This is a genomic window from Pseudomonas sp. NPDC077186, assembly GCF_044543505.1.
In the GTDB taxonomy this organism is placed as follows: Bacteria; Pseudomonadota; Gammaproteobacteria; order Pseudomonadales; family Pseudomonadaceae; genus Aquipseudomonas.
The window spans coordinates 620,772-675,921 of the sequence record NZ_JBITWE010000001.1 but is presented as its reverse complement, the minus strand read 5'-3'; the positions used below and the strand labels follow the sequence as shown (position 1 = coordinate 675,921).

Here is a 55,150-nt window from a genome sequence, read left to right as displayed (position 1 = left end):
CCGCAACCATTTCGTTTCCTTTATCTCCCTGACCTCCATGCTCGGCCTCACCCTCGGGGTGATGGTGATGATTCTGGTGCTGTCGGTGATGAACGGCTTCGACCACGAGATGCGTACCCGGGTGCTGGGCATGATTCCCCATGCCACGGTCGAGTCGGCCACCCCGGTGAGCGACTGGCCGTCCCTGGCGCGCCAGGTCGAGCGGCATCCGCGGGTCGAGGCGCTGGCGCCCTTCAGCCAGATGCAGGGCCTGCTGACCCATCAGGGCAAGGTGCAGAAGGTGCTGATCAATGCCGTCGATCCCGAGCAGGAACGCAAGGTATCGATCATCGACGACTTCTTCCAGCAAGGTAGCCTCGACAGCCTGCAGCCGGGCGAATTCGCCATGGTCATCGGTGACAAGGCGGCGGCCAAGCTGGGGCTGCAACTGGGCGACAAGGTCACCTTCGTCGCCCCCGAGGTCACCGTCACCCCGGCCGGCATGTTCCCGCGCCTGAAGCGCTTCACCGTCACCGGCATCTTCCATGTCGGCGCCGGCGAGATCGACGGCGCCCTGGCCCTGGCCAATATCAGCGACCTGGCGCGCCTGCAGCGCTGGCGCCCGGATCAGGTGCAGGGCCTGCGCCTGAAGTTCGACGACCTGTTCCAGGCGCCGCGCAGCGCCTGGGAAATCGCCCAGACCCTGGATGGCGACTTCTATGCCCGCGACTGGACGCGCAGCCACGGCAACCTGTACCAGGCCATCCGCATGGAGAAGACCATGATCGGCCTGCTGCTGCTGCTGATCGTCGCGGTGGCCGCGTTCAATATCATCTCCACCCTGGTGATGGTGGTCACCGACAAGAAGGCCGACATCGCCATCCTGCGCACCCTGGGCGCCACGCCGCGGCAGATCATGGCCATCTTCATGGTCCAGGGCACGGTGATCGGCGTGGTCGGCACCCTGATCGGCGCCGCGCTGGGCATCCTCGCCGCGCTCAATATCAGCAGCCTGATCGCCGGCCTGGAAAGGCTGCTGGGGATCAAGTTCCTCAACGCCGACGTGTACTTCATCGACTACCTGCCGTCGCAGCTGCAGACGGCCGACGTGGTCATGGTCTGCACCGCGGCGCTGCTGCTGAGTTTCTTCGCCACCCTGTACCCGGCCTGGCGCGCCGCGTGTACCCAGCCGGCCGAGGCCCTGCGTTATGAATGACCTGACCAACGAGAACGCCATGCACCAGCAGACCGCCGTGCTCAGCTGCCGCAACCTGGGCAAGCGCTACGACGAGGGCCCCGAGTCGGTAGTGGTGCTCGACGGACTGGAGCTGGAACTGCTGGCCGGCGAGCGAGTGGCCATCGTCGGCAGCTCCGGCTCGGGCAAGAGCACCCTGCTCAACATGCTCGGCGGCCTGGATACGCCCAGTGCGGGCAGCGTCTGGCTGGCCGGCGAGCAGCTGTCGGCGCTGAGCGAAACGGCCCGCGGCCTGCTGCGCAACCGCGCGCTGGGCTTCGTCTACCAGTTCCATCACCTGCTGGCCGAATTCACCGCGCTGGAGAACGCCTGCATGCCGCTGCTGATCGGCAAGACGCCGATCGCCGAGGCGCGCCAGCGCGCCAGCGCACTGCTGGAGCGGGTCGGCCTGGGCCATCGCCTCCATCACAAGCCGGCCGAGCTGTCCGGCGGCGAGCGCCAGCGCGTGGCCATCGCCCGCGCCCTGGTCAACCGGCCGGGGCTGGTGCTACTCGACGAGCCCACCGGCAACCTCGACCATCACACCGCCGAAGGCATCCAGGAACTGATGCGCGAGCTCAGCCGCGATTCCAACACCGCGTTTCTGGTGGTGACCCATGACATGCAGCTGGCGCGGCAGATGGATCGCGTGCTGAGCCTGCAGGACGGCAAGCTGGTGGCCCTCTGATGTTCCGCCCGCTGAGTCTCTTCATCGGCGCCCGCTACACTCGGGCCAAGCGCCGCAATCACTTCATTTCCTTTATCTCGCTGACCTCGATGATCGGCCTGGGCCTGGGCGTACTGGCGATGATCGTGGTGCTGTCGGTGATGAACGGCTTCCAGAAGGAAATGAGCTCGCGCATCCTCGGCATGGTGCCGCACGCCACGCTCTACGGCGCCGAGCCGGTCGCCGACTGGCGCGCCCTGGCAGGCGTGGCCAAGGCCAACCCGCAGGTGCGGGCGGCGGCGCCGTTCGCCGAACTGGAGGGCATGCTCTCGCACCGCGGGGTGATGCAGCCGATTCAGATCCACGGCATCGACCCGGCCGAGGAGGCCCAGGTGTCGATCCTGCCCGGGCATATCCGCCAGGGCAGCCTGGACAACCTGCAGCCGGGCGAGTACGGCGTGGTCATTGGCGACATCACCGCGCGCCGTTTCGGCCTGCAGGTGGGCGACAAGCTGACCCTGATCATTCCCGAGCTGAGCAGTGCCCCCGGCGGCGTCACCCCGCGCATGCAGCGGTTGAACGTGGCGGCGGTGTTCAAGGTCGGCGCCGAACTGGACAGCTCGCTGGCGCTGATCCACGTCGCCGACGCCGCCGCGCTGCAGCGCCTGCCGGAGGGCAGCGTGCCGGGCGTGCGCCTGGCACTCGAGGACCTGTACCAGGCGCCGCAGGTATCCAAGGCCCTGGCCGCGCAACTGGGCGCAGGCTACCGCGCCGACGACTGGACCCACACCCAGGGCAGCCTGTTCAGCGCGATGAAGATGGAGAAGACCATGATCGGCCTGCTGCTGCTGCTGATCGTCGCGGTGGCGGCGTTCAACATCATCGCCACGCTGATCATGGTGGTGGCCGACAAGGGCGGCGACATCGCCATCCTGCGCACCTTGGGCGCCACGCCGCGGCAGATCATGGCGGTGTTCATGGTCCAGGGCACGGTGATCGGCGTGGTCGGCACCCTGGTCGGCACCCTGCTCGGCGTGCTCGCCGCGCTCAACGTCAGCGCCCTGGTGGCCTGGCTGGAATCCTTCGCCGGCCAGCAGGTGCTGAGCTCGGACGTCTACTTCATCAGCAGCCTGCCGTCGGACCTGCAGTGGCCCGACGTGGCGCTGATCTGCTCGGCGGCGCTGATCCTCAGCTTTCTCGCCACCCTCTATCCCTCCTGGCGGGCGGCGCAGGTGCAACCGGCCGAGGCGCTACGCTACGAGTGAAAGCAAAAAAGCCGTCGAATCCGACGGCTTTTTTCTAGCTCAACGCTGCTCGCGCTGGCGTCGATTTTCCTGGCGCTTGCGCCAGTTGTGCTGCACCCACCAACGCCAATAGAGCATGGTCAGCACATAGCCCAGAACGGCGAGCACCAGGCCGGAGACGAACGAGCCGATCAGCAGCGGCTTCCACAGGATGGCCAGTTCGGCGGTGATCCACTCCAGGCTCAGGTGGCTGGGCATCTTCATCGCCGGGGTCTGGGTGATCCAGGCGCCGAGCTTGTAGGTGCAGTAGAACACCGGCGGCATGGTGATCGGGTTGGTCAGCCACACCAGGCCGATGGAGATCGGCAGGTTGGCGCGCAGCGGGATGGCCACGGCGGCAGCGGCGAGCATCTGCATGGGCATGGGGATCATCGCCCAGAACAGGCCGATGGCCATGGCGCGGGCCACCGAATGGCGGTTGAGGTGCCAGAGGTTGGGATCGTGGATCAGGCTGCCGAGAAAGCGCAGGGATTTGTTGCCCTTGATGCTGTCGGGGTTGGGCATGTAGCGCTTAAATAAACGACGCGGCATGAAGAGTCTCTGGGCAGGCTGAAGCGCCGGTATTATGCACAGATTCATGACCCTTCGCTTTCTTAAGATTGTGACAACGGGTGAGTCCGGCGAGGCTTCGCCAGGCGCTTTTCGGACGAGGGAATGTGGATGCGCACAGGGATGTTGGCGCTGGCCGTGGGCTTGCTGTCGCTGCGATTTCTGCCGCAGTTGCCGCCGGGGTTGTTGCTGGCGCTGCTGGCCGGCGCCGGGCTGCTGTTGTTGCTTTCGCGGTTCTATTTCATCGGCTGCTTTCTGCTCGGCCTGGGCTGGGCCTGCTGCTCGGCGCAGTGGGCCCTGGACGACCGCCTGGCGCCGGCGCTGGACGGCCGCACGCTGTGGCTGGAGGGGCGGGTGGTCGGCCTGCCGGAGTTGGGCGAGGGCGTGGTGCGTTTCCAGCTGGAGGGCGCCCATTCGCGCCGCGCCGAGCTGCCGCGGCGGCTGCGCCTGGCCTGGTATGGCGGGCCGGATATTCGTGGCGGCGAGCGCTGGCGCCTGGCGGTCAAGCTCAAGCGCCCGCATGGGCTGGTCAATCCGCACAGCTTCGATTACGAGGCCTGGCTGCTGGCGCAGCGCATCGGCGCCACCGGGACGATCAAGGCCGGCCATCGGCTGGCGCCGGCCAGTGGCCTGGGCAGCTGGCGCGACGGCTTGCGCCAGCGTTTGCTGGCGGCGCCGGCCTTCGGCCGCGAGGGCGGTATCGCCGCCCTGGTGCTGGGCGACGGCTCGGGGCTGACGACCGCCGACTGGCGCCTGCTGCAGCACACCGGCACGGTGCACCTGATGGTCATCTCCGGTCAGCACATCGCCCTGCTGGCCGGCTTTCTCTATGGCCTGGTGGCCTTCCTGGCACGTGTGGGGGCCTGGCCACGGCGCTGGCCCTGGCTGCCGGCCGCCTGCGTCCTGGCCTTGGTCGGCGCCCTGGGTTACGGCCTGCTCGCCGGTTTCGAGGTGCCGGTGCGGCGGGCCTGCGTGATGGTGGCGCTGGTGCTGCTGTGGCGCCTGCGTTTTCGTCATCTCGGCGCCTGGTGGCCGCTGCTGCTGGCCTTGCTCGCGGTGTTGCTGCTGGAGCCGCTGGCCTCGCTGCAGCCGGGCTTCTGGTTGTCCTTCGCCGCGGTGGCGATCCTGATTCTGGTATTCGGCGGCCGCCTGGGCGTGTGGGGCTGGTGGCGCGGGCTGACCCGCGCGCAGTGGACCATGGCCATCGGCCTGCTGCCGATGATGCTGATCCTCGGCTTGCCGGTCAGCAGCAGCGGGCCGTTGGCCAACCTGATCGCCGTGCCCTGGGTCGGCTTGCTGGTGGTGCCGCTGGCCTTGCTCGGCACCCTGTTGCTGCCCGTGCCGGGCCTCGGCGAGGGCCTGCTGTGGCTGGCCGGCGGCGCCTTGCAGCTGTTGTTCCTGTTGCTCGGGTATATCGCTGGCTGGCTGCCGGCCTGGCTGCCGAGCAATCTGCCGCTGTGGGCCTGGCTGCTGGCCCTGGGCGGGGCGCTGCTGCTGTTGCTGCCGACCGGGGTGCCGCTACGCCTGCCCGGCCTGGCCCTGCTGTTGCCGGCGCTGTTTCTGCCGCCTGCGGCTCTGGAAGAAGGTCGTGCCGAGGTCTGGCTGCTGGACGTGGGACAGGGCCTGGCGGTGCTGGTGCGCACCCGCGCGCACAGCCTGCTGTACGACGCCGGGCCGCGTTTCGGCGATTTCGACAGCGGCGAGCGCATCGTCCTGCCCTCGTTGCGTGCGCTGAACCTACAGCGCCTCGATCTGCTGCTGCTCAGCCATGCCGACAACGACCACGCCGGCGGCGCCGCCGCCATTATCGCCGGGCTACCGGTGGCGCGCCTGCTTAGCGGCGAGCCCGAACGCCTGGCGCCGCGGCTTGCGGCCGAGCCCTGCGAGTCGGGCCGGCAGTGGCAGTGGGATGGCGTCAACTTTCGCCTGTGGCGCTGGGTGCAGGCGGCGCCGGGCAACCAGAGCTCCTGCGTGCTGCTGGTGGAGGCGGGCGGCGAGCGCCTGCTGCTGACCGGCGATATCGATGCGCGTGCCGAGCAGGCGCTGCTGCAGGATGACCTTCCCCTGGCGGCGCACTGGCTGCTGGCGCCGCACCACGGCAGCCGCAGCTCCTCCAGCCAGGCCTTCGTCGACTCGGTGGCGCCGCGCCATGTGCTGATCGCCCGCGGTCGTCACAACAACTTCGGCCATCCCCATCCGCAGGTGCTGGCGCGTTATCGGGCGGCCGGCGTGGTGGTCCACGACAGCGCCACCAGCGGCGCCCTGCGCCTGCTGCTGGGCGAGCAGGGCGAGGCGCAGGCATTGCGACGCCAGGCACGTTTCTGGCGGGAAAAATGAGAACGGCGGCGGTCGGCGAGGGTGGCACCCTATGCTAGAGTGGCGCCACTTTTTCGAGGGGGATTTTCTACCGTGTGGGAACTGGTCAAAGCTGGCGGCTGGATGATGCTGCCGATCATTCTCTGTTCCATCGCCGCGGCCGGCATCGTCGCCGAGCGCCTGTGGACCCTGCGGCCCGCCCGCGTCACCCCTGCCAACCTGCTGGCCCAGGTGTGGCGCTGGATCAAGGACAAGAAACTGAACAACCAGAAGCTCAAGGAGCTGCGCGAGCATTCGCCGCTGGGGCAGATTCTCGCCGCCGGCCTGGCCAACTCCAAGCATGGCCGCGAGATCATGAAGGAATGCATCGAAGAGGCCGCCGCCCGCGTCATCCATGAGCTGGAGCGCTACCTCAATGCCCTCGGCACCATCGCCGGCATCGCCCCGCTGCTCGGCCTGCTCGGCACCGTGCTGGGTATGATCGAAATCTTCAGCTCTTTCATGGGCTCGGGCATGGCCAATGCGCCGATGCTCGCCGGTGGTATCTCCAAGGCGCTGATCACCACAGCAGCCGGCCTGATGGTGGCGATCCCGGCACTGTTCTTCCATCGCTACCTGCAGCGCCGCGTCGACGAGCTGGTGGTGGGCATGGAGCAGGAGGCGATCAAGCTGGTGGAAATGGTCCAGGGTGATCGCGACGTCGACCTGGGCGAGGGCAAGGCGTGAAATTCCGGCGCAAACCGCGGGAGAACGTCGAGATCAACCTGGCCTCGCTGATCGACGTGGTGTTTATCCTGCTGCTGTTCTTCGTGGTCACCACCACCTTCACCCGCGAAACCCAGCTCAAGGTCGACCTGCCCGAGGCCGCCAGCGGCACGCCGCCGGAGCAGACCGAGCTGAAGCAGTTGGAGATCCTGATCGGCACCGACGGCGCCTTTTCGGTGAACGGCAAGGCGCTGCTGGAAAGCAACCTGAGCAACCTGATGGCGGCGCTGCAGAAGGAATCGGGCGGCGACAACAGCCTGCCGCTGATCATCAGCGCCGACGGCAAGACCCCGCACCAGGCGGTGATCACCGCCATGGACGCGGCCGGCAAGCTGGGCTTCGCGCACCTGCGCATCACCACGGTGGAAGCACAGGAAAGCCCTTAGGTGAGCGCCGCCGACCGTCTGCTCGAGGCCTGGTACCGCGGCCATCCGGCGCTGGCGCTGCTGCGCCCGCTGGAGTGGCTGTACCGCCGCGTGGTGCAGGGCAAACGCGCGCGTTTCCTGGCCGGCGAGGGCGAGATCTACCGCGCCCCCGTGCCGGTGTTGGTGGTGGGCAACATCACCGTCGGCGGCACCGGCAAGACGCCGCTGATCCTCTTTCTGATCCAGCACTGCCGCGCCCGCGGCCTCAAGGTCGGCGTGGTCAGTCGCGGCTATGGCGCCACGCCGCCGAGCCTGCCCTGGCGGGTGCGCGCGGAGCAGCCGGCGGCGCAGGCCGGCGACGAGCCGCTGCTGATCGTCCAGCGCACCGCTGTGCCCTTGATGATCGACCCGGATCGAAGCCGTGCGGTGCGTGCGCTGCTGGCTGAGGAGCCGCTGGATCTGATCCTCTGCGACGACGGCCTGCAGCACTACCGCCTGGCGCGCGACTTGGAGCTGGTGCTGATCGACGCCGCCCGCGGCCTGGGCAATCGCCGCTGCCTGCCGGCCGGGCCGCTGCGCGAGCCGGCCGAGCGTCTGGATGAAGTGGACGCCGTGCTGTTCAACGGCGCCGAGGCCGATCGCGCCGACGGCTACGCCCTCCGCCTGCAGCCGAGCGCGCTGGTCAACCTGGCCAGCGGCGAGCGCGTGCCCCTGGATCATTTCCCCGCCGGCCAGGCCGTGCATGCGGTAGCCGGCATCGGCAACCCGCAGCGTTTCTTCGCCACCCTCGAAGCGCTAAACTGGCGACCGGTTCCGCACCCTTTCGCCGACCATGCCCAGTACGACGCCGCACAGCTCCGCTTCGAGCCGCCGCTGCCCGTGCTGATGACCGAGAAGGATGCGGTGAAATGCCGGGCCTTCGCCGCCGCCGACTGGTGGTACCTGGCCGTCGACGCCGTGCCCACGCCGGCCTTCGTCGCCTGGTTGGACAAGGAGCTGGCCCGCCTCATACCGGGGTCTGCATGACCCCATCAAGGACTCCGCCATGGACCCTAAACTGCTCGATATCCTCGCCTGCCCGATCTGCAAGGGCCCGCTGCAGCTCTCCGAAGACAAGACCGAACTGATCAGCAAGGGCGCCGGCGTGGCCTACCCGATTCGCGACGGCATCCCGGTGATGCTGGAAAGCGAGGCGCGCACCCTCAATACCGACGAGCGCCTGGACAAGTAAATGAGCGCAGCCTTTACCGTCGTCATTCCCGCCCGTTACGCCTCCACCCGTCTGCCCGGCAAGCCGCTGCAGGACATCGCCGGCAAGCCCATGGTGCAGCATGTCTGGGAGCAGGCGCAGAAGAGTTCCGCCGCCCGTGTGGTGGTGGCCACCGACGATGCGCGCATCGTCGAGGCCTGCCAGGCCTTCGGCGCCGAGGTGCTGCTGACCCGCGAGGATCACAACTCCGGCACCGACCGCCTGGCCGAGGTCGCCAGCCAGCTCGGCCTGGCCGACGATGCCATAGTGGTCAACGTGCAGGGCGACGAGCCGCTGATCCCGCCGGCGATCATCGACCAGGTGGCGGCCAACCTGGCGGCCAATCCGCAGGCCGCTATCGCCACCCTGGCCGAGCCCATCGAGGACGTCCAGGCGTTGTTCAACCCCAATGTGGTCAAGGTGGTCGCCGACAAGAATGGCCTGGCCCTGACCTTCAGCCGCGCGCCGCTGGCCTGGGCGCGCGACGCCTTCGCCCAGAGTCGCGACGTACTGCCGGCCGGCGTGCCCTATCGCCGTCATATCGGCATCTACGCCTACCGCGCCGGCTTCCTGCATGACTTCGTCGCCTGGGGCCCGTGCTGGCTGGAAGACACCGAGTGCCTGGAACAGCTGCGCGCGCTGTACAACGGCGTACGCATCCATGTCGCCGATGCGCTGGAGGCGCCGGCCGCCGGTGTCGACACCGCCGAAGACCTGGAGCGGGTGCGCCGCCTGCTGGGGGCCTGATGAAAGTCCTGTTTGTCTGCCTGGGCAATATCTGCCGCTCGCCCACGGCCGAGGGCGTCTTGCGCCACAAGCTGCGCGCCGCCGGCCTGGAGGATCGGGTGCAGGTGGATTCCGCCGGCACCGGCGACTGGCATGTCGGCAAGGCGCCGGACAGTCGCACCCGCATCGCCGCGCAGCGCCGCGGCTATGACCTGTCGGCGCAACGCGCGCGCCAGGTCGAGGCGGCCGACTTTCAGCGCTTCGACCTGATTCTGGCCATGGATCAGAGCAATCTGCGCAATCTGCAGGCGCTGCGTCCGGCAGGTGCCCAGGCGGATCTGGATCTCTATCTGCGTCGCTACGAGCTGGCCCTGGATGAAGTGCCCGACCCTTACTACGGCGGCGAGGACGGCTTCGAGCAGGTGTTGGACCTGATCGAGCAGGCCAGCGAGGCATTGCTGGCCGAGATCAGGGGGCGCCTGTGAGCCTGAATCTGCAGAGCGAGGTTTCGCTCAAGGCCTGCAACAGCTTCGGCGTCGACGTGCGTGCCCGGCTATTTGCCCAAGCCCATAACGATGGCGAAGTGCGCGAGGCGCTAAGCCTGGCCGGGCAGCGGGGCTTGCCGTTGCTGGTGATCGGCGGCGGCAGCAACCTGCTGCTGACCCGCGATGTCGAGGCGCTGGTGCTGCGCATGGCCAGTCGCGGCATTCGCATCCTCGAAGACGACGGCGAGCGGGTGCTGGTGGAAGCCGAAGCCGGCGAACCCTGGCATCCCTTCGTGCTGTGGAGCCTGGAACAGGGGCTTAACGGCCTGGAAAACCTCAGTCTGATCCCCGGCACCGTCGGCGCCGCGCCGATGCAGAACATCGGTGCCTACGGCGTCGAGCTCAAGGACCTGTTCGTCGGCCTCACCGCGCTGGATCGGCAGAGCGGCGAGCTGCGCGACTTCAGTCTGGACGAATGCGCCTTCGCCTACCGCGACAGCCTGTTCAAGCGCGAGGCGGGGCGCTGGCTGATCCTGCGCGTGCGCCTGCAGCTGAGCCGCGTGGCGGCGTTGCGCCTGGACTATGGCCCGGTGCGCCAGCGCCTGGCCGCGATGGGCATCGAGGCGCCGACCGCCAGCGATGTGAGCCGGGCTATCTGCGCCATCCGCAGCGAGAAGCTGCCGGATCCGGCCGAGCTGGGCAATGCCGGCAGCTTCTTCAAGAACCCGCTGGTGTCGAACGCGGTCGCCGAGCGCATTCGCGCCGAGCATGCCGATCTGGTCGGCTACCCGGCGGGCGAGGGGCTGCTCAAGCTGGCCGCCGGCTGGCTGATCGAGCGGGCAGGGTGGAAGGGCTTTCGCGACGGCGATGCCGGGGTGCACCGCCTGCAGGCGCTGGTACTGGTCAACTATGGGCAGGCCAGCGGCGAGCAACTGCTGGCCCTGGCGCGGCGTATCCAGGCGGATATTCAGGCGCGCTTCGGCGTCGAGCTGGAAATCGAACCCAACGTGCTCTGAGCGACAGTGTTCGGCCGCATTCGCGGATAGCAACACGCTGTAGGGTGGACATGCCGAAGGCTTGTCCACCGCTGCGGTCGTTCGGCGGCATGGCCAATGGTGGACAAGGCTACGCCATGTCCACCCTACGGCAGCGAACTTATCGATCCAAAAGCACTTTCCGCTCAGACATAAAAAAGGGGATGCCTAGGCATCCCCTTTTTCATTGCGAGCCGAGCATCAAACCTGCGGCTTGACCTCTTCCTTCTCGCTTTCCACTTCGCGCTCGACGCTCGGCTGTTCGACCGCTTCGCTCGGTTGCTGGGTGGTTTCACTTGGCTCGACCGCTACCTGCTCGCTGGCAACCGGGGCGCTTTCGACGCTTTCCTCGGTCGCAACGGCCGGCTGAGCGTCGACCGGAGCGGTCTCGGCTTCGGCAACAACGGCTTGCACTGCCGGAGCGGCGGCGGCTGCTTCGGCTGCTTCGCGGGCCAGGCGCTCGGCTTCACGCTGACGACGGCGCACTTCGCGCGGATCGTTCGGCGCACGGCCGCCGCTGCTTAGCGGAGCCGCGGCGAGCGGCTCTTGCGCAGCGGCCTGCGGCGCTTCTGGCGCGGCTGCCGGGGCTTCTTCCTGCACAGCGGCTGGCGCGGCCGCTGGTTCGGCTACCGGCGCTTCGACGGCCTGGACTGCGGCAGTCGGGGCAGCCTCGACCACGACTTCGGCGGCCTGCTCGGCAACCGGCTCGCTCGGTTCGGTGGCGACAGCGGCCTCTACCGGCGCGGCGGGTTCTTCGTTGACCACCGGCGCGGCGGGCGCTGCAACCGGCTCGACGGCCTGCGCTTCGACAGCGGGCTGTTCGTCGCCGCTGGCGGCCACTACCGCGGCTGCCGTGGCGGCGGCTACGGCGACCGGGACGCTCTGCGCGTCGCCTTCGGCGCTTTCTTCGCCGCCTTCGATCAGGTTGCCGTCGGCATCGCGCTGACGCTCGCGGCGGTTGCTGCGACGACGCTGGCCACGCGAACGGCGACGCGGACGCTCGCCATCGTTGCCGTCCTGCTCGTCGTCCTGCAGCTGCTCCTCGTTTGGCAGGGCTTCGTCTTGCAGGGCTTCATCCTGCAGGGCCTCGGCCTGTTCGGCGCGCGGCTGACGCTCCTCGCGCGGCGGACGTTGACGCTCCTGACGCTCGGCGCGCGGCGGGCGCTCGGCACGCGGCTCTTCGCTACGGGCTTCTGCGGCGTTGCCGTCGAGCGGCTCGCGCAGTTCGCGCACGCGTTCCTCGCGTGGGGCACGTTCTTCGCGCGGCTTGCGCTCGCGGCGGTTTTCCTGGCCTTCGCGCGGGGCGCGTTCTTCACGCGGAGCACGCTCCTCGCGCGGTTGACGCTCTTCGCGCGGCTCGCGGGCCTGGCGCTCTTCACGCGGGGCGCGTTCTTCGCGCGGCTTGCGCTCTTCGTCGCGACGACCGCCGCGATTGCGGCTCTGCTGGCGACCGTTGCGGCGCTCTTCGCGCGGCGGACGCTCGCTGCTCTTCTTCTCCACCACGGCCGGCTTGGCTTCTTCTTCCTTGCCGGCGAACAGGCTGACCAGCGACTTGACCAGGCCCTTGAACAGGCTCGGCTCCGGCGCGGGGGCCGGCGCCAGCGGTGCGGCGGCCGGCTCGGCGGCAGCCGGTGCGCTGCTGCGCGGGGCGGCCTTGATCGCGGCTTCCTGGCGTACCAGGGTGCGGGTGGCGGCAGCCGGTTGGGCTTCTTCGCTCTCGGCGGTGGCGGTGATTTCGTAGCTGGACTGGCCGCTCAGCGCTTCCGGGCTGTCGTCGCGCAGGCGCTGCACTTCGAAGTGCGGGGTTTCCAGGTGATCGTTGGGCAGGATCACGATGCGCGCGCGGGTGCGCAGTTCGATCTTGGTGATCGAGTTGCGCTTCTCGTTGAGCAGGAAGGCCGCGACCGGGATCGGTACCTGGGCGCGGACTTCGGCGGTGCGATCCTTCAGTGCTTCTTCTTCGATCAGGCGCAGGATGGCCAGCGACAGGGATTCGACGTCGCGGATGATGCCCTGACCGTTGCAGCGCGGGCAGACGATGCCGCTGGTTTCGCCCAGGGATGGGCGCAGGCGTTGACGGGACATTTCCAGCAGGCCGAAGCGCGAGATGCGGCCGACCTGAACGCGGGCGCGGTCGGCTTCCAGGGCTTCGCGCACCTTCTCCTCGACGGCGCGCTGGTTCTTCGCCGGGGTCATGTCGATGAAGTCGATGACGATCAGGCCGCCGATGTCGCGCAGGCGCAGCTGGCGGGCGATTTCCTCGGCCGCTTCCAGGTTGGTCTGCAGCGCGGTCTCCTCGATGTCGCTGCCCTTGGTGGCGCGCGCCGAGTTGATGTCGATGGATACCAGGGCTTCGGTCGGGTCGATGACGATGGAGCCACCGGACGGCAGCTTCACTTCACGCTGGAAGGCGGTTTCGATCTGGCTTTCGATCTGGAAGCGGTTGAACAGCGGCACGCTGTCCTCGTACAGCTTGATCTTGCTGGCGTACTGCGGCATCACCTGCTGGATGAAGGAGAGGGCTTCTTCCTGGGCTTCGACGCTGTCGACCAGCACCTCGCCGATGTCCTGGCGCAGGTAGTCGCGGATGGCGCGGATGATGACGTTGGATTCCTGGTAGATCAGGAACGGCGCGGGGCGGCTGGTGGAGGCTTCCTTGATGGCGCTCCACAGCTGCAGCAGGTAGTCGAGATCCCACTGCATTTCTTCGCTGGAGCGGCCCAGGCCGGCGGTGCGCACGATCAGGCCCATGTCGGCCGGGGCGTTGAGGCCGTTCAGCGCTTCGCGCAGTTCGTTGCGCTCTTCGCCTTCGATGCGGCGGCTGATGCCGCCGGCACGCGGGTTGTTCGGCATCAGCACCAGGTAACGACCGGCCAGGCTGATAAAGGTGGTCAGGGCCGCGCCCTTGTTGCCGCGTTCTTCCTTCTCGACCTGGACGATGACTTCCTGGCCTTCCTTGAGCACGTCCTTGATGTTGACGCGGCCGCCTTCGGGGGCCTTGGAGAAGTATTCGCGGGAGATTTCTTTGAGGGGGAGGAAACCGTGGCGTTCGGAGCCGAAATCGACGAAGGCGGCTTCAAGGCTGGGTTCGACGCGGGTGATGCGGCCTTTGTAGATGTTGGCCTTCTTCTGTTCGCGGGCGCCGGACTCGATGTCCAGGTCGTAGAGTTTTTGGCCGTCTACCAGGGCAACACGCAACTCTTCGGGCTGAGTCGCGTTAATAAGCATTCTTTTCATGTGGTACCAATGGGTTCCGGGGCTGCCGGAAGCCACGTCAGGCACACACGACTCTCAGGGTCGGTGTCAGGCGCGTCAGAAACGGTCGTAAATCGTTCCACTGTCTAGCGACGGCCAGCCATTGTCGGGCTGCGGTCGCGACGGACGTCTCCTGCTTGCTGTGGTGACAGAAGCACTCAGTCAGGAGGAGGAATCAACTGGCGGTAGCGGACGAGATGAGGCGTCTTTGATCAAGCGATGAGCTACGCAGTCCGACAGTTGTACATCTCCACCCTACACGTATCGCTGAAAATCGGGTGCCGCGCGCGGATTCCGCAGCGGTTGTCAGTTACCGCGACCGCCCGACCGGGCGAATCGCGCATCATACTCAAGGCTTTATTTCCGAACTCTTCGCGGCCTTTTGCGGCCTTTCTAAGCCGAAGAATCCGTCGGACGGCCTCACGTCCTCAATGGGTTGCGCGGGCAGGGGATGGCAAGTTTGGCGATCATCCGCAAGCCAGGCCGCTTTTGGCGGCGTTCGCGACTATAGCAGCAATGATTAAGTGCTTCAATTCCATAAAAAATTGTTATGATTGCGCGATGACTACTCCCGCCTCTCCAACCTCCGGCGTTCAGCTGATCGAGGTTGCACCGGAACTCGCCGGCCAACGCATCGACAATTTCCTCCGGACACAGCTCAAGGGCGTGCCCAAGACCCTGATCTACCGCATCTTGCGCAAAGGCGAGGTGCGGGTGAACAAGGGTCGGATCAAGCCCGAGTACAAGCTGCAGGCCGGCGACATAGTGCGCGTGCCGCCGCTGCGCCTGGCCGAGCGCGACGAGCCCGAGCCGTTGGCGCAGGGCCTGCTCGAGCGCCTGGAAGCGGCCATCGTCTACGAGGACAAGGCGCTGATCGTGCTGAACAAGCCGGCCGGCATCGCCGTGCATGGCGGCAGCGGCCTCAACTACGGCGTGATCGAGGCGTTCCGCCAGTTGCGTCCCGAGGCCAAGGATCTGGAACTGGTGCATCGACTGGATCGCGACACCTCCGGCCTTTTGATGATCGCCAAGAAGCGCAGCATGCTGCGCCACCTGCACGAGGCGCTGCGCGGCGACGGCGTCGACAAACGCTATATGGCGCTGGTGCGCGGCCATTGGGCGACCGCCAAGAAGCAGGTCAATGCGCCGCTGCAGAAGAGCAACCTGCGTTCCGGCGAGCGCATGGTCGAGGTCGACGGCGAAGGCAAGGAGGCGCTGACGCTGTTTCGCGTGCTGCGCCGCTTCGGCGAATTCGCCACCCTGGTCGAGGCCAAGCCGGTGACCGGTCGTACCCACCAGATCCGCGTGCATGCCAAGCATGCCGGGCACTCGATTGCCGGTGACTCCAAGTACGGCGACGACGACTTCACCCGCGAGATTCGCGAACTGGGCGGCAAGCGTCTGTTCCTGCATGCCTACGAGTTGCATGTGCCGCTGCCCGATGGTGGCGTGCTGAAGCTCGAGGCGCCGGTGGACGAGATGTGGGCGAAGACCCTGGAGCGTCTGAGTGCCTGACTATCGACTGCTGATCTTCGATTGGGACGGCACCCTGGTGGATTCCATCGGGCGTATCGTCGAGGCCATGCATCGCGCCGCCGATGTCGGCGGCGTGCCGCGCCGCAGCGACGTCGAGGTGCGTGGCATCATAGGTTTGGAGCTGGGGCGGGCGATCGAGGCGCTCTATCCGGAACTCCGCGATCCGGCGTGCATCGAAGCTTTTCGCCGCTGCTACAGCGAGCAGTACCTGGCGCTGGAAACCGAGCCGTCGCCGCTGTTCGAAGGCGTGAGCGAGTCGCTCGAAGCTTTTCGCGAACAGGGGTATCGATTGGCGGTGGCCACCGGCAAGGGGCGCCATGGCCTGCAGCGGGTGCTGGCGGACAAGGGCTGGCTGGATTACTTCGATGTCACCCGCTGCGCCGACGAGACCGCGAGCAAGCCCGACCCGCGCATGCTGCATGAGATTCTGCGACATTGCCGGATGGAACCGGCGCAGGCGCTGATGGTGGGCGACTCCACCTTCGATCTGCTGATGGCGCGCAATGCCGGGATGGATGCGGTGGCGGTCGGTTTCGGCGCTCAGCCATTGTCGGTGCTGCGCGAATGTGCGCCGCGGCTGGCGATCAACCAATTCAATGAACTGCGCACCTGGCTGGATGGTCAGGCGGCGAAGCGCTCGATAGAGGTGAGTGAATATGTCGGATGAGTGGAAGTCATCGGCGTCGCCCGAGGCCGAGGATGCCAAGAGCTGGAAATTGCTGGAGAAGGCGCTGCTGTCCAGCGTGCAGGAGCAGCGTCGCTCGCGGCGCTGGGGCATCTTCTTCAAGCTGCTGACCTTCCTTTACCTGTTCGTGGCGCTGGCCTTGTTCGTGCCGATGCTGGATCTGAAGAAGGCCTCGACGGCCGGGGCGCATACCGCGCTGATCGAGATCCGCGGGATGATCGCCGATCAGGAGGCGGCCAGTGCCGACAAGGTGGTCGGCAGCCTGCGCGCCGCCTTCGAGGACGCCAATACCAAGGGCGTGATCCTGCGCATCAATAGCCCGGGCGGCAGTCCGGTGCAGTCCGGCTACATCTATGACGAGATCCGCCGCCTGCGCGGCGAGTACCCGCAGACCAAGGTCTATGCAGTGATCAGCGACCTGGGGGCATCCGGCGCCTACTACATCGCCAGTGCGGCGGATGAAATCTACGCCGACAAGGCCAGTCTGGTCGGCTCCATCGGCGTCACGGCGGCGGGTTTCGGTTTTGTCGGGGTGATGGAGAAGCTGGGCGTGGATCGTCGGGTCTACACCTCGGGCGAGCACAAGGCGTTTCTCGATCCCTTCCAGCCGCCGAAGGAAGAGGAAACCCAGTTCTGGAAGAGCGTGCTGGAAACCACCCATCGCCAGTTTATCGACAGCGTCAAGCAGGGGCGCGGCGAGCGGCTCAAGGTCGAGGAGAACCCCGAGTTGTTCTCCGGGCTGGTGTGGTCGGGCGAGCAGGCGCTGCAGTTGGGGTTGGTCGACGCCCTGGGCAGTGCCAGCTATGTGGCGCGCGAGGTGGTCGGGGCGAAGGAGATCGTCGACTTCACCGTGCGCGACACGCCGTTCGACCGCTTCGCCAAACGCCTGGGCACCAGCGTGGCCGATCGTATCGCGCTGTGGATGGGCTTTCAGGGGCCGACGCTGCGCTGATTTCTCTGCGGTGTGCGAAAAGGCCTGCTTGTCAGGCCTTTTTCGTGGCTGTCAGGGAATCTCGATGCCCTCGTTGAGCAGCATATCGACCAGGCGAATCAGTGGCAGGCCGATCAGGCTGGTGGCGTCTTCGCCTTCGGTACTGCGAAACAGGCTGATGCCCAGGCCTTCGGACTTGAAGCTGCCGGCGCAGTCGAAGGGTTGCTCGCACTGCAGGTAGCGCAGGATCTGCGCCTCGTCGAGCTGGCGAAAGTGTACGGTGAAGGGCACGCAGTCCACCTGGCAGCGGTCGCTGGCGCTGTCGAGCAGGGCCAGGCCGGTGAGGAAGGTAACGCTGCTGCCGCTGGCGGCGCGCAGTTGCGCCTGGGCGCGCTCCAGGTCGTGCGGTTTACCGAGAATCTGGCCATCGTCCAGCACGGCGACCTGATCCGAGCCGATGATCAGGTGATTCGGGTGGCTGGCGGCGAGAGCGCGGGCCTTCTCCTCGGCCAGGCGTTTGACCAGCTCTGTGGCGGTCTCGTCGGGGCGGTGCGCCTCGTCGATACTCGGCGACTGCCAACTGAAGGGCAGTTGCAGGCGGGCGAGCAGTTCGCGGCGATAGGGCGAGCTGGAGGCGAGTAGCAGCGGCATATGAGGCTCCTATATATAAGGAGGCCATTCTAAAGAGCCGCCAGGTGCCGCGACAGGCCGAATTTCCTTTGACAGGGGCAGGGTGCATCCCTAGAATGCTGCGCCTATGTTGAATGGGCCGATTCCACCTCACGTTGATCCGCGCAAGCTCGCCGACCGCGAAGTTACCCTAGAAGGGCAACTCGAACTGGCCAGCCTGCCGCGTCTCTGCGACCCGCTTGCCGATACGGTCGGCGTGGTGCAGGCGAAGTTTCACTTCGCGCGTGACGAGCAGAAAACTGTGGTCATCCGCAGCGAGCTCGAGGTTGAGGTCAAAATGGTCTGCCAGCGTTGTCTGGAGCTGGTCGCGCTACCCATCCGCAGCGAATGCGAATACGCCGTGGTTCGGGTTGGAGCGAACACTCAGTCCTTGCCGAAGGGCTACGACGTGCTGGAGGTGGGCGAAGAGCCGCTGGAATTGCTGGGCCTGGTCGAGGACGAGTTGCTCCTCGCTCTGCCTATCGTTCCTGCTCACGCCCCAGGTGATTGCCAGCAGCCGGACGGTCTCGACGAGATCGAGCCGGGCGAGGACGAGGTATCGCGGTCCAACCCGTTCAGTGTATTGGCGCAGTTAAAGCGTGACCCAAACGTTTAGGAGTTAATCAGTTATGGCTGTTCAGCAGAACAAAAAATCCCGCTCCGCCCGCGACATGCGTCGTTCGCACGACGCTCTCGAGGCCAGCACCCTGTCCGTAGAGAAGAGCACTGGTGAAGTTCACCTGCGCCACCACGTTTCTCCGGAAGGCGTGTACCGCGGTCGCAAAGTGATCGACAAGGGCGCCGACGAGTAATCCTTGTCCGCCTCGATCATCGCGATTGATGCAATGGGTGGGGACTTCGGTCCCCACTGCATTGTTCCGGCCTGCATTGCCGCGCTGGCCGAGTTCCCCTCGCTGCACCTGACCCTCGTCGGTCAAGCTCCCCTTATCGAAGAACAGCTCGCCCGCCAGTCCGGCGTCGATCGCGCGCGCCTGCAGGTTCATCACGCCGGCGAAGTGATCGCCATGGACGAGCGTCCGGCGCAGGCCCTGCGTGGCAAGCCCGATGCCTCGATGCGCGTGGCGCTGGAGCTGGTGCGTCAACGCCAGGCCCATGCCTGCGTCAGTGCCGGCAATACCGGGGCGCTGATGGCGCTGTCGCGCTATGTGCTCAAGACCCTGCCGGGCATCGACCGGCCGGCCATGGTCAGCCCGGTGCCCACCGAGCGCGGCCATTGCTACCTGCTGGATCTGGGGGCCAACGTCGACTGCAGTGCCGAGCATCTCTACCAGTTCGCCATCATGGGCGCAGTGGCGGCCGAGACCCTGGGCGTCAGCCGGCCGCGGGTGGCACTGCTCAACGTCGGCACCGAGGACATCAAGGGCAACCAGCAGGTCAAGCTGGCGGCCAGCCTGCTGCAGCAGGCGCGCGGGCTGAACTTCGTCGGCTATATCGAGGGCGACGGCCTGTACCGCGGCGAGGCCGATGTGGTGGTATGCGACGGTTTCGTCGGCAATATCCTGCTCAAGTCCAGCGAGGGCCTGGCGCAGATGATCGCCGGGCGGGTCGAGGCATTGTTCCGCCAGGGTCTGTTCGCCCAGGCCGTGGGGGCGCTGGCCATGCCGTTGCTGCGCCGCCTGAAGGCCGACCTGGCGCCGGCGCAGCACAATGGCGCGAGCTTTCTCGGCCTGCAGGGCATCGTGGTCAAGAGCCATGGCGCAGCGGGGCAGGAGGGTTTCCAGAGCGCGATTCGCTGCGCGCTGCGCGAGGTGCAGGAGAACCTGCCGCAGCGCCTGCACGGTCGCCTCGAGGATCTGTTGCTGTAGGATGTGACCACGGCCGACGGCCTGTCATCCAACTGTCAGTTCGCTGCGCCAGGCTTGTCCTGGCGCTGGTTTTCCGACTCAAGGGACTTATCCATGTCTGCATCCCTCGCATTCGTCTTCCCCGGTCAGGGCTCGCAAGCCCTGACCATGCTCGCCGAGCACGGTGCCCAGCAGCAGCTGGTGATCGACACCTTCGGCGAAGCCTCCGAAGCGCTCGGCTACGACCTCTGGGCGCTGACCCAGCAGGGCCCGGAAGAGCAACTGAACCAGACCGACAAGACCCAGCCGGCCATCCTCACCGCCTCCATCGCCCTGTGGCGTCTGTGGCAGGCCGAGGGTGGCGCGCGGCCGGCGTTCCTCGCCGGCCACAGCCTGGGCGAGTATTCCGCGCTGGTCGCCGCCGGCAGCCTGGGCTTCGCCGATGCGGTGAAGCTGGTGGAGCGCCGCGGCCAACTGATGCAGCAGGCCGTGCCGGCCGGGCAGGGCGGCATGGCCGCGATCCTCGGTCTGGACGATGCCGACGTGCTGGCTGCCTGCGCCGAAGCGGCGCAGGGCGATGTGGTCAGCGCGGTGAACTTCAACGCACCCGGCCAGGTGGTGATCGCCGGCAGTGCGGCTGCCGTCGAGCGCGCCATCGAGGCATGCAAGGCCCGTGGCGCCAAGCGCGCCATGGCGCTGCCGGTCAGCGTGCCGTCGCACTGTGCGCTGATGAAGCCGGCCGCCGAGCGTTTCGCCGAGTCGGTTGAGGCCATCGCCTGGCAGGCACCGCAGATTCCGCTGGTGCAGAACGTCAGCGCCGCCGTGGTGTCCGACCTGGCCACTCTCAAGGCCGACCTGCTGGCGCAGCTGTACAGCCCGGTGCGCTGGGTCGAGTCGATGGTGCGTCTGTCCGAGCAGGGCGTCACCGACCTGGTCGAGTGCGGCCCCGGCAAGGTGCTGGGCGGCCTCAACAAGCGCTGCGTCAAGGGCATCAACACCCACAACCTGGATACCCCGGATGCCTTTGCCGCCGCCCGCGCGGCTCTGGCCTGAGCAAGGAGAACCAATATGAGTCTGCAAGGTAAGGTCGCGCTGGTCACCGGCGCCAGCCGCGGTATCGGCCAGGCGATTGCCCTGGAGCTGGGCCGTCAGGGCGCCATCGTCATCGGCACCGCCACCAGCGCCTCGGGCGCCGAGCGCATCGCCGAAACCCTCAAGGCCAACGGCGTCGAAGGCGCCGGCCTGGTGCTCGATGTGAGCAACGACGAGTCGGTCGCCAGCACCCTGGAACACATCCAGCAACATCTTGGTCAGCCGTTGATCCTGGTCAACAACGCCGGCATCACCCGTGACAACCTGATGCTGCGGATGAAGGACGACGAGTGGTACGACGTGATCAACACCAACCTCAACAGCCTGTATCGTCTGTCCAAGGCGGTGCTGCGCGGGATGACCAAGGCGCGTTTTGGCCGCATCATCAACATCGGTTCCGTCGTCGGTGCCATGGGCAACGCCGGGCAGGTCAACTACGCCGCGGCCAAGGCCGGCCTGGAAGGTTTCAGCCGCGCCCTGGCGCGTGAAGTGGGCTCGCGGGCGATCACCGTCAATTCGGTGGCCCCCGGTTTCATCGACACCGACATGACCCGCGAATTGCCGGAAGCCCAGCGCGACGCGCTGCTGACCCAGATTCCGCTGGGCCGTCTGGGCCAGGCCGAGGAGATCGCCAAGGTGGTGGCTTTCCTCGCCTCCGATGGCGCAGCCTACGTCACTGGGGCTACTATCCCGGTGAACGGCGGAATGTATATGAGCTGAATGTGACGAGCGCCTTCAGAAAACTGTCATAGTGGCTGTCTAAAATCCGTTATAAAGCTGCAACAGGTTTATAGACAGATCGTTGAAGTGTTCCTGGGGGCTCCCCGGCATTCAGCTTGAAATGCTAAAAACCCTTTCTATACACTTGGCCGCTACCAGCTAGCTGCCTGGATTTGTCCAATAGGAGTGAAAACAAGGTATGAGCACCATCGAAGAACGCGTCAAGAAAATCGTTGCCGAGCAACTGGGCGTGAAGGAAGAGGAAGTCACCAACAGCGCTTCCTTCGTCGAAGACCTGGGTGCCGACTCCCTTGACACCGTCGAGCTGGTGATGGCTCTCGAAGAGGAATTCGAGACCGAGATCCCGGACGAGCAAGCTGAGAAGATCACCACCGTTCAGGAAGCCATCGACTACGTGACCGCGCACGCGCAATAAGTCACCGTCGCTTCCCGACACGGAAAAGCCGCACTGCCCTCATCAGGCGTGCGGTTTTTCTTTACGTGCAAGGCGCATTCCGGCGCTATCAGGCAGAACAAGAGGAGATTGCTGTGTCGCGTAGACGCGTCGTGGTTACCGGTATGGGCATGTTGTCGCCGCTGGGTAACGATGTGCCGAGCAGCTGGCAGGGCATTTTGGCCGGGCGCAGTGGCATCGGCCTGATCGAGCACATGGACCTGTCCGCCTACTCCACCCGTTTCGGTGGGTCGGTCAAGGGGTTCAACGTCGAGGAGTACCTCTCCGCCAAGGAGGCACGCAAGCTCGACCTGTTCATCCAGTACGGTCTCGCCGCCAGCTTCCAGGCGATGCGCGATGCCGGTCTGGAAGTCACCGACGCCAACCGTGAGCGCATCGGCGTGGTCATGGGCTCCGGCATCGGCGGCCTGACCAATATCGAGAACAACTGCAACTCACTGCACGAACAGGGGCCGCGGCGCATTTCGCCGTTCTTCGTGCCCGGCTCGATCATCAACATGATTTCCGGCTTCCTGTCGATCCACCTGGGGCTGCAGGGGCCCAACTACGCCATCGCCACGGCGTGCACCACCGGCACTCATTGCATCGGCATGGCCGCGCGCAATATCGCCTATGGCGAGGCCGACGTGATGGTCGCCGGCGGTGCCGAGATGGCCGCCTGCGGCCTGGGCATGGGCGGCTTCGGCGCGGCGCGGGCACTGTCCACCCGCAACGACGAGCCGACCAAGGCCAGCCGGCCGTGGGACAAGGGCCGCGACGGCTTCGTGCTGTCCGACGGCGCCGGCGCCCTGGTGCTGGAAGAACTGGAACACGCCAAGGCGCGCGGCGCCACCATCTATGCCGAGCTGATCGGCTTCGGCATGAGCGGCGACGCCTTCCACATGACCTCGCCGCCGGAGAATGGCGCCGGCGCCGCGCGCTGCATGGCAGCCGCCCTGCGCGATGCCGGCATCAACGCCGACCAGGTGCAGTACATCAACGCCCACGGCACTTCCACCCCGGCCGGCGACATCGCCGAAGCCGCGGCGGTGAAGAGCGTGTTCGGCGAGCACGCCTATAAGCTGTCCGTCAGCTCGACCAAGTCGATGACCGGTCACCTGCTCGGCGCGGCCGGTGCGGTGGAGGCGATCTTCAGCGTGCTGGCGATCCGCGACCAGGTGGCGCCGCCGACCATCAACCTGGACGAGCCGGATGAAGGTTGCGACCTGGACTTCGTCGCGCACCAGGCCAAGGCCATGCCGATCGAGGTGGCGCTGTCCAACTCCTTCGGTTTCGGCGGCACCAACGGTTCGCTGCTGTTCCGTCGGTACCACGGCTGATGCCGAGCTGGGTCAACGGCGCACCCGGCGAACAGTTGTCGCTGCGCGACCGTGGCCTGGCCTACGGCGATGGTCTGTTCGAGACCATCGCCGTGCGTGGCGGGCGCATCCCGCTGCTGGCGCGGCACCTGGCGCGCCTGGCCGAGGGCTGTCGGCGCCTGGCGATTCCCCTCGACCTCGCGCTGATGGACAGCGAGCTGCAGGCCTTCGCCGGGCAGCTCGGCGAGGGCGTGGCCAAGCTGATCGTCACCCGCGGCGAGGGTCAGCGCGGCTATGCGCCACCGCAGCCCTGTCAGCCGCTGCGTATCCTGCAGGCGGCGCCGCTGCCGCAGTATCCCGCCGCGCATGTCGAGCAGGGCGTGCGCCTGTTTCCCTGCGTCACCCGTCTGGCCGAGCAGCCGCTGCTGGCCGGGCTCAAGCACCTCAATCGCCTGGAACAGGTGCTGGCGCGTGCCGAATGGCAGGATGCCGAGCACGCCGAAGGCTTGATGTGCGATGCCAGCGGGCGGGTGATCGAAGGGGTCTACAGCAACCTGTTCCTGGTGCGCGGCGGCGCGCTGCTGACCGCCGAGCTGTCGCGCTGCGGCGTCGCCGGGGTGATGCGCGCCGAATTGCTGGAGCAGGCGAGGGCGCTCGGGGTGTCGGTGGCAGTACGCGACATCGGCCATGACGAACTGCTGGCGGCGGACGAAGTCTTTCTCTGCAACAGCCTCTACGGCATCTGGGCGGTACGGGCCCTGCAGGCGCAACACTGGCCGGTCGGGCCGCTCACCCGTAAACTGCAGACCATCGTCCGCGACTTACTGGATATCTGATTAGTGTTACGCAAGATCTTGGTGCTGCTCGAGTGCGGCGTGCTGCTGGCTGCGCTGCTGGTGGTCGGGGCCGCCTGGCAACAGCAGAAGGCGCTGGAGCAGCCCCTGCAGCTGAGCGAGGAAATGCTCCTGGAGGTGCCGTCCGGCGCCACCCCCAGTGGCCTGCTCAATCGTCTGCAAAGCGAGGGCGTGATCGACAACGCCTTCTGGCTGCGCCTGTACTGGCGCTTCAACCTGCGCGCTCCGGCCCTGCACAGCGGCGAATATCGCCTGCTGCCCGGGCAGAGCGCCAAGGACATGCTCGGCCTGTGGCAGCGCGGCGAGGTGATGCAGTACAGCCTGACCCTGGTCGAGGGCTGGAATTTCCGCCAGGTGCGCACCGCCCTGGCGCGCCAGGAGCGGCTGGAACAACGCCTGACCGAGCTCAGCGACGCCGAGCTGATGGCGCGCCTGGGGCTGGCCGGGCAGAACCCGGAAGGGCGCTTCTTTCCCGATACCTACCGCTACGTGCGCGGCATGAGCGACGAGGACCTGCTCAAGCAGGCCAATGCCCGCCTCGAGGCGGTGCTGGCCGAGGAGTGGGACAAGCGCGCCGAGGGCCTGCCCTATCGCGAGCCCTACGACGCGCTGATCATGGCCTCGCTGATCGAGAAGGAAACCGGTGTGCCGGAAGAGCGCGGCGAGATCGCCGGAGTCTTCGTCCGCCGCCTGCGCATCGGCATGCGCCTGCAGACCGACCCGACCGTGATCTACGGCATGGGCGAGCGCTACAACGGCCGCATCACCCGTGCCGACCTGCGCACGCCGACGCCCTACAACACCTACACCATCGACGGCATGCCGCCGACGCCGATTGCCATGGTCGGCCGCGAAGCCATCCATGCCGCGCTCAATCCGCTCGATGGCAGGTCGCTGTACTTCGTGGCCAAGGGCGACGGCAGCCACGTGTTCTCCAATACCCTGGCCGAGCACAACCGCGCGGTGCGCGAGTACCAGCTCAAGCGCCGTGCCGACTACCGCTCCAGCCCCGCACCGCGTGCGGCCGACACTCAATAAGGGCAACCCGTGACCGGTCTGTTTATCACCCTGGAAGGCCCGGAAGGCGCCGGCAAGAGCACCAATCGCGAATATCTGGCCGAGCGCCTGCGCGAGCGCGGCGTCGACGTGCTGCTGACCCGTGAGCCGGGCGGCACGCCGCTGGCCGAGCGCATCCGCGAACTGCTGCTGGCACCCAGCGACGAGCCCATGGCCAGCGATACCGAGCTGTTGCTGGTGTTCGCCGCGCGCGCCCAGCACCTGCAGCAGGTCATCCGCCCGGCGCTGGCACGCGGCGCCGTGGTGCTGTGCGACCGTTTCACCGATGCCACCTACGCCTACCAGGGCGGCGGCCGCGGCTTGTCCGGCGAGCGCATCGCCCTGCTGGAGAATTTCGTCCAGGGCGAGCTGCGCCCCGATCTGACCCTGATCTTCGACCTGCCGGTGGAGGTGGGCCTGGCCCGCGCCGCCGCCCGTGGCCGGCTGGATCGTTTCGAGCAGGAAGGTCGCGGCTTCTTCGAGGCGGTGCGCCAGGCCTATCTGCAGCGCGCGGCGCAGGCCCCGCAGCGCTACCGCGTGCTGGATGCCGGACAGACCCTGGCCCAGGTGCAGGCCGATCTCGACGCCCTGCTGCCGAGCCTGCTGGAGACCTGCCGTGGCTGACGCCTATCCCTGGCAGCAAAGCCTCTGGCAGCACCTCGCCGGCCGCAGCCAGCATGCCCACGCCTACCTGCTGCACGGCCCCGCCGGGATCGGCAAGCGCGCCCTGGCCGAACGCCTGATGGCGCGACTGCTGTGCCAGAGCCCGGACGGCCTGGACGCCTGCGGCCAGTGCAAGTCCTGCCACCTGCTGGCGGCCGGTACCCACCCGGACAACTACGTGCTGGAGCCGGAAGAGGCGGACAAGCCGATCAAGGTCGATCAGGTGCGCGAGCTGGTCGACTTCGTGGTGCAGACCGCCCAGCTCGGCGGGCGCAAGGTGGTGCTGCTGGAGCCGGCCGAAGCGATGAACCTCAACGCCGCCAATGCCCTGCTGAAAAGCCTGGAGGAGCCCTCCGGCGCCACCGTGCTGCTGCTGATCAGCCACCAGCCCAGCCGTCTGTTGCCGACCATCAAGAGCCGCTGCGTGCAGCAGGCCTGCCCGCTGCCCAGCGAGGCGCTGAGCCTGGCCTGGCTGGCCCAGGCGCTGCCCGAGTCGAGCGAAGAGGAGCGCGCCGAGCTGCTGACCCTGGCCGCCGGTTCGCCGCTGGCGGCGCTGCGTCTGCAGGGGCAGGGCGTGCGCGAGCAGCGCGTGCAGGCGGTGGAAGGGGTGAAGAAGCTGCTCAAGCAGCAGATCGCCCCCAGCCAGCTGGCAGAAAGCTGGAATGCACTGCCGCTGAACCTGCTGTTCGACTGGTTCTGCGACTGGGCGCAGCTGATGCTGCGCTACCAACTGACCCGCGACGAGGCCGGCCTGGGCCAGGCCGACATGCGCAAGGTGGTGCAGTACCTGGCCGAGAAAACCCCCCAGGCCAAGGTGCTGGCGATCCAGGAGTGGTTGCTGGCGCAGCGGCAGAAGGTGATCGGCAAGGCCAACCTCAACCGTGTCTTGCTTCTCGAAGCCCTGCTGGTGCAGTGGGCAAGCTTGCCCGGACCGGGCTAGAATCGGGCATTACGCAATAGACGCCAGGAATACCTGATGAGCTTGCCACCCAATCTGGGCCCCCGTAACGGCATTTTGTCCCTGACCATCAAGGACAAGTCCGTGCTCTACGCGGCCTACATGCCTTTCATCAAGAACGGCGGACTCTTCATCCCCACCAACAAGAGTTACAAGCTCGGCGACGAAGTGTTCATGCTGCTCAACCTGATGGACGAGCCGGAGAAGATCCCGGTGGCCGGCAAGGTGGTGTGGATCACCCCCAAGGGCGCCCAGGGCAACCGTGCCGCCGGCGTCGGCGTGCAGTTCAACGATGGCGACAACACCGCCCGCAACAAGATCGAGACCTACCTGGCCGGCGCGCTGAAGTCCGATCGTCCGACTCATACGATGTAGGTTTTTAGCCGCGAACGGTTTTGGTCGCGGCTAAAGCCCCTCCCACAGATCGTCCAGGCATCCGCCGCTTTCGATTACAATTCGGGTCTTTCCCTTGCCCGAGTTACCGCTGTGCTGATTGACTCCCACTGCCACCTCGACCGTCTCGACCTGGCCGCCCATGGCGGCTCGCTGGATGTTGCCCTGGATGCGGCCCGCGCGGCGGGTGTCGGGCATTTCCTGTGCATCGGCGTCAGCTCAGGCAACGCCGCCACGGTCAAGGGCCTGGCCGAGCGCTATGCCGACGTCGATTGCTCGGTAGGCGTGCATCCGCTGGATCTCGAGCCAGGCGCCGAACCGGCACTGGACTGGCTGCTGGCCGAACTGGCCCATCCCAAGGTGGTGGCCATCGGCGAAACCGGCCTGGACTACCACTACGAACCCGAATCCGCCGCACTGCAGCAGGCCTCCTTCCGCCTGCACCTGGAGGCGGCGCGCATCACCGGCAAGCCGGTGATCGTGCATACCCGCGAAGCCCGCGCCGACACCCTGGCGCTGTTGCGCGAGGCGGCGCTGCCGCAGGCCGGCGTGCTGCATTGCTTCACCGAGGACTGGGAGATGGCCAAGGCGGCGCTGGATATCGGCTTCTATATCTCGCTGTCCGGCATCGTCACCTTCCGCAATGCCGAGGCACTGCGCGAGGTGGCGCGCCAGGTGCCGGCCGACCGCCTGCTGGTGGAGACCGACTCGCCCTACCTGGCGCCGGTGCCGCATCGCGGCAAGCCCAACCTGCCGCAATACGTGCGCGAGGTGGCCGAATACCTGGCCGTGCTGCGCGGCGTGAGCTTCGAGGTCCTGGCCGAGCAGACCTCGGCCAACTTCAAGCGCCTGTTCCCGCTGGCCGGCGTGTAGCCCGGATGTAATCCGGGAATCCCTAACTCCCGGATTGCATCCGGGCTAGGCATGCGCAGAGCCGCCGGGTGGCGTAGCGCGTCAACCGCGCAGGCCGATAACGGCTTCGCAGCTGAAACCGCTCCCGGGGTTATGAATCGGGGTGAATTTTCATCGGCCAAAAAAAACCCGGGTTCTGGGGGATGAATCCGGGTCAAGACCATTAGGAGTAAATCAAGGTACGCGGTCCACGGTACCTTGGCTGGCGGGGCACTTGGGGGGAGATGCCGCGCACCAGTAATCTCCAGTATTGGCCAGGATTGCCGCGCGTCCAGGCGAAATCGTGCGTTTTTTAAACAGATTTGGAATACCGCGGCGGCTGCTGAGTTCTCAGCCTCTTGCCAGCTGGCCTAGCAGCCCCAGGGTTTCCTCTATCACCTGGGCGCTGGTGTAGAAATGCGGCGAAAAGCGCACGCCCGCTCCGCGTTGCGCGCAGATCACCCCGGCGTCGCGCAGGCGCTGGTGCAGCGCCTGGTTGTCGTGTCCGGCCAGGCTGAAGGTGAGGATGCCGGCGCGCCGCTCGACAGCGAGCGGGCTGTGCAGCGTCGCGCCGGGCAGGGCCTGGATGCCGTCGAGCAGCCACTGCACGCGCTCGGCGACGAGGGTGCCGACCCGCTGCATGCCGACTTCCTCCAGCAGCGACAGGCTGGCTTCCAGGGCGAAGGCGCCGAGCATGTTCGGGCTGCCGCATTCGAAGCGTCGCGCGCTGCGCGCCGGTTGCCAGTCCTGGCGGTTGTAGTCGCCGGCGTGTTCCAGCATGTGCCAGCCGTATTCGTGCAGCTTGAGCTGGGCGCGCAGCTCGCTGCGGCAATAGAACAGGCCGAGGCCCTCCGGGCCCAGCAGCCACTTGTGGCCGTCGGCCATGGCGAAGTCGCAGGCGCAGGCCTGCACGTCGAAGGGCAGGGCGCCGAGCTGCTGGATGGCGTCCACGCAAAACAACACGCCGCGCGCGCGGCAGCCCTGACCGAGGCGCGGCAGGTCCAGGCGCAGGCCGCTGGCATACTGCACCGCGCTGATCGACAGCAGTCGGGTTCGCGGCCCGATGGCCTGGAGCAGGGCGGCCTCGGCATCGACGCCGCGCAGGCTGACCTCGATCACCTCCACTCCCAGCGGCGCCAGGGCCAGCCAGACCACGCGGTTGGAGGGGAATTCCTCGTCGCTGATGATCACCTGGTCGCCCGGGCGCCAGTCGAGGCCGAAAGCGACGAAGGACAGGGCCTCGGAGGTGTTCTTGACCAGTGCAATATCGCCGGTGCTCGGTGCATTCAGCAGGCGCGCCGATCGTTCGCGTAGGCTACGCTCTAGTTTCAGCCAGTCCGGATAATCACGCGCGCCGCTGCTCACGTTCGCTTCGGCGAAGCGCCGAACCGCTTCGGCACTGCGTTTCGGCCAGGGCGCCACCGCCGCGTGGTTCAGGTAACGCAGTCCACTTTCTTGGGGAAACTCATCGTGAAACACGTACATGGTCGGATGATCCGTGCAATTTGGCCACATTTAGGCATAATACGCGGCTTCGATTTTTGACCCCGCAGTCCCTTTATGCAGAAAGAACCCCGTAAGGTCCGCGAATTCCGTCGCCGCGAGCAGGAGATTCTCGACACAGCGCTGAAACTCTTCCTCGAGCAGGGCGAAGACAGCGTCACCGTCGAGATGATCGCCGATGCGGTCGGTATCGGCAAAGGCACCATCTACAAGCACTTCAAGTCCAAGGCGGAGATCTACCTGCGCCTGATGCTCGACTACGAGCGCGATCTCAACGCCCTGCTGCATTCGGCCGACGTGGATCGCGACAAGGAAGCGCTGTCGCGTGCCTACTTCGAGTTCCGCATGCGCGATCCGCAGCGCTACCGCCTGTTCGACCGCCTGGAAGAGAAGGTGGTCAAGGGCAACCAGGTGCCGGAGATGGTCGAGCAGCTGCACAAGATCCGCGCCTCCAACTTCGAGCGCCTGACCCAGCTGATCAAGGGCCGCATCGCCGAAGGCAAGCTGGAAGACGTGCCGCCGTACTTCCACTACTGCGCCGCCTGGGCGCTGGTGCATGGCGCCGTGGCGCTGTACCACTCGCCGTTCTGGAGCAACGTGCTGGAGGATCAGGAAGGCTTCTTCCAGTTCCTCATGGATATCGGCGTGCGCATGGGCAACAAGCGCAAGCGCGACTAACCCTTCCCCGCCGCGACCCCGGTCGCGGCCGATGCCCGGGGCGACCACTGTCCATAGTGAACGCGACTCGGCTCATTCAGCCGCTGGATGGCCCATGTGCTGCGGCCGGCTACGGCGATATACTCCGGCTTATCCCCCGTCGGAGTCCGCCATGATCGTCGATCGCCAGGGCAGGCGCTTTCGCAACCTGCGCATCAGCCTGACCGCCGCCTGCAACTACGCCTGCACCTACTGCGTGCCGGACGGCAAGCGCCTGGTGGCGGCGCAGGACGAACTCTCCGCCGACGCCATGGCCCGCGGCGTTGCCTACCTGATCGAAGCCGCCGGCATCGAACGCCTGCGCATCACCGGCGGCGAGCCGCTGGTCAGTCCGCGCCTGGAACCCTTCCTGCGCCAGGTCAGCCAGCTCGGCCTCGACGACATCAGCCTGACCAGCAACGGCCAACTGCTCGAACGCAAGCTGCCGCTGCTGCTGGAATGCGGCATCCGCCGCCTGAACATTTCCCTGGACACCCTCGACGCTGACGCCTTCGCCCGCATCGCCCGCGGCGGCGACCTGGCCACCGTGCTGGCCGGCCTGGAGGCGGCGCGCGCCGCCGGGATGAAGATCAAGCTCAACATGGTGCCGCTGCGCGGGCAGAACCTCGACCAGGTACTGCCGCTGCTGGATTACTGCCTGGAGCGCGGCTTCGAGCTGCGTTTCATCGAGCTGATGCGCATGGGCCACCTGGCCCGCGACCCCAATGCCTTCAACCAGCAGTTCGTCGGCCTGCCCGAGCTGCTGGAGCTGATCGGCAGCCGCCACGATTACGTCCAGGCCGACGCCCCGGTCGACGCCACCGCGCTGCGCTACGCCATCCCCGGTGCCGGCCATTTCGGCGTGATCGCCAACGAGAGCGTGCCGTTCTGCCGCACCTGCTCGCGCCTGCGCCTGTCGTCGACCGGCTGGCTGCACGGCTGCCTGTCGTCGAGCAACCGCCACTATGTCGGCGACCTGCTGGACAAGCCGCGCCACCAGGCCCTGCCGGCGCTGCAGCGGCTGCTGGTCAAGGCCCTCGGCGACAAGCAGGAGTTGGCCTTCTCCGGCGGCGTGACGGTGATGAAGATCATCGGCGGCTGACCCTCGCGGCTTGGCAGGCCGGCCTGGGCGGTGCTGCGCTTTGGCCCGGGTCTGGCATCGTTGGTGGGCTGAAGCCCACCCTACCAGTAGGGCCCGCATTTCAATTGAGCATTCGACTGACCGTAGGGTGGGCCGGGCGGCGATCCGCTTCAGCCCACCTTGACCAGGACCCCGCAGGGGGATGCTCTTCGGCGTGTCGAGCTTGCGCCTCCGACTCAGCCGGGGGGAGTGGCTCGGCAGTCACGACTGCACTGGTTACACTGGCGCAGCCTCAGCCAACCAACCACGGTCGAATATGTCCGCCAGTTTCCCCATCGCCTATATCGAGCCGGTGTTCCGCCCGCCCAGCGAGGCCCAGTCGCTGATTCTGCCGGTGACCAACGGCTGCTCCTGGAACCAGTGCAGCTTCTGCGAGATGTACACCGCGCCGCAGAAGAAATTCCGCGCCCGCGACGAGGCCGAGGTGCTCGAGGAGATTCGCCGCGCCGGCGCGCAGCTGATCGTCAACCGGGTGTTCCTCGCCGACGGCGACGCCCTGGTGCTGCCGACGCGGCGCCTGCTCGCCATCCTCTACGCGATCCGCAGCCATATGCCCGAAGTGCGCCGGGTGTCGAGCTACTGCCTGCCGCGCAACTTGCGCAAGAAGTCGGTGGCCGAGCTCAAGGAGCTGGCCGATGCCGGGCTGAAGATGGCCTACGTCGGTTGCGAGTCCGGCGACGACGAAGTGCTGGCGCGGGTCAACAAGGGCGAGACCTTCGAGTCCAGCCTCAGCGCCCTGGACAAGCTCGGCCAGGCCGGCATCACCCGTTCGGTGATGATCTTGAATGGCCTCGGCGGCCAGACCCTCAGCGCCCAGCATGCGGACAACTCGGCGCGGCTGATGAATGCCGCGCAGCCGGAATACCTCTCCACCCTGGTGGTCAGCTTCCCCCTGGGCGAGGCGCGGTTTCGTCAGCAGTTCGCCGATTACCAGCCGCTGACCCAGCTGCAGCTGTTCGGCGAAGTCGAGCGCCTGCTGCAGGGCCTGGAGCTGCGGCAGACGGTATTTCGCAGCGACCACGCCTCCAACTATTTGGTGCTCAAGGGCAACCTCGGCCGCGACAAGGCGCGCCTGCTGGCGCAGGTACGCGATGCCATCGAGCGGCCGCAGCAGGCCGGCCTGCGTCAGGAGTGGCAGCGCGGGCTGTAGGGTGGGGCGCCAACCTCCGAACCCTCGGACACTCCCATAGTGGCGCGCCGCGTAACCCACCAGACCATCTCTCTGCGTTGCGCCAATGGTCGGTTACGGCGCAACAGAACTTGCGGGGTCATCAGGGTTTCGACATGCGCCTAACCCACCCTACAGGGGGGGCGCATGGATAAGGCAGCGATCAACCGGCAATTCAACGTTGTCGCGATACAGGGGGTGCCCTTCGTGGCGAGCCTGGCGCAGAATCTGCATCCCTGCCTTATCCGCCGGTTTTCCGTCGCCGGCACGAGGAGGATCGATTGATGCGTAACCTGCTTCTACTGGTGGCGCTGCTGGGCCTGGCCGGCTGCATGAAGGTCAGCGACCTGGCCAGCGGCGCCGGCTATCACCTGCGCGACGCCGGTTTTCTCGACCACGGTCGCACCGAGCGCATGGCCTCGCGGCGCCTGCAGCAGGATTCCTTCATCTATATCGCCCAGGGTCATTTCGTGCCGCCGGGCCACGGTTACCCGCGGCCCAACGTGGTGGCCGAGGAAGCCTTCAACGGCTTCGTCGAATACTTCCCGCTGGTCCGCCGCGCGCGCGAGCCGCGCGGGCTGGAGGAGGCCATGGCCGAGGCGCGTGCCGCCGGCGCCCACTACCTGCTGTACAGCCGATTCGCCTACAGCGACGACCGCATCGGCACGGTGGAGGAGTGGGAGGATCAGGAAGCGCTGGACCGTCTCGGCACCGACCGCGCGACCATCCAGCTGATGCTGATCGAAACCAATACCCGCTACCTGGTGGACACCGCGCGCATCCGCAGCCGCGGCGGTTTTCTCAGCTTCTACGACGCCCAGCCGCAGGACCTGATCGGCCCGCCGCTGCACGACTACGCGCGCAGCCTGCTCGGCGTGGCGCGCTGACAGCGCATCGCTGGCGCTCTGTGGGATGGGCTTTCGGCTCGGGCATCCTGCTTCGCTCTACCTCCTGCATCCATGCAGTCGTAGCCGCGACAGGCATCTGCGCCCCGTCGCGGCTAAAGCCCCTGCCACGGTGTATCCTCTTCGGTTCGCAGCAATATGGACGAGGACAGACCATGAGCGATCCAGGCAAGGCCGGCGACCTGCTGGCGCAGATTCCCAAGGGCGAGGGCAAGGGCCTGCCGCCGGTGCACCTGTGGAACCCCGACTTCTGCGGCGATATCGACATGCGCATCGCCCGCGACGGCACCTGGTATTACCTGGGCACCCCCATCGGCCGCAAACCCATGGTGCGGCTGTTTTCCACCATCATTCGTCGCGACGGCGACGACTACTTCCTGATCACCCCGGTGGAGAAGGTCGGCATTCGCGTCGACGATGCCCCCTTCGTCGCCGTGACCCTGCAGGTCGAGGGCGAAGGCGAGACCCAGCTGCTGCGCTTCACCACCAACGTCGAGGACGAGGTGACGGCCGGCACCGAGCACCCGATCCGCGTCGAGATCGACCCGGCGACGCTCGAGCCCGCGCCCTACCTGCTGGTGCGGCGCAACCTCGAGGCGCTGATCCATCGCAACGTGTTCTACCAACTGGTGGAGTTGGCGGTGGAGCGCGAGATCGACGGCCAGCCCTGGCTCGGCGTGTGGAGCAGCGGGCAGTTCTATCCCATCGGGCCGCAGCCGGCCTGATCGCAGTCGGAGGATATCCATGGACGAAATCCTTGTAGAAACCGAGCGCCTGCTGCTGCGCCCGCTGCGTGGCGAGGACGCCGCGCAGGTGGCGCGCCTGGCCGGCGACTTTCGCATCGCCGACGTGACCCGCAGTATTCCCCATCCCTATCCGCCGGAGCTGGCGCAGCGCTGGATCGAGCAGTGCGCGCAGGACTGGGCCGCCGGCCGCGCGGCCTGCTTCGCCATGGTCGAGCGTGCCAGCGGCGAGCTGATCGGCAGCATCGCCCTCAAGGACATCGCCCGCGGTGAGGCCGAGGTCGGCTACTGGGTCGGCGTGCCCTACTGGAGCCGCGGCTACGCCAGCGAGGCCTGCCAGGCCCTGGTCGACTTCGCCTTCGCCCGCCTGCACCTGCGCCGCCTGCACGCCAGCCACCTGGCGCGCAACCCGCAGTCCGGGCGGGTGCTGTTCAAGGCTGGCTTCCGCCACCTGGGCCTCGGCCACAGCCAGTGCGGCTGCCAGGGCGCGCTGGAGCCGGTGGAGCTGTACGAGCGAGTCGGCGGCGAGTGATCCGCGCGCTGTTCATCTGCAGCCGCAACCGCCTGCGCAGCCCGACCGCCGAGCAGCTGTTCGGCGCCTGGCCCGGGGTGCAAACCGACTCCGCCGGGCTGGCGGCGGATGCCGAGGTGCGCCTGTCGGCCGAGCAGCTCGAATGGGCGACGCTGATCTTCGTGATGGACAAGGCCCAGCGCAGCAAGCTGCAGCGCCAGTACCGGCGCGCGCTGGCCGGCAAACGGGTGATCTGCCTGGACATCCCCGACAATTACGCCTTTATGCAGGCGGAACTGCTGGTCTTGCTGCACGGCCGGGCAGGGCGCTACCTGCGCTGATCAATGGCAGGTGTCAACGGCACGGCGAATCCTTTAGGCTCAGCGGGCCCCGGCCGGTGGCGTCATATGGCCATCAGGATTAGACGGCGATCCGGATATGGCCTATCAATAGCAGGCGGCGTCCCCAGTTTTAGCGAAGCAGAGCCCACATGCAGTCCCTGTATTCGAACGATGCGCCCGCGAGCGCCAATGACGAGCGATTCGACGGCCTGTTGCGCCTGGCCCGGCGGCACTTCGACGTCATGGCCGCGCTGCTGCTGAGCGGCGGCGAAGGGCGCCAGCAGGTGCGCGCCTGCGCCGGCCTCGGCGCCGCCCAGCTCGCCCGGCTCGGCTCTTTGGACGATTGGGCCGACGCCGACGCGCTGCACCTGGTGGCCGACGCGCAACTCGACGCCCGTCTGTGCGATCACCGCCTGGTGGCGGCCGCACCCCATCTGCGTTTCTTCGCCGCCTGCCCGTTGCCGGCGCCGGGCGGCGGCGTGCTGTGCCTGCTCGACGACCGCCCCCGCGCGCTGGACGCCGCACAGCAGCAGGCGCTGTACGAGTTCGCCGGGCTGGCGCTGGAGCAGCTCGGGCGCGACCAGGCGGACGCCCAGCAGCGCCAGGAGATCGCCGCCCTGCGCGACAGCGAGCGGCGCATGGCCCTGGCCATCGCCGGCAGCGGCACCGGTATCTGGGATCGCAACGTCGCCACCGGTGAAATCCACTATTCCAGCGGCTGGAAGGCGCTGCTCGGCTACGCCGACCACGAGATCGGCAATCGCATCGAGGAAAGCTACACGCGGGTGCACCCGGCGGACCTGGACTACGTCAAGGCGACCATCGCCGCGCACCTGGAGCAGCGCACCGCTGCCTACGAGGTGGAGCACCGCCTGCGCTGCCGCGATGGCCGCTACAAGTGGGTGTGCAGCCGCGGCAAGGTGGTCGAGCGCGATGGCGCCGGCCAGCCGCTGCGGATGATCGGCACCACCACCGACATCACCGCCATGCGCACGCTGGCCGAACGCCTGCAGCAGAGCGCCGCGCTGATGACCGACCTGACCAACGAGATTCCCGGCATGGTCTTCCAGTACCGGCGCCAGCCGGACGGCGAATCGGCCTTTGCCTACGTCAGCGCCGGGGCCGAGGACATCTGCGGGCTCAGCGCCGAGCAGCTGCTGCACGACGCGCAGGCGTTGCCGGCGCTGGTGCATCCGGACGACCGGGCGGCTTTCCTGGCGTCCTTCGAGGCCTCCGCCAGGCAACTGACGGCCTGGCACCTGGAATTTCGCCTGCAGCTGCCGGGGCAGGAAATCGCCTGGCGTCAGGGCGAGGCCTGCCCGCGTCGCCTGGAGGACGGCAGCGTGCTGTGGCACGGCTTCATCACCGACGTCACCGAACGCAAGCAGATCGAGGCCGAGCTGCAAGCCTTCGCCACCACCGACTTCCTCACCCAGCTGGCCAACCGCCGGCACTTCATGCAGCTGCTCGAAGCCGAGCTGGCCCGGCTGCAGCGCAGCCCGGGGCAGTGCGCGACCATCCTGATGTTCGACCTGGATCACTTCAAGGCGATCAACGACCGCTGGGGCCACAGCGTCGGCGACCAGGCGCTGCGGCATTTCGCGACCATCCTCTGCGCCCAGCTGCGCAAGACCGATGCCGCCGGGCGCATGGGCGGCGAGGAGTTCGCCGCGGTGCTCAGCGACGCCGATCTGCACCAGGCCAGGCACTTCGCCCAGCGCATCCAGGGCGAACTGGCCAAGACGCCGATCCTGCATGGCGGCGAGCAGATCTTCCTCGCCGTCAGTGTCGGCATCTCCTCGCTCAGCGCCGCCGACGCCAGCGCCGAGACCGCCCTGTCGCGCAGCGATATCGCCCTGTACTGCGCCAAGCGCGGCGGGCGCAACCGCATCGAGTGCCACTAGCAGCTCGTTGAAAAACCTAGGCGAGGCAGCCAGCGCAAGGCAAAAGCAGGCGAAAAAGCGTAATACCGTTCACTTAAGCGTCGATCAGGCACGATCAGTCCCCTCGCCCCTCTGGGGAGAGGGTTAGGGAGAGGGGAAACCGTCAGTTGTGCGGTACTTTCAGCCCTCTCCCCCAACCCCTCTCCCATAAATGGGAGAGGGGAGCGAGTCGCGTACGCCTTAAGTGAACAGCATTAGGCGAAAAAGCGGAGTTTGCGTGTTGCAAATGAGCATTTTGAGCCTGCTTTTAACGCAGCGATGGCAACGCAGGTAGTTTTTCAACAGCCCGCAAAGTCGCGGTGCGCTGCGGTTCAGGCCACCGGGATCGCCGGGTCGGCGGCGGCCAGGGCGAGGGCGCGGTCGGCCGCGGGCGGGTAGATCCACTGGCTGTTGATCTGCTGCTTGAGCGCCTTGGCCTCGCCCCCCACCAGCTTCACCTGACGCTCCCAGCCTTCGCTGAACACCGCGCCCCAGGCGCCGAGGTCGAGGCAGGTGACGTACTTGGGCTGGCTGTAGCGCGTCGGGGCCACGCCGATCAGCTCGGCCGCGGCGTTGTTGCCGGCGTGGCGGCCCAGGGCGATGGCGTGTTGGCAGGACATCACGGTGAAGTTGCCGAGCTCGTCGGTGGCCGCCCGTGCGGTATCGCCGGCGGCGAAGATCGCCGCCTGGCCCTCGACCTTGAGCCAGGCGTCCACCTGCAGCCGGCCCTGGGCGTCACGCGGCGCGGGAATCTGCGCGGTCAGCTCGCTGGCGCGAAAGCCCACGGTCCAGATCGCCGTGTTGGCGGCGATGCGCTGGCCGTCGTCCAGGCTCACGCCGTCGGCATCGACCGCGGCCACCGAGCGCCCCAGGCACCACTCGATGCCCAGCTCGCGCGACGCCGCCTCGATAGCCGGACGAATGCCGTCGCCCAGCGCCGCGCCGATCCGCTCGCCGCGGTCGACCACCACCACGCGGATCGCCGCGTCCTCGCCCAGCACGGCGCGCAGCCGCGCGGGCATCTCCGTCGCCGTCTCGATGCCGGTAAAGCCGCCGCCGGCCACCACCACGGTATTGCGCGCCGCCGTCTGCGGGCGCTGCGCCAGGCCCAGCAGGTGCTGCTCCAGGCGCGCCGCCTGCTCGATCTGGTCCACGTCGAACAGGTGCGCGTCCATCCCCACCTGCGTCGGGCGCAGCAGACGGCTGCCGGAGGCCAGCACCAGGCGCTGGTAGCCCAGCTCGGCGACGCGGCCGGCCGCGTTGCGGTAGCTGACCTGCTGACGCTGCGGATCGATGCCCTCGGCGCTGCCCTGGACGAACTCGACGCCCACCGCTGCCAGCAGCGCGGTCAGCGGTGCCTGCATGGCGTGCACCTCGGGCTCGTAGAAGCGCGGGCGGATGCGCAGCTGCGGCTGCGGCGCGAGCAGGGTCACGGCGATATCCGTGCGCCCGTGCCGGTCGAGCAGGCGCATGGCGCTCAGCGCGCTCCATACCCCGGCGAAACCGCCACCGACAATCAGAATGCGTTGTTTCATCTGCTACTCCTGGCTTGGGTTCTTGGTGTTTGACGGGCCCATGCTAGGAGAGGAGCATTTCGGCAGAAACGACAGATACCCCGGAAATCATGCCAAACCGTCCGCGCACCATCCTCTTTCTCGCCTATCCGCAAGTCGGCCTGCTCGACCTCACCGGCGCGCAGACCGTGTTCTGGGCCGCCACCAAGGCCATGCACGCGCGCGGCCTGCCCGGCTACCAGCGCCTGACCGCCAGCCTGCCGGGCGGGCTGGTCGGCAGCGCCGAGGGCCTGGCGGTCGACACCCAGGCGCTGGCCGAGGTGCCGCTGGCGCAGGTCGACACCCTGATCGTGCCGGGCGCACCGGAAATCGAACGGGCGGTGGCCGAGTCCGCCGAGCTGATCGCCTGGATCGGCGCCAACGCACGGCGCGTGCGGCGCACCGCCTCGGTGTGCAGCGGCACCTTCCTGCTGGCCGAGGCGGGCTTGCTGGAAGGCAAGCGCGCGGCGACCCACTGGGCCATGTGCGACATGCTCAAGGCGCGCTTTCCGGGCATCGAGGTGGACAGCGACGCGATCTTCGTCGAGCAGGGCGCGCTGTGGACCTCGGCCGGCGTCAGCGCCGGCATCGACCTCGCCCTGGCGCTGGTGGAGGCCGACTGCGGCCGCGAGGTGGCCATGCAGGTGGCGCGGGAGCTGGTGGTGTTCCTCAAGCGCCCCGGCGGCCAGGCCCAGTTCAGCGAGCTGCTGCAGGCCCAGGCGCGCGACACCGCGACCTTCGACGAACTGCACCGCTGGCTCGGCGACAACCTGGACAGCCCGGCGCTCGGCATCGAAGCCATGGCCGAGCGCTGCCACATGAGCCCGCGGCATTTCTCCCGGCTGTACAAGCAGAAGACCGGGCGCACCCCAGCCAGGGCGGTGGAGATCTTCCGCCTGGAAGCGGCGCGGCGCCTGCTGGAAGACTCCAACCGCAATATCGACCAGATCGCCCGGCAGTGCGGCTTTCGCGACGAGGAGCGGATGCGCGCCACCTTCCAGCGTCACCTGGCCATTTCCCCGCGGGACTATCGACGGCGCTTCTCGCGCTAGGCGCATTTTGCGTCGCCGGCCTAGCGGCGACCGAGCACCGGCGCGTGCTGCGCCATCAGCTCGACGACCCAGTCGATAAACACCCGCAGCTTGGCGCTGACGTGGCGGTTGGGCGGGAAGGCCAGGTACAGCGGCATCGGCTCGAGCCGCCAGTGCTCCAGCAGCGGCACCAGCTCGCCGCGCTGGCGGTGCGCCTTGGCCATGTAGTCCGGCAGCCAGAGGATGCCCAAACCGGCCAGGCCGGCGGCCAGGTAGGCGTTGCCGTCGTCCACCGCCAGCGCGTAGCGGCCCTGCACCTTGAGGCGCTCGTCGCCGCACTGCATGGCGTAGGGCAGCGGCTTGCCGGCGCGCGCCCAGAGAAAACCGACGATGCGGTGATGGCTGTCCTCCAGCTCGCGCGGGTGGCTGGGCGTACCGGCGCGCTGCAGGTAGCTCGGCGCGGCGTACACGCCCAGCTGCAGGTCGCCCACGTGCCGCGCGATCAGCGACTGATCGGCGATCTCGCCGCCGCGCACCACGCAGTCCACCTTGTCGCCGATCAGGTCCACCACGCGGTCGCTCACCCCCATGTCCAGCTGGATGTCGGGGTAGCGCGCATAGAAGTCCGGCAGCGCCGGCACTAGGATCATCCGCGCCAGCGGGCTGGGCACGTCCACCCGCAGGCGCCCCCTGGGCAGGGCGGCGGCGCTGGAGAGGCTGGTCTCGGCGTCGTCCAGATCGGCCAGCAGGCGCACCGCGCGCTCGTAGTAGGCGGCGCCGTCGGCAGTGAGCGCGACCCGGCGCGTGGTGCGGTTGAGCAGGCGCACGCGCAGCCGCGCCTCCAGCTGCTGCACCAGCTGCGTCACGCTGGTCTTGCTCATGTGCAGCGTCGTCGCCGCCTTGGTGAAGCTGCCGGCCTCCACCACGCGCACGAACGCCTGCATCGCATCGAAACGGTCCATTGCACCTCTCACTCATGGCTGGATTGTTTGGATTCTACAAACAGTCATGACCAGAGTTGCCGGTTTATCCAGCCCGGCGCGCTTCTTACAGTGGCTCCATCCCCACCAACGGGCCGCAGCGGCCCATGGAGACCTGCAATGACCAGCAAGCGCGATGTGGTATTCCCGCCCGACCGCCACGCCCTGTACGAGCTTCACCGCTACTCGCCGGCGATCCGTTCCAACGGCTTTCTGTTCGTCTCCGGCCAGGTCGGCAGCCGCCAGGACGGCTCGCCCGAGCCCGACCTCAAAGCCCAGGTGCGCCTCACCTTCGCCAACCTCAATGCGATCCTGGCCGAGGCGGGATGCAGCTTCGCCGACGTGGTCGACACCACCATCTTCATGCTCGACCCCGACGCGAGGTTCGCGACCATCTGGGAGGTGGCGGCCGAGTTCTGGGGCCAGGCGCCTTACCCGACAGTGACCGCCATCGGCGTGACCTGGCTGTCTGGCTTCCAGTTCGAGATCAAGGTGATCGCCAAGCTGCCGGAGGGCGCGGCGGGTTGAGCCAGGCCGGGATGGTTTGTGCACAGCGCTGATGGGCCTCGCGACGTTTAGCCATCCTGCTTGGAGCGGCTATTCGCGGGCCTTGCCTGTCATATCGCAGTGTTGAGTTGCGACAGGCTTGCAACCAGCAGTTACCAGCGGCGGCAGGCCGAGCGGAGCCAGACATTCAATGACATGAGTTTCGCGGTATGCCCGCGATATTCGGCATCTGATTGCTTTGCGCCTGAGCGACGAACAGCCATGCAATGTGGCGGTATGGAGCATATGGAGGGCGCTTTTATCGTTCGGCTGGATTGCACGCTCAGTAGAGTTGGGCTGCTTCAGAGCAATGTGAACCTGTTGCGCTATTGGGTGGCGCGAGGTTGGACAGGAGCCTCGGAACTTACGCACCGACCCGGGCACCGGGGCCTCGCCACTTGCCTGGGCGAAAGTTGCTCCGCGGCTTTCTTACCTCATGTTCTGACTTGCTGAAATCAATTCCAGCAGCCCATAGGGTGCTCGCCATGCGTTCAAATGCTGCGGTCGTAGTGTTGCTAACCAGCCTGGTGGCGGCGACCTATGGCTTCGGGATATACCTGTTTGCCCAGCTCGTACCCGATATGCAGGCATCTTTGGGCTTCGGCTTTTCCTACGTCGGCACTATCACCGCCTCAGCGCAGCTGGGTTTTCTACTCTGCGCAATGCTGGCGGTCTGGCTGACGCCCAAGGTGGGCGGCGGCAGGATGATAGTGGCGTCGGGTGCTGTGTGTGCAGTCGCGTTGCTACTGATTCCGTTGTCGAACAACACCTTTTTTATAGGTGTACTGCTGACCCTGTTGGCAGGCACTGCAGCGACGGTCTTTGTGCCTATGGTCGATGTTATCGCCAGGGTGGTCGCCTACCGTTACCGCGGTTTGGCCATGGGACTGGTATCCAGCGGTACCAGCTATGGGGTAGCTATCAACAGCCTGTTGGTGCCCATCTACGCCCCGCAAGGGGAGTGGCGCAGCGTTTGGTGGGTAGTTGGGTTACTGACGATGGCGATGGCTGCGCTGGTGCTGGTGGTGTTCAAGAGGGGAGGCTTGCTCGGCCAAACCGTGTCGCCGGCCTCAGCAGCCACAACAAGCGAGGTCGCCTTACCCAGCTTGCGCTCAGAGTTGATAAAACCTTGGGTATTGCTGATCTGTTCGATGAACTTCTTGATAGGTTTCACCACCTTTCCGTTTCAGACCTACCTCTCGTCTTACCTGCGCACCGAGCTTGGCTTTGACGTGCAATACACTGCTCAGGTCTGGGCCGTGATCGGTTTCGTCGGCATGTTCGCTGGTCTCGCAATTGGCTGGCTCTCGGACCGAACCGGACTACGCGCGGCGATGTTTCTGGTGTATGGCTGCGTGGTGATGGCAGCGCTGATCTTCGTAATACAGCCCTCGGGCCATTGGCCCCTGGTCGCCGCAGTGCTGTTCTCCACCGCCTTCTACCCTATTTTCGGCCTTATTCCCGCTTACGTTTCCAAGGTGGCATCGTCCAGCGCCATCGCCGTCTCCATCTTTGGTATCGCTAATGTGATGCAAGGTTCTGGCGGCATGCTCGGCAACTATGGTGCGGGGCTATTGGCCAATCACAGCGGCAGCTTTGCCGGGGTATATGCCGTCATAAGCGGAGTGGGTGTGTTGCTGATAGTGCTGACGCTAAAACTGCCCAGAGAAGCACCAGTAGCCGCTTCTGCGGGTTTGGCCGCTAGTTAATCGTGTGGATTGGCTACTGCGCATGGGCTGTTGGCCACAAAAAGGGAAGGGCGTAGCTGAACGAGCGCGCCCTTACCGGCGGCGCTGGCTTACCTCGGTTGCAGCATTCGGGTGCAGGTCGTGGTCCCTAGGTTGCTGAATGCCCACTCAGGCCAACGGCCCTTCGCGACTGGTCGCTTGGATCGCTTTCATCCACTCGCCTCTTCCCCCTCGAACCGCCCCTCGCTTTCCCGATCCCGCTCATACCGCCTGTCGAACGGAAATGCCGGCAGCCAGGCCTCGCGCCTGATGGTCCAGAGTTCGTAGGTGGGCGTCAGTTGGTTGGGGGCGTCCAGCGAGCCGAGGTTCACTTCGATTTCATCGGCCGTGCGCGAGAACACCGGCGAGCCGCAGCGCGGGCAGAAGTGGCGGCCGGCGTAGTGGGCGGTTTCGCCCTCTATCTGCACCGCGCGCTCGGGGAAGATCGCCGAGGTGTGAAAGAGGGCGCCGTGGTGTTTGCGGCAGTCCAGGCAGTGGCACACGCCGACCCGGTAGGGTCGGCCCGTGGCGACGATGCGCAGGTTGCCGCACAGGCAACCGCCGGTGAATCGCTCCATTTCGGGTTCCTCTGGTTGCGGCAGGCAGTGCCCAAGACCATAGCAGGCGAGTCGCGCCCAGGGCCGCCAGCATGGCGTCGCCGGGGTTCGTCGCGGACGGCTCGGGCTATATTGCCTGCTGGCGCCCAAGCCGGCGCAGCCGAGCTGCTGCAGTGGTTGCGGGCGGCAGGGTCCTGGTCTCGGCCTCCTGTGGGCGCTCGGCGGCATGTATCATCGGGCAGATGTTCGCGGCTAAAGCCGCTCCTACCGGGGGTGTGGCGGCCGCTGGACCAGGGCTTTCCGTATCCGGGGCTGGCCGCAGCCGGCGGGCCCCGCCATCAGCGAGTGACGACACCATGATCGAGGTAACCGAAGTTTCCATTGCCGAGCTGCGCGCCGCGCTGGCGGCCGGCCGCACCACCGCGGTCGAACTGGTCCAGGCTTATCTGGCGCGGATCGAGGCCTACGACGGGCCGAACACGCTGACCAAGCTCAACGCGGTGGTGGTGCGCAACCCCGATGCATTGCAGGAAGCCGAGGCCTCCGATGCGCGCCGCGCCCGTGGCGAGAGTCTCGGCCCGCTGGACGGCATTCCCTACACCGCCAAGGACAGCTACCTGGTCAAGGGCCTCACCGCCGCCTCCGGCAGCCCGGCGTTCAAGGACCTGGTGGCGCAGCGCGACGCCTTCACCATCGAGCGCCTGCGCGCCGCCGGCGCCATCTGCCTGGGCAAGACCAATATGCCGCCGATGGCCAACGGCGGCATGCAGCGCGGCGTCTACGGCCGCGCCGAGAGCCCGTACAACGCCGCCTACCTGACCGCGCCTTTCGCCTCCGGCTCGTCCAACGGCGCCGGCACGGCCACCGCCGCCAGCTTCGCCGCCTTTGGCCTGGCCGAGGAAACCTGGTCCAGCGGCCGCGGCCCGGCCTCGAACAACGGCCTGTGCGCCTATACGCCGTCGCGCGGGGTGATCTCGGTGCGCGGCAACTGGCCGCTGACGCCGACCATGGACGTGGTGGTGCCCTATGCGCGGACCATGGCCGACCTGCTCGAGGTGCTCGACCTGGTGGTGGCCGACGATCCGGACAGCCGCGGCGACCTCTGGCGCCTGCAGCCCTGGGTGGCGATTCCCAAGCCCTCCGAGGTACGCCCGGCGTCCTACCTGGAACTGGCCGCCCGGCCCGGTGCGCTCAAGGGCAAGCGCCTGGGCGTGCCGCGCATGTTTATCAATAAGGACGAGGAAGCCGGCACCAGCGAGAAACCGGGTATCGGCGGGCCGACCGGCCAGCGCATCCATACCCGGCCCTCGGTGATCGCCCTGTGGCAGGCGGCGCGCCAGGCGCTGGAGGCGGCCGGGGCCGAGGTGGTGGAAGTGGACTTCCCGCTGGTGTCCAACTGCGAAGGCGACCGCCCCGGTGCGCCGACCGTGTTCAATCGCGGCATCGTCACCCCGGAATTCCTCCACGACGAGCTGTGGGAGCTGTCGGGTTGGGCCTTCGACGATTTCCTGCGCGCCAACGGCGACCCCAAGCTCAACCGCCTGGCCGACGTCGACGGCCCGCAGATCTTCCCGCACGACCCGGGCACGCTGCCCAACCGCGAGGGCGACCTGGCCGCCGGCATGGACGAGTACGTCAATATGGCCAAGCGCGGCCTGAAAACCTGGGATCAGATCGAAACCCTGCCCGACGGCCTGCGCGGCCTGGAGCAGACTCGCAAGCTCGATCTGGAGGACTGGATGGACGGACTCAAGCTCGACGCGGTGCTGTTTCCCACCGTGGCCGACGTCGGCCCGGCCGATGCCGACGTCAATCCGGTGTCCGCCGATATCGCCTGGAGCAACGGCGTGTGGGTGGCCAACGGCAACCTCGCCATCCGCCACCTGGGCGTGCCGACGGTCACCGTGCCGATGGGGGTGATGGCCGATATCGGTATGCCGGTGGGGCTGACCTTCGCCGGCCGCGCCTACGACGACGCGGCCTTGCTGCGCCTGGCCGCGGCCTATGAGGCTACCGGCAGCAAACGCCTGGTCCCGCCGCGCACGCCGCCGCTGGGGTGAGTGGGGGGGGCTGGGAGGGCTTTGCCGCGACTGTCGCCGCTAAAGCGCCTCCCACGGTTTGGCGTCGCGCTCGATTCCGTTTCCTCTCCCCTCGGGGAGAGGGAGCTGGGGTTGGCGCAGTGTGGAACCTTCCACCCTCTCCCATAAATGGGAGAGGGGAGGTAGCCCGTGGTTCGCTGGGAGACTGGCGGTTGGCTCGGGCACGAGCCTGTCGCCCGGATGCAATCCGGGACAGGTCGCAGCATCGCTCCCGGATTGCATCCGGGCTACGCAGGGAGATAAAGCGCCTCCCGCGCTTTTATCCCCGCAACCAACCCGCTTACTGGCGCAGATCCACCGCCGGCGTGCCCTGGCCGTCGAACAGCTGCGCCGGGTTGCGCGGCAGGATGCTCGGGCGGCCTTCGTCGGCGCTGCCGAGGATGCGGATGTCGCTGTACTTCTTGCCCGACAGCGCGGCCAGGCCGGCGCCGTCGCGTACCACGGTGGGCCGCAGAAAGACCATCAGGTTGCGTTTGATGTGGGATTCGCGGGTGGAGCGGAACAGCCCGCCGAGCAGGGGGATGTCGCCGAGCAGCGGCACCTTGGAGACGGCTTCGGTGACGTCGTCCTGGATCAGCCCGCCGAGCACTATGACCTGGCCGTCGTCGGCGAGGATGGTGCTCTTGATCGAGCGCTTGTTGGTCACCAGGTCCACGGCCTGGGCGTTGAGCCCGGTGCTGGGGGCGATGGAGGAGATTTCCTGCTCGATCTCCAGGCGCAGGGTGGCGCCTTCGTTGATGTGCGGGGTGACCTTGAGGGTGACGCCGATGTCCTGGCGCTCGATGGTGGTAAAGGGGTTGTTGGCCCCCGATGCGTCGGTGGTGTAGGAGCCGGTCTGGAACGGCACGTTCTGCCCGACCAGGATTTCCGCCTTCTGGTTGTCCAGGGTCAGCAGGCTGGGGGTGGATAGCAGGTTGCTCTTGCTGTTGGCCGACAGCGCGGTGATCAGCGCGCCGAAGTTGTCGCTGCCGATGCCGATGATGGCGCCGTCGGGTAGGGTGGTGTTTTCCGGCACCTCGCCGCTCTGCAGGATCTGCAGCACGGTGCCCACCGACAGCCCGGTGCCGGAGAAGTTGACCCCGCCCAGGCCGCCGGTGCCGCCGCTGCCGCTGCGCGCATCCACCGCCCACTGCACGCCGAGGGCGTCGGTGATGTCGCCGGAGATCTCGACGATGGCCGCCTCGACCATCACCTGGGCGCGCGGGATGTCGAGCTGGCGCACGATGTCTTCGAGGGTGGCGACCAGATCGGGTTCGGCCAGCAGGACCAGGGCGTTGAGGCTCTCGTCGGCGCGGATGAGGATGTTCGACGGCTTGCCGGCGGCTTCGCCGGTCTGCTGGTTCTTCAGCCCTTCGGAGATTTCGCCGAGGGTCTCGGCCAGCGATTTGGCGTCGTTGTGGCGCAGGCGGATCACCCGGGTGTTGGCCGAGCGGCTGGTGGGGGTGTCCAGCGACTGGGCCAGGTTGGCCAGCTTGGCGCGGGCGTCCGGCGGGCCGAGCAGGATCAGGCGGTTGGTGCGCGCGTCGGCCACCACTTGGGTGGCGCTGGTGCCCTTGGCCTGGCCGCGGGCGATGGCGGTGTTGAGCACTTCGGCGGCGTCCATCACCCAGGCGTGCTGCAGGTTGATCACGCTGTAGTCGCGGGCTCCGGTCTGGTCGAGCTGGCGCATCAGGTCCTGGATGCGCGCGATGTTGGCGCTGCGGTCGCTGATGATCAGCGCGTTGGACGAGGTGACGGCGGCCAGGTGGCCGTACTGCGGCACCAGCGGGCGGATCAGCGGGATCAGCTCGGCCACCGGCGCGTGCTGCACCTGGATCAGCCGGGTTTCCAGGCGATCCGGCGCCGGGCGGCCTTCGCCGGCTTCGGCCTTGGCCTCGGCGTTGGGCACGATGCGCGCCTGGTCGCCCTGGGTCAGCACGCTGAAGCCGTGGGTGGCCATCACCGAGAGGAACAGCTGGTAGACCTCGGTGAGACCCAGCGGGGTGTTGGACACCACGTTGACCTGGCCCTTGACCCGCGGGTCGACGACGAAGGTCTGCCCGGTGATGGCGGCGACCTGGTCGATGAATTCGCGGATGTCGGCGCCCTTGAGGTTGATGGTCCAGCTTTCGTCCTGCTGGTTGGCGCTGGCCGCTACCTGTTCGATCTGCGCGAGCAGGGGCAGGGGGGCGGCGGCCAGGCCGACGGCGAGTAGGGCGAGGGTCAGTCGGCTGCGGATGGCATGCATCGGTTCATTCGCTTTCCATGGGCTGATCGGGGGGCGTTTCTTCGGGCAGGGTGCCGGCGGCTTCCATCTGCTCGCGCAGCGCCTGCATGCGCTGGCGCAGTTGTTCGAGGTTGTCCTGCTCCAGCTGGTCGAGTTGATCGAGGGCGGCGTCGGCCGGTTCCGCTGGCGGCGTGTAGACATACTGGCCGCTGTGCTGGCGGGGGAAGGCGAGGCTCTCGCGGCGGCCGTTGCGCAGCAGCTCGACGCGGTCGGCGTAGACCGCATCGAGGCGCACGCCGTTGTCCACCTGCATGCCCACGGCGTAGCGCTGGGCGCTCTGACCCTGGCGCTGGATCAGCGCGCTGGAGCGTTGCGGGTCGCTGTGGACGAAGCTGCCGAGCAGGGTCAGTTGCAGGTTGGTGGCCGGCGGCGGACCGCTGTCGGCCTGTTTGGCGCTGCCGAACAGCTGGGCCAGGGGCGCCTGGCTGCGTTGTTCCAGGGGGCTGGCGGCCTGGCTCGGCGGCTGCAGCGCGGGGCCGCGCACCAGGCGCAGCAGCTCGGCGCTTTGCCAGGCCAGGCTGACGCTGAGGGCGATCAGCACGAGCATGCCGATCACGCTCGGGGCGTTGTCCTTGAGGCGCTGGGGGAGGGCCAAATGCATTACTCCGGAAACGACGTTCTAATTCTTTTTATGTGCTATGCGTCGCGGGCCGATCATAACAGCCTGCGCGGCGTTGGCATCCCCTAAATGGGGTGGGTGTGCTGTATTGGGCGATGTGTTAAAGATAGCCCAATAACCATTACAAAAAAGACCGCCGTAGAGGGGCAAACAGTCAGATTGGGCTGTAATACTCAAGGTAAGGTCCTGTTTTAAGGTTCATCGCATGAACGCTTCGCTGCTCGAGACTCCCCTGCGCCGTCTGCCCTTCAGTTTCGCCAAACGTCACGGCGTGGTGTTCGTGCTGCACGAGGGGCGCGCCTGCCTGGCGTATCGGGCCGATTGCGAGCCGGTGGCGCTGGCCGAGGCGCAGCGGTTCGCCGGGCGCAGCCTGCCGCTGCGCCCGCTCGCCGCCGGCGAGTTCGCCCAGGCCCTGGGCGCGGCCTACCAGCACGACTCGGCGTCGATGCAGCTGGCCGAGGACATCGGCGGCAGCCTCGACCTGGCGTCGCTGGCCGAGCAGGTGCCGGAGACCGAAGACCTGCTGGAGCAGGAAGACGACGCGCCGATCATCCGCCTGATCAACGCCATCCTCGGCGAGGCGATCAAGGAAAACGCCTCCGACATCCACCTGGAAACCTTCGAGAAACGCCTGGTGGTGCGCTTTCGCGTCGACGGCATCCTGCGTGAGGTGCTCGAGCCCAAGCGCGAGCTGGCGGCGCTGCTGGTCTCCAGGGTCAAGGTCATGGCGCGCCTGGACATCGCCGAGAAGCGCGTGCCGCAGGACGGGCGCATCTCGCTCAAGGTCGGCGGGCGCGAGGTGGACATCCGCGTCTCCACGCTGCCCTCGGCCAACGGCGAGCGGGTGGTGCTGCGCCTGCTCGACAAGCAGGCCGGGCGCCTGTCGCTGCAGCACCTGGGCATGCGCGCCGAGGATCGCGCGCTGATGGAGGACACGGTGCGCAAGCCGCACGGCATCCTGCTGGTCACCGGCCCCACCGGCTCGGGCAAGACCACCACGCTGTACGCCAGCCTGGTCAGCCTCAACGACCACACGCGCAATATCCTCACCGTCGAGGACCCCATCGAATACCACCTCGAAGGCATCGGCCAGACCCAGGTCAACACCAAGGTGGACATGACCTTCGCCCGCGGCCTGCGCGCCATCCTGCGCCAGGACCCGGACGTGGTGATGGTCGGCGAGATCCGCGACAAGGAAACCGCCGAGATCGCCGTGCAGGCCTCGCTGACCGGCCACCTGGTGCTTTCCACCCTGCACACCAACAGCGCCATCGGCGCCATCACTCGCCTGGTGGACATGGGCGTGGAACCCTTCCTGCTGTCGTCCTCCTTGCTCGGCGTGCTGGCCCAGCGCCTGGTGCGGGTGCTGTGCCCGGCGTGCAAGGAACCTTATGCCGCCGATGCGGCCGAATGCGCGCTGCTCGGTGTGCCGGCCGCATCGGCGCCGACCCTGTACCACGCGCGCGGCTGCGCCGAGTGCCACCAGCAGGGCTACCGCGGGCGTACCGGCATCTACGAGCTGGTGGTGTTCGATGAAGCCATGCGCACGCTGATCCATAGCCGCGCCTCCGAGCAGGACATGACCCGCCACGCCCGCCGCCTGGGCCCGAGCATCCGCGACGACGGGCGGCGCAAGGTGTTGGAAGGGGTGACCACGGTCGAGGAAGTGCTGCGCGTGACCCGGGAGGAGTAAGTGGCCGCCTTCGAATATATCGCCCTGGACGGGCGCGGCCGCCAGCAGAAAGGCGTGCTGGAGGCCGACAGCGCGCGCCAGGTGCGCCAGCTGTTGCGCGAACGCCAGCTGGCGCCGCTGGAGGTCAAGGCCACGCGCAACCGCGAGCAGGCCAGCAGCGGCGCGCGCTTGGGTTTCGCCCGCGGCCTGTCGGCGCGCGACCTGGCGCTGGTCACCCGCCAGATGGCGACCCTGGTGCAGGCCGCATTGCCCATCGAGGAAGCGCTGCGGGCGGCCGCCGCGCAATCGACCAATGCTCGCATCCAGGCCATGCTGCTGGCGGTGCGCGCCCGCGTGCTGGAGGGCCATAGCCTGGCCGCCAGCCTGAAGGAATTTCCCGCCGCCTTTCCCGAGCTGTACCGCGCCACGGTGGCCGCCGGCGAGCACGCCGGGCACCTCGGCCCGGTGCTGGAGCAATTGGCCGACTACACCGAGCAGCGCCAGCAGTCGCGGCAGAAGATCCAGCTGGCGCTGCTCTATCCGCTGATCCTGATGTGCGCGTCCTTGCTCATCGTCGGTTTCCTGCTCGGCTACGTGGTGCCGGACGTGGTCAAGGTCTTCGTCGACTCCGGGCAGACCCTGCCGGCGCTGACCCGTGGGCTGATCGCCCTGAGCGACTGGGTCAAGGCCTGGGGCGCGGCGACGCTGGTGCTGTTGGCGCTGGCGATCGTCGCCCTGCGCTGGGCGCTGCGCGACGAGGCGTTCAAGCTGCGCTGGCACGCTTTTCTGCTGCGCGTGCCGCTGCTGGGCCGGCTGCATCGCGCCACCGATTGCGCGCGTTTCGCCTCGACCCTGGCGATTCTCACCCAGAGCGGCGTGCCGCTGGTGGAGGCGCTGGCGATTGCCGGCGAGGTGATCGGCAATCGGGTGATCCGCGGCGAGGTGCTGGTGGCGGCGCAGAAGGTGCGCGAGGGCGGCAGCCTGACCCGTTCGCTGGAGGCCACCGGGCAGTTTCCGCCGATGATGCTGCACATGATCGCCAGCGGCGAACGCTCCGGCGAGCTGGATCAGATGCTGGCGCGCACGGCGAAGAACCAGGAGAACGACCTCGGCGCGCAGATCGCCCTGCTGGTGGGCTTGTTCGAGCCGTTCATGCTGGTATTCATGGGGGCGGTGGTGCTGGTCATAGTCCTGGCCATCCTGCTGCCGATTCTTTCGTTAAACCAAATGGTGGGGTAAGTAGGTGAATAGCAGGCCGTTGAAAAACGTAGGCGAGGCAGCCAGTGCAAGGCAAAAACAGGCGAGGAAGCGGAGTTTACGAGCTGTAAATGAGCATTCCGAGCCTGTTTTTAACGCAGCAATGGCAACGCAGGTAGTGTTTCAGCGGCCTGCCAGACGACAGGCGGGTTTCACCCTGATCGAGATCATGGTGGTGGTGGTCATTCTCGGCATCCTCGCGGCGCTGGTGGTGCCGCAGGTGATGAGCAGGCCCGATCAGGCCAAGGTCACCGCGGCGCAGAACGACATCCGCGCCATCGGCGCGGCGCTGGACATGTACAAGCTGGACAACCACAACTACCCCAGCACCCAGCAGGGCGTCGAGGCGCTGGTGAGCAAGCCCGGCGGCAACCCGCCGGCGAAGAACTGGAACAAGGAGGGCTACCTCAAGCGCCTGCCGGTCGATCCCTGGGGCAATCCCTACCAGTACCTGGCGCCGGGCACCAAGGGCGCCTTCGACCTCTATTCGTTCGGCGCCGACGGCAAGCAGGGCGGCAGCGACCTGGACGCCGATATCGGCAACTGGGATCTCTGAGCGCCATGAACGGGCTGCCGGCGGGCTCGGCCAGGCGGGCGAGGGGGTTCACCCTGATCGAGCTGCTGGTGGTGCTGGTCATCCTCGGCAGCCTGATCGGCCTGGCGGTGCTCGGCACCGGGCTGGCCGGGCCGAGCCGCGAGCTGCGCGGCGAGGCCGAACGCCTGGCCGGCCTGATCGGCGTGCTGGCCGACGAGGCGGTGCTGGATAACCGCGAGTACGGCCTGAGTTTTACCCGCGAGGGCTACCGGGTGCTGCGCTACGACCCGCGGCGCGGCGAGTGGCAGGCGCTGGATCGCCAGGCGCATCGCCTGCCGGACTGGGCCGAGCTGGACGTCGAGGTGGAGGGCGAGGCCTTCAGCCTGCCCGGCGCGGCCGGCGCCCCGGCGCCGCAACTGCTGATCCTCTCCAGCGGCGAGTTCACGCCGTTTCGCCTGCGCCTGGCCGAGCGCCGCCGCGACGGCCTGCAGCTGCAGCTGTCCAGCGACGGCTTCGGCCTGCCGCGTATCGAGGAGCTGGCGGCAGGGCGCGCCGGATGAAGCGCGCGCGCGGTTTCACCCTGCTCGAAGTGCTGGTGGCGCTGGCCATCTTCGCCCTGGTCGCCGCCAGCGTGCTGACTGCCAGCGCGCGCAGCGTGCGCACCGCTGCGCAACTGGAGGACAAGACCCTGGCCATGTGGGTGGCCGACAACCGCCTGACCGAACTGCAACTGGCCGAGGCGCCGCCGGCCGACGGCCGCGACCAGGGCCAGGTGGAGTTCGCCGGGCGTCGCTGGCTGTGGCAGAGCGAGATCCAGGCCACCAGCGAGCCGAGCATGCGCCGGGTGACCCTGTGGGTCGCCGCCGAGCAGCGCGGTGCAAGTGGCGATCTGCGCGAGCGCGCGCTGGTCAGCCTCAGCGGCTTTCTGGGGGCGCCGTGATGAGTGGCGGCGGGCATTCCTTGTGGGAGCGGCTTCAGCCGCGAAGGATGGCGACGCGCAACTCGACGGATTCGCGGCGAAAACGCAGCGCGGTCCGCCCGCGGCGTATGCTGGGCTTTACCCTGCTCGAATTGCTGATCGCCATCGCCATCTTCGCCATTCTCGGGTTGGCCACCTACCGCATGCTCGACAGCGTGCTCAGCGCCGACGCCGCCACCCGCGCTCACGAGCAGCAGCTGCGCGAGCTGGTGCGGGCCATGGCCGCCTTCGAGCGCGACGTGCTGCAGGTGGCGCTGCGGCCGATCCGCGATGGCTTCGGCGACCCGCAGCCGGCGCTGCGCAGCGAGCCGAGCGATGCCTCGGCGCTGGAGTTGACCCGCGCCGGCTGGCGCAATCCGCTCGGCCAGCCGCGCGCCGAGCTGCAGCGGGTGCGCTGGCAGCTCAGCGGCGAACAGTGGCAGCGCCGTTACTGGCGCGTGCTGGACCAGGCCCAGGACAGCCAGCCGCAGCTGCAGCAGGCGCTCGACGGGGTGCAGGCGCTGAGCCTGCGCTACCTCGACGACGAGGGCCAGTGGCACGCCGATTGGCCGCCGCCCAATGCCGCCGGCGACAGCCTGCTCACCGGCCTGCCGCGCGCCCTCGAACTGCGCCTGGAGCATCGTCGCCATGGCGAGCTGCGGCGCCTGCTGCGCCTGCCGGACGCGCCGCCGCAGAGCGCCGTGCCCGCCCCCGGCGAGGGGGAGGGCGATCCTGCTGCGCCGGAGGAGCCGCAGCCATGAAACCTCAACGCGGCGTGGCACTGATCACCGTGCTGCTGGTGGTGGCGCTGGTCACCGTGGTCTGCGCCGGGCTGATCGCCCGCCAGCAGCTGTCGATCCGCAGCAGCGCCAACCAGTTGCACGTGCGCCAGGCCTGGCACTATGCCCTGGGCGGCGAGACGCTGGCCAAGGCCATCCTCCAGCGCGACTTGCGCCAGGGCGATCCGCGCCAGCCGGTCGATCACCTGGGCGAACCCTGGGCGCAGCCGCTGACACCCTTCGCGCTGGACGAGGGCGGCGAGCTGCGCGTGCGCATCGTCGATCCCAGCGGCCGCTTCAACCTCAACAGCCTGGTGCGCCAGGGCCAGCCCGACGAGCTGGCGCTGCTGCGCCTGCGCCGCCTGCTGCTGCGCCTGCAGATCGCCAAGCCCTACGCCGAGCGTCTGCTCGACTGGCTCGACGGCGACGGCGAACCCAGCGGCGGCCAGGGCGCCGAGGACGGCCAGTACCTGCTGGCCACGCCGCCTTATCGCGCGGCCAACCGCCAGCTCGCCGACGTCTCCGAGCTGCGCCTGCTGCTGGAGATGGACGAGGCCGACTACCGCCGTCTGCTGCCCTTCGTCAGCGCCCTGCCGAGCGACGTGCCGCTCAACGTCAACAGCGCCAGCGCCGTGGTGCTGTCCAGCCTGGCCGACGGCCTCAGCGCGGATGTCGCGCTGGCGCTGGTGGCGGCGCGCGGTCGCGAAGCTTTTGCCAGCCCGGCGGCCTTCGCCGCCCAGCCGGCCCTGGCCGGCCTCGGCGAGCAGGCGCTGCAGGGCCTGGCGGTGGGCAGCCAGTTCTTCGAGGTGTTCAGCGAGGTGAGCCTCGGCGAGCGCCGCGTGGTGTTGCGCAGCCTGTTGCAGCGCGGCAATGATGGCCAGGTCAGTGTCCTGGCGCGTGATCTGGGGCAGGGCGGCACGCCGCCGTTGCCCGTCGAGGAAGCACAACGATGAATCAGCTATGGATCTTCCTGCCGCCGGAGGCCTGTCAGGGCCTGTCGGCGGAGCTGCCGGTGCAGCGGGTGACCTTCACTGAATGTCGCACGCTGAGCCTGGGCGAGGCGCTGCGCGAGCTGCCGGCGGCCTGGGAACTGGTGCTACCGGTGGAGGCGGTGACCGCCTGCGCCGTGCAGTTGCCGACGCAGAAGGCGCGCTGGCTGCGCCAGGCGCTGCCGTTCGCGGTGGAGGAACTGCTCGCCGAGGATGTCGAGCAGATGCACCTGGCCCTGGGCGAGCAGCTGGCCGACGGTCGCCACCGGGTCTATGCGCTGCGCGCCGACTGGCTGCGTCAGTGCCTGGCGCTGTGCGCGGCGCAGCCGCCGCAGGCGATCCGCGTCGATGCCGACCTGCTGCCGCGCCAGGGCAGTCAGCTGCTCTGGCTGGAGTCGCGCTGGCTGCTCGGCGGCGAGGCGCCGCTGCGTCTGGCGCTGCAGGCCGAGAGCTGGCCGACGCTGGCGCCGCGTTGCCCGGCGCCGCATATCGCCAGCGCGCCGGCCGAGCAGGCGCTGCCCGAGCCGGTCGACGAGGTGCACCTGCTGCAGCAGCCGCAGCAGTGGCTGGTGCGCCAGGGCGCGGGCGTCGACCTGGCCCAGGGCGAGTTCGCCGTGCGCCAGGCCGGCGACGGCTGGCGGCGCTGGCGCCCGCTGGCCGGGGTGCTGGCGCTCTGCCTGCTGCTGCAGTGGGGCTTC

Annotated in this window: 56 protein-coding genes (2 of these 56 only partly in view); 47 read left to right on the top strand and 9 right to left on the bottom strand. The window is 67.6% G+C overall.

All coding sequences use genetic code 11. The annotated features are described in order from the left end of the window. The 3 genes in view from ACIGKL_RS03070 to ACIGKL_RS03060 are tightly spaced (at most 19 nt apart) and all read left to right on the top strand, a layout consistent with a single transcriptional unit that may run on beyond the window. Positions 1–1,195 carry the 3' portion of a lipoprotein-releasing ABC transporter permease subunit gene (locus tag ACIGKL_RS03070; RefSeq protein ID WP_397485242.1) on the top strand. It extends 53 nt beyond the left edge of the window, so 1,195 of the gene's 1,248 nt are visible here — the last part of the coding sequence; its start codon lies beyond the left edge, outside the window; it ends in the stop codon at positions 1,193–1,195. A gap of 19 nt (positions 1,196–1,214) precedes the next feature. Continuing rightward, a complete protein-coding gene (gene lolD, locus ACIGKL_RS03065) occupies positions 1,215–1,901 on the top strand; it encodes a lipoprotein-releasing ABC transporter ATP-binding protein LolD (protein ID WP_397486238.1) in 687 nt (228 codons plus the stop codon). Continuing rightward, complete coding sequence (locus tag ACIGKL_RS03060) at positions 1,901–3,145, top strand: lipoprotein-releasing ABC transporter permease subunit (RefSeq protein WP_397485241.1); 1,245 nt, start codon at positions 1,901–1,903, stop codon at positions 3,143–3,145. Before lolD ends, ACIGKL_RS03060 begins: the two co-directional genes overlap by 1 nt. Positions 3,146–3,184: 39 nt before the next feature. On the opposite strand, the gene ACIGKL_RS03055 is transcribed toward ACIGKL_RS03060, so the two are convergent. Continuing rightward, positions 3,185–3,715, bottom strand: coding sequence for a DUF2062 domain-containing protein (locus ACIGKL_RS03055; RefSeq protein WP_397485240.1), 531 nt, complete (start codon positions 3,713–3,715; stop codon positions 3,185–3,187). Between the two features lie 129 nt (positions 3,716–3,844). Here ACIGKL_RS03055 and ACIGKL_RS03050 point away from each other — a divergent pair, with 129 nt between their 5' ends. The 8 genes from ACIGKL_RS03050 to murB all read left to right on the top strand — a co-directional run bounded on the left by ACIGKL_RS03050 (position 3,845) and on the right by murB (position 10,655). Then, a complete protein-coding gene (locus ACIGKL_RS03050; protein ID WP_397485239.1) occupies positions 3,845–6,070 on the top strand; it encodes a DNA internalization-related competence protein ComEC/Rec2 in 2,226 nt (741 codons plus the stop codon). 72 nt (positions 6,071–6,142) lie between these two features. Continuing rightward, positions 6,143–6,775: a MotA/TolQ/ExbB proton channel family protein gene (locus ACIGKL_RS03045; protein WP_003245211.1), complete on the top strand. Its 633-nt coding sequence runs from the start codon at positions 6,143–6,145 to the stop codon at positions 6,773–6,775. Then, positions 6,772–7,200 (top strand): ExbD/TolR family protein, encoded by a 429-nt coding sequence (locus ACIGKL_RS03040; protein WP_397485238.1) that lies wholly within the window; start codon positions 6,772–6,774, stop codon positions 7,198–7,200. The genes ACIGKL_RS03045 and ACIGKL_RS03040 overlap by 4 nt, the downstream gene beginning before the upstream one ends. Beyond that, a complete protein-coding gene (lpxK, locus tag ACIGKL_RS03035) occupies positions 7,201–8,205 on the top strand; it encodes a tetraacyldisaccharide 4'-kinase (RefSeq protein WP_397485237.1) in 1,005 nt (334 codons plus the stop codon). It begins immediately after the preceding gene. Between the two features lie 19 nt (positions 8,206–8,224). Continuing rightward, positions 8,225–8,410: a Trm112 family protein gene (locus ACIGKL_RS03030; protein WP_397485236.1), complete on the top strand. Its 186-nt coding sequence runs from the start codon at positions 8,225–8,227 to the stop codon at positions 8,408–8,410. Next, positions 8,411–9,175, top strand: a complete 765-nt coding sequence (gene kdsB / locus ACIGKL_RS03025; RefSeq protein WP_397485235.1) for a 3-deoxy-manno-octulosonate cytidylyltransferase — start codon at positions 8,411–8,413, stop codon at positions 9,173–9,175. Then, positions 9,175–9,639: a low molecular weight protein-tyrosine-phosphatase gene (locus tag ACIGKL_RS03020; RefSeq protein WP_397485234.1), complete on the top strand. Its 465-nt coding sequence runs from the start codon at positions 9,175–9,177 to the stop codon at positions 9,637–9,639. Before kdsB ends, ACIGKL_RS03020 begins: the two co-directional genes overlap by 1 nt. Beyond that, positions 9,636–10,655 carry a UDP-N-acetylmuramate dehydrogenase gene (gene murB, locus ACIGKL_RS03015; RefSeq protein WP_397485233.1) on the top strand — a complete coding sequence of 340 codons (1,020 nt, stop codon included), beginning with the start codon at positions 9,636–9,638 and terminating at the stop codon, positions 10,653–10,655. Before ACIGKL_RS03020 ends, murB begins: the two co-directional genes overlap by 4 nt. A gap of 219 nt (positions 10,656–10,874) precedes the next feature. Here the strand turns inward: murB and rne are convergent, their stop codons facing one another. Continuing rightward, entirely contained in the window at positions 10,875–13,910 is a 3,036-nt protein-coding gene (gene rne / locus ACIGKL_RS03010; protein ID WP_397485232.1) for a ribonuclease E, read from the bottom strand. 579 nt (positions 13,911–14,489) lie between these two features. Here rne and rluC point away from each other — a divergent pair. Genes rluC through sppA form a run of 3 tightly spaced genes read left to right on the top strand, consistent with a single transcriptional unit; the run spans position 14,490 to position 17,101 of the window. Further along, complete coding sequence (gene rluC, locus ACIGKL_RS03005; protein WP_397485231.1) at positions 14,490–15,443, top strand: 23S rRNA pseudouridine(955/2504/2580) synthase RluC; 954 nt, start codon at positions 14,490–14,492, stop codon at positions 15,441–15,443. Beyond that, positions 15,436–16,131: an HAD-IA family hydrolase gene (locus ACIGKL_RS03000; protein ID WP_397485230.1), complete on the top strand. Its 696-nt coding sequence runs from the start codon at positions 15,436–15,438 to the stop codon at positions 16,129–16,131. The genes rluC and ACIGKL_RS03000 overlap by 8 nt, the downstream gene beginning before the upstream one ends. Next, positions 16,121–17,101 carry a signal peptide peptidase SppA gene (sppA, locus tag ACIGKL_RS02995; protein ID WP_397485229.1) on the top strand — a complete coding sequence of 327 codons (981 nt, stop codon included), beginning with the start codon at positions 16,121–16,123 and terminating at the stop codon, positions 17,099–17,101. Before ACIGKL_RS03000 ends, sppA begins: the two co-directional genes overlap by 11 nt. 51 nt (positions 17,102–17,152) lie before the next feature. Here sppA and ACIGKL_RS02990 read toward each other — a convergent pair whose 3' ends face one another. Then, the gene (locus tag ACIGKL_RS02990) at positions 17,153–17,731 is read right to left on the bottom strand and encodes a Maf family protein (protein WP_397485228.1); all 579 of its coding nucleotides are present in this window, start codon (positions 17,729–17,731) and stop codon (positions 17,153–17,155) included. Positions 17,732–17,837: 106 nt separating this feature from the next. On the opposite strand from ACIGKL_RS02990, the gene ACIGKL_RS02985 reads away from it, so the two are divergent. From ACIGKL_RS02985 to ACIGKL_RS02925, 13 genes are all read left to right on the top strand, one after another. Beyond that, positions 17,838–18,365 carry a YceD family protein gene (locus ACIGKL_RS02985; protein WP_397485227.1) on the top strand — a complete coding sequence of 176 codons (528 nt, stop codon included), beginning with the start codon at positions 17,838–17,840 and terminating at the stop codon, positions 18,363–18,365. 13 nt (positions 18,366–18,378) lie between these two features. After that, entirely contained in the window at positions 18,379–18,561 is a 183-nt protein-coding gene (rpmF, locus tag ACIGKL_RS02980; protein WP_003245185.1) for a 50S ribosomal protein L32, read from the top strand. Between the two features lie 3 nt (positions 18,562–18,564). Next, positions 18,565–19,575 (top strand): phosphate acyltransferase PlsX, encoded by a 1,011-nt coding sequence (gene plsX, locus ACIGKL_RS02975; RefSeq protein ID WP_397485226.1) that lies wholly within the window; start codon positions 18,565–18,567, stop codon positions 19,573–19,575. A gap of 93 nt (positions 19,576–19,668) precedes the next feature. Next, positions 19,669–20,607 (top strand): ACP S-malonyltransferase, encoded by a 939-nt coding sequence (fabD, locus tag ACIGKL_RS02970; RefSeq protein WP_397485225.1) that lies wholly within the window; start codon positions 19,669–19,671, stop codon positions 20,605–20,607. Positions 20,608–20,622: 15 nt separating this feature from the next. Beyond that, positions 20,623–21,366: a 3-oxoacyl-ACP reductase FabG gene (gene fabG / locus ACIGKL_RS02965; RefSeq protein ID WP_021445437.1), complete on the top strand. Its 744-nt coding sequence runs from the start codon at positions 20,623–20,625 to the stop codon at positions 21,364–21,366. A 199-nt stretch (positions 21,367–21,565) separates the two neighbouring features. After that, positions 21,566–21,802, top strand: coding sequence for an acyl carrier protein (acpP, locus tag ACIGKL_RS02960; RefSeq protein ID WP_003245177.1), 237 nt, complete (start codon positions 21,566–21,568; stop codon positions 21,800–21,802). 113 nt (positions 21,803–21,915) lie between these two features. Then, positions 21,916–23,160, top strand: a complete 1,245-nt coding sequence (fabF, locus tag ACIGKL_RS02955) for a beta-ketoacyl-ACP synthase II (RefSeq protein WP_397485224.1) — start codon at positions 21,916–21,918, stop codon at positions 23,158–23,160. Continuing rightward, complete coding sequence (pabC, locus tag ACIGKL_RS02950; RefSeq protein WP_397485223.1) at positions 23,160–23,975, top strand: aminodeoxychorismate lyase; 816 nt, start codon at positions 23,160–23,162, stop codon at positions 23,973–23,975. Before fabF ends, pabC begins: the two co-directional genes overlap by 1 nt. A 3-nt stretch (positions 23,976–23,978) precedes the next feature. Next, a complete protein-coding gene (gene mltG / locus ACIGKL_RS02945) occupies positions 23,979–25,031 on the top strand; it encodes an endolytic transglycosylase MltG (RefSeq protein WP_397485222.1) in 1,053 nt (350 codons plus the stop codon). Positions 25,032–25,040: 9 nt separating this feature from the next. Further along, positions 25,041–25,673: a dTMP kinase gene (gene tmk, locus ACIGKL_RS02940; protein ID WP_397485221.1), complete on the top strand. Its 633-nt coding sequence runs from the start codon at positions 25,041–25,043 to the stop codon at positions 25,671–25,673. Continuing rightward, positions 25,666–26,652, top strand: coding sequence for a DNA polymerase III subunit delta' (locus ACIGKL_RS02935; protein WP_397485220.1), 987 nt, complete (start codon positions 25,666–25,668; stop codon positions 26,650–26,652). The genes tmk and ACIGKL_RS02935 overlap by 8 nt, the downstream gene beginning before the upstream one ends. 36 nt (positions 26,653–26,688) lie before the next feature. Further along, on the top strand, positions 26,689–27,045 hold the full coding sequence (locus tag ACIGKL_RS02930; protein WP_003245164.1) for a PilZ domain-containing protein: 357 nt from the start codon (positions 26,689–26,691) through the stop codon (positions 27,043–27,045). A gap of 111 nt (positions 27,046–27,156) precedes the next feature. Next, positions 27,157–27,936, top strand: coding sequence for a TatD family hydrolase (locus tag ACIGKL_RS02925; RefSeq protein ID WP_397485219.1), 780 nt, complete (start codon positions 27,157–27,159; stop codon positions 27,934–27,936). A 369-nt stretch (positions 27,937–28,305) separates the two neighbouring features. Here ACIGKL_RS02925 and ACIGKL_RS02920 read toward each other — a convergent pair whose 3' ends face one another. Next, positions 28,306–29,439: an aminotransferase class V-fold PLP-dependent enzyme gene (locus ACIGKL_RS02920; protein ID WP_397485218.1), complete on the bottom strand. Its 1,134-nt coding sequence runs from the start codon at positions 29,437–29,439 to the stop codon at positions 28,306–28,308. Positions 29,440–29,514: 75 nt separating this feature from the next. On the opposite strand from ACIGKL_RS02920, the gene ACIGKL_RS02915 reads away from it, so the two are divergent. The 8 genes from ACIGKL_RS02915 to ACIGKL_RS02880 all read left to right on the top strand — a co-directional run bounded on the left by ACIGKL_RS02915 (position 29,515) and on the right by ACIGKL_RS02880 (position 36,866). Then, positions 29,515–30,135, top strand: coding sequence for a TetR/AcrR family transcriptional regulator (locus tag ACIGKL_RS02915; protein WP_021445429.1), 621 nt, complete (start codon positions 29,515–29,517; stop codon positions 30,133–30,135). A 151-nt stretch (positions 30,136–30,286) separates the two neighbouring features. After that, on the top strand, positions 30,287–31,255 hold the full coding sequence (locus ACIGKL_RS02910; RefSeq protein WP_397485217.1) for a GTP 3',8-cyclase MoaA: 969 nt from the start codon (positions 30,287–30,289) through the stop codon (positions 31,253–31,255). A gap of 295 nt (positions 31,256–31,550) precedes the next feature. After that, positions 31,551–32,444: a radical SAM protein gene (locus ACIGKL_RS02905; RefSeq protein ID WP_397485216.1), complete on the top strand. Its 894-nt coding sequence runs from the start codon at positions 31,551–31,553 to the stop codon at positions 32,442–32,444. Positions 32,445–32,746: 302 nt separating this feature from the next. Beyond that, positions 32,747–33,349: a DUF4823 domain-containing protein gene (locus ACIGKL_RS02900; RefSeq protein WP_397485215.1), complete on the top strand. Its 603-nt coding sequence runs from the start codon at positions 32,747–32,749 to the stop codon at positions 33,347–33,349. A gap of 173 nt (positions 33,350–33,522) precedes the next feature. Beyond that, positions 33,523–34,092, top strand: coding sequence for a DUF1285 domain-containing protein (locus tag ACIGKL_RS02895; RefSeq protein WP_397485214.1), 570 nt, complete (start codon positions 33,523–33,525; stop codon positions 34,090–34,092). A gap of 19 nt (positions 34,093–34,111) precedes the next feature. Further along, positions 34,112–34,642: a GNAT family N-acetyltransferase gene (locus ACIGKL_RS02890; RefSeq protein WP_397485213.1), complete on the top strand. Its 531-nt coding sequence runs from the start codon at positions 34,112–34,114 to the stop codon at positions 34,640–34,642. Continuing rightward, the gene (locus tag ACIGKL_RS02885) at positions 34,639–34,962 is read left to right on the top strand and encodes a low molecular weight protein tyrosine phosphatase family protein (protein WP_397485212.1); all 324 of its coding nucleotides are present in this window, start codon (positions 34,639–34,641) and stop codon (positions 34,960–34,962) included. The genes ACIGKL_RS02890 and ACIGKL_RS02885 overlap by 4 nt, the downstream gene beginning before the upstream one ends. Before the next feature lie 149 nt (positions 34,963–35,111). Next, positions 35,112–36,866, top strand: a complete 1,755-nt coding sequence (locus ACIGKL_RS02880; protein ID WP_397485211.1) for a diguanylate cyclase — start codon at positions 35,112–35,114, stop codon at positions 36,864–36,866. A gap of 350 nt (positions 36,867–37,216) precedes the next feature. On the opposite strand, the gene ACIGKL_RS02875 is transcribed toward ACIGKL_RS02880, so the two are convergent. Beyond that, positions 37,217–38,419 carry an NAD(P)/FAD-dependent oxidoreductase gene (locus ACIGKL_RS02875; protein ID WP_397485210.1) on the bottom strand — a complete coding sequence of 401 codons (1,203 nt, stop codon included), beginning with the start codon at positions 38,417–38,419 and terminating at the stop codon, positions 37,217–37,219. Positions 38,420–38,508: 89 nt separating this feature from the next. Between ACIGKL_RS02875 and ACIGKL_RS02870 the strand changes: the two genes are divergently transcribed. Next, complete coding sequence (locus ACIGKL_RS02870) at positions 38,509–39,489, top strand: GlxA family transcriptional regulator (protein WP_397485209.1); 981 nt, start codon at positions 38,509–38,511, stop codon at positions 39,487–39,489. A 20-nt stretch (positions 39,490–39,509) separates the two neighbouring features. Here ACIGKL_RS02870 and ACIGKL_RS02865 read toward each other — a convergent pair whose 3' ends face one another. Further along, positions 39,510–40,430, bottom strand: a complete 921-nt coding sequence (locus ACIGKL_RS02865) for a LysR substrate-binding domain-containing protein (protein WP_397485208.1) — start codon at positions 40,428–40,430, stop codon at positions 39,510–39,512. A 138-nt stretch (positions 40,431–40,568) separates the two neighbouring features. On the opposite strand from ACIGKL_RS02865, the gene ACIGKL_RS02860 reads away from it, so the two are divergent. Beyond that, the gene (locus ACIGKL_RS02860; RefSeq protein WP_397485207.1) at positions 40,569–40,976 is read left to right on the top strand and encodes a RidA family protein; all 408 of its coding nucleotides are present in this window, start codon (positions 40,569–40,571) and stop codon (positions 40,974–40,976) included. A gap of 503 nt (positions 40,977–41,479) precedes the next feature. Then, positions 41,480–42,703: a nitrate/nitrite transporter gene (locus ACIGKL_RS02855; RefSeq protein ID WP_397485206.1), complete on the top strand. Its 1,224-nt coding sequence runs from the start codon at positions 41,480–41,482 to the stop codon at positions 42,701–42,703. A 188-nt stretch (positions 42,704–42,891) separates the two neighbouring features. Here the strand turns inward: ACIGKL_RS02855 and ACIGKL_RS02850 are convergent, their stop codons facing one another. Then, positions 42,892–43,299 carry a GFA family protein gene (locus ACIGKL_RS02850; protein WP_397485205.1) on the bottom strand — a complete coding sequence of 136 codons (408 nt, stop codon included), beginning with the start codon at positions 43,297–43,299 and terminating at the stop codon, positions 42,892–42,894. Positions 43,300–43,634: 335 nt separating this feature from the next. On the opposite strand from ACIGKL_RS02850, the gene ACIGKL_RS02845 reads away from it, so the two are divergent. Beyond that, positions 43,635–45,338, top strand: coding sequence for an amidase (locus ACIGKL_RS02845; protein WP_397485204.1), 1,704 nt, complete (start codon positions 43,635–43,637; stop codon positions 45,336–45,338). 319 nt (positions 45,339–45,657) lie between these two features. Here the strand turns inward: ACIGKL_RS02845 and gspD are convergent, their stop codons facing one another. Continuing rightward, complete coding sequence (gene gspD / locus ACIGKL_RS02840) at positions 45,658–47,604, bottom strand: type II secretion system secretin GspD (protein ID WP_397485203.1); 1,947 nt, start codon at positions 47,602–47,604, stop codon at positions 45,658–45,660. 4 nt (positions 47,605–47,608) lie between these two features. Continuing rightward, positions 47,609–48,244, bottom strand: coding sequence for a type II secretion system protein N (locus tag ACIGKL_RS02835; protein WP_397485202.1), 636 nt, complete (start codon positions 48,242–48,244; stop codon positions 47,609–47,611). Positions 48,245–48,467: 223 nt separating this feature from the next. Here ACIGKL_RS02835 and gspE point away from each other — a divergent pair, with 223 nt between their 5' ends. The 8 genes from gspE to gspL form a co-directional block, all read left to right on the top strand. Next, the gene (gene gspE, locus ACIGKL_RS02830; protein WP_397485201.1) at positions 48,468–49,955 is read left to right on the top strand and encodes a type II secretion system ATPase GspE; all 1,488 of its coding nucleotides are present in this window, start codon (positions 48,468–48,470) and stop codon (positions 49,953–49,955) included. Then, positions 49,956–51,173, top strand: coding sequence for a GspF family T2SS innner membrane protein variant XcpS (gene xcpS / locus ACIGKL_RS02825; RefSeq protein WP_397485200.1), 1,218 nt, complete (start codon positions 49,956–49,958; stop codon positions 51,171–51,173). A gap of 121 nt (positions 51,174–51,294) precedes the next feature. Further along, positions 51,295–51,747, top strand: a complete 453-nt coding sequence (gspG, locus tag ACIGKL_RS02820) for a type II secretion system major pseudopilin GspG (RefSeq protein WP_397485199.1) — start codon at positions 51,295–51,297, stop codon at positions 51,745–51,747. A 5-nt stretch (positions 51,748–51,752) separates the two neighbouring features. Then, positions 51,753–52,286, top strand: coding sequence for a type II secretion system minor pseudopilin GspH (gene gspH / locus ACIGKL_RS02815; protein ID WP_397485198.1), 534 nt, complete (start codon positions 51,753–51,755; stop codon positions 52,284–52,286). Beyond that, positions 52,283–52,666 carry a type II secretion system minor pseudopilin GspI gene (gspI, locus tag ACIGKL_RS02810; protein WP_397485197.1) on the top strand — a complete coding sequence of 128 codons (384 nt, stop codon included), beginning with the start codon at positions 52,283–52,285 and terminating at the stop codon, positions 52,664–52,666. The genes gspH and gspI overlap by 4 nt, the downstream gene beginning before the upstream one ends. A gap of 107 nt (positions 52,667–52,773) precedes the next feature. Continuing rightward, complete coding sequence (gene gspJ / locus ACIGKL_RS02805) at positions 52,774–53,445, top strand: type II secretion system minor pseudopilin GspJ (RefSeq protein ID WP_397485196.1); 672 nt, start codon at positions 52,774–52,776, stop codon at positions 53,443–53,445. Then, positions 53,442–54,416, top strand: a complete 975-nt coding sequence (gene gspK, locus ACIGKL_RS02800) for a type II secretion system minor pseudopilin GspK (protein WP_397485195.1) — start codon at positions 53,442–53,444, stop codon at positions 54,414–54,416. The genes gspJ and gspK overlap by 4 nt, the downstream gene beginning before the upstream one ends. Beyond that, positions 54,413–55,150 carry the 5' portion of a type II secretion system protein GspL gene (gspL, locus tag ACIGKL_RS02795; RefSeq protein ID WP_397485194.1) on the top strand. 405 nt of this gene lie beyond the right edge of the window, so 738 of the gene's 1,143 nt are visible here — the first part of the coding sequence; it begins with the start codon at positions 54,413–54,415; the stop codon falls past the right edge of the window. Before gspK ends, gspL begins: the two co-directional genes overlap by 4 nt.

Excerpts from the sequence above, each read along its gene's own strand:
- lolD (WP_397486238.1), top strand. The coding sequence starts at position 1,215 with ATGCACCAGCAGACCGCCGTGCTCAGCTGCCGCAACCTGGGCAAGCGC.
- ACIGKL_RS03060 (WP_397485241.1), top strand. The coding sequence starts at position 1,901 with ATGTTCCGCCCGCTGAGTCTCTTCATCGGCGCCCGCTACACTCGGGCC.
- ACIGKL_RS03055 (WP_397485240.1), bottom strand. The coding sequence starts at position 3,715 with ATGCCGCGTCGTTTATTTAAGCGCTACATGCCCAACCCCGACAGCATC.
- ACIGKL_RS03050 (WP_397485239.1), top strand. The coding sequence starts at position 3,845 with ATGCGCACAGGGATGTTGGCGCTGGCCGTGGGCTTGCTGTCGCTGCGA.
- ACIGKL_RS03030 (WP_397485236.1), top strand. The coding sequence starts at position 8,225 with ATGGACCCTAAACTGCTCGATATCCTCGCCTGCCCGATCTGCAAGGGC.
- kdsB (WP_397485235.1), top strand. The coding sequence starts at position 8,411 with ATGAGCGCAGCCTTTACCGTCGTCATTCCCGCCCGTTACGCCTCCACC.
- ACIGKL_RS03020 (WP_397485234.1), top strand. The coding sequence starts at position 9,175 with ATGAAAGTCCTGTTTGTCTGCCTGGGCAATATCTGCCGCTCGCCCACG.
- rne (WP_397485232.1), bottom strand. The coding sequence starts at position 13,910 with ATGAAAAGAATGCTTATTAACGCGACTCAGCCCGAAGAGTTGCGTGTT.
- rluC (WP_397485231.1), top strand. The coding sequence starts at position 14,490 with ATGACTACTCCCGCCTCTCCAACCTCCGGCGTTCAGCTGATCGAGGTT.
- sppA (WP_397485229.1), top strand. The coding sequence starts at position 16,121 with ATGTCGGATGAGTGGAAGTCATCGGCGTCGCCCGAGGCCGAGGATGCC.
- ACIGKL_RS02990 (WP_397485228.1), bottom strand. The coding sequence starts at position 17,731 with ATGCCGCTGCTACTCGCCTCCAGCTCGCCCTATCGCCGCGAACTGCTC.
- ACIGKL_RS02985 (WP_397485227.1), top strand. The coding sequence starts at position 17,838 with ATGTTGAATGGGCCGATTCCACCTCACGTTGATCCGCGCAAGCTCGCC.
- rpmF (WP_003245185.1), top strand. The coding sequence starts at position 18,379 with ATGGCTGTTCAGCAGAACAAAAAATCCCGCTCCGCCCGCGACATGCGT.
- fabD (WP_397485225.1), top strand. The coding sequence starts at position 19,669 with ATGTCTGCATCCCTCGCATTCGTCTTCCCCGGTCAGGGCTCGCAAGCC.
- fabG (WP_021445437.1), top strand. The coding sequence starts at position 20,623 with ATGAGTCTGCAAGGTAAGGTCGCGCTGGTCACCGGCGCCAGCCGCGGT.
- acpP (WP_003245177.1), top strand. The coding sequence starts at position 21,566 with ATGAGCACCATCGAAGAACGCGTCAAGAAAATCGTTGCCGAGCAACTG.
- pabC (WP_397485223.1), top strand. The coding sequence starts at position 23,160 with ATGCCGAGCTGGGTCAACGGCGCACCCGGCGAACAGTTGTCGCTGCGC.
- ACIGKL_RS02930 (WP_003245164.1), top strand. The coding sequence starts at position 26,689 with ATGAGCTTGCCACCCAATCTGGGCCCCCGTAACGGCATTTTGTCCCTG.
- ACIGKL_RS02920 (WP_397485218.1), bottom strand. The coding sequence starts at position 29,439 with ATGTACGTGTTTCACGATGAGTTTCCCCAAGAAAGTGGACTGCGTTAC.
- ACIGKL_RS02915 (WP_021445429.1), top strand. The coding sequence starts at position 29,515 with ATGCAGAAAGAACCCCGTAAGGTCCGCGAATTCCGTCGCCGCGAGCAG.
- ACIGKL_RS02910 (WP_397485217.1), top strand. The coding sequence starts at position 30,287 with ATGATCGTCGATCGCCAGGGCAGGCGCTTTCGCAACCTGCGCATCAGC.
- ACIGKL_RS02905 (WP_397485216.1), top strand. The coding sequence starts at position 31,551 with ATGTCCGCCAGTTTCCCCATCGCCTATATCGAGCCGGTGTTCCGCCCG.
- ACIGKL_RS02900 (WP_397485215.1), top strand. The coding sequence starts at position 32,747 with ATGCGTAACCTGCTTCTACTGGTGGCGCTGCTGGGCCTGGCCGGCTGC.
- ACIGKL_RS02895 (WP_397485214.1), top strand. The coding sequence starts at position 33,523 with ATGAGCGATCCAGGCAAGGCCGGCGACCTGCTGGCGCAGATTCCCAAG.
- ACIGKL_RS02890 (WP_397485213.1), top strand. The coding sequence starts at position 34,112 with ATGGACGAAATCCTTGTAGAAACCGAGCGCCTGCTGCTGCGCCCGCTG.
- ACIGKL_RS02880 (WP_397485211.1), top strand. The coding sequence starts at position 35,112 with ATGCAGTCCCTGTATTCGAACGATGCGCCCGCGAGCGCCAATGACGAG.
- ACIGKL_RS02875 (WP_397485210.1), bottom strand. The coding sequence starts at position 38,419 with ATGAAACAACGCATTCTGATTGTCGGTGGCGGTTTCGCCGGGGTATGG.
- ACIGKL_RS02870 (WP_397485209.1), top strand. The coding sequence starts at position 38,509 with ATGCCAAACCGTCCGCGCACCATCCTCTTTCTCGCCTATCCGCAAGTC.
- ACIGKL_RS02865 (WP_397485208.1), bottom strand. The coding sequence starts at position 40,430 with ATGGACCGTTTCGATGCGATGCAGGCGTTCGTGCGCGTGGTGGAGGCC.
- ACIGKL_RS02860 (WP_397485207.1), top strand. The coding sequence starts at position 40,569 with ATGACCAGCAAGCGCGATGTGGTATTCCCGCCCGACCGCCACGCCCTG.
- ACIGKL_RS02855 (WP_397485206.1), top strand. The coding sequence starts at position 41,480 with ATGCGTTCAAATGCTGCGGTCGTAGTGTTGCTAACCAGCCTGGTGGCG.
- ACIGKL_RS02850 (WP_397485205.1), bottom strand. The coding sequence starts at position 43,299 with ATGGAGCGATTCACCGGCGGTTGCCTGTGCGGCAACCTGCGCATCGTC.
- ACIGKL_RS02845 (WP_397485204.1), top strand. The coding sequence starts at position 43,635 with ATGATCGAGGTAACCGAAGTTTCCATTGCCGAGCTGCGCGCCGCGCTG.
- gspD (WP_397485203.1), bottom strand. The coding sequence starts at position 47,604 with ATGCATGCCATCCGCAGCCGACTGACCCTCGCCCTACTCGCCGTCGGC.
- ACIGKL_RS02835 (WP_397485202.1), bottom strand. The coding sequence starts at position 48,244 with ATGCATTTGGCCCTCCCCCAGCGCCTCAAGGACAACGCCCCGAGCGTG.
- gspE (WP_397485201.1), top strand. The coding sequence starts at position 48,468 with ATGAACGCTTCGCTGCTCGAGACTCCCCTGCGCCGTCTGCCCTTCAGT.
- gspG (WP_397485199.1), top strand. The coding sequence starts at position 51,295 with ATGGCAACGCAGGTAGTGTTTCAGCGGCCTGCCAGACGACAGGCGGGT.
- gspH (WP_397485198.1), top strand. The coding sequence starts at position 51,753 with ATGAACGGGCTGCCGGCGGGCTCGGCCAGGCGGGCGAGGGGGTTCACC.
- gspI (WP_397485197.1), top strand. The coding sequence starts at position 52,283 with ATGAAGCGCGCGCGCGGTTTCACCCTGCTCGAAGTGCTGGTGGCGCTG.
- gspJ (WP_397485196.1), top strand. The coding sequence starts at position 52,774 with ATGCTGGGCTTTACCCTGCTCGAATTGCTGATCGCCATCGCCATCTTC.
- gspK (WP_397485195.1), top strand. The coding sequence starts at position 53,442 with ATGAAACCTCAACGCGGCGTGGCACTGATCACCGTGCTGCTGGTGGTG.